Source organism: Klebsiella sp. NPDC088457 (assembly GCF_044900465.1).
In the GTDB taxonomy this organism is placed as follows: domain Bacteria; phylum Pseudomonadota; class Gammaproteobacteria; order Enterobacterales; family Enterobacteriaceae; genus Klebsiella.
This window is the reverse complement of the sequence record NZ_JBJDNH010000046.1, coordinates 1-42540: the sequence shown is the minus strand read 5'-3', so window position 1 is coordinate 42540 and position 42540 is coordinate 1. Positions and strand designations below refer to the sequence as shown.

At 57.2% G+C, this 42540-nt stretch carries 41 protein-coding genes; 9 read left to right on the top strand and 32 right to left on the bottom strand.

What is annotated here, in order from left to right; translation table 11 throughout:
- Positions 1–139: 139 nt before the first annotated feature.
- From hemG to pepQ, 4 genes are read right to left on the bottom strand one after another with little or no spacing between them, the layout of a single operon-like run.
- Entirely contained in the window at positions 140–673 is a 534-nt protein-coding gene (hemG, locus tag ACI2JR_RS23175) for a menaquinone-dependent protoporphyrinogen IX dehydrogenase (protein ID WP_132731905.1), read from the bottom strand.
- A gap of 11 nt (positions 674–684) precedes the next feature.
- A complete protein-coding gene (gene trkH / locus ACI2JR_RS23170; protein WP_132731904.1) occupies positions 685–2136 on the bottom strand; it encodes a Trk system potassium transporter TrkH in 1452 nt (483 codons plus the stop codon).
- A 41-nt stretch (positions 2137–2177) separates the two neighbouring features.
- On the bottom strand, positions 2178–2792 hold the full coding sequence (locus ACI2JR_RS23165; protein WP_132731903.1) for an IMPACT family protein: 615 nt from the start codon (positions 2790–2792) through the stop codon (positions 2178–2180).
- A complete protein-coding gene (gene pepQ / locus ACI2JR_RS23160; RefSeq protein ID WP_132731902.1) occupies positions 2792–4123 on the bottom strand; it encodes a Xaa-Pro dipeptidase in 1332 nt (443 codons plus the stop codon). Before pepQ ends, ACI2JR_RS23165 begins: the two co-directional genes overlap by 1 nt.
- 191 nt (positions 4124–4314) lie before the next feature.
- Between pepQ and fadB the strand changes: the two genes are divergently transcribed.
- Entirely contained in the window at positions 4315–6504 is a 2190-nt protein-coding gene (gene fadB / locus ACI2JR_RS23155) for a fatty acid oxidation complex subunit alpha FadB (RefSeq protein ID WP_462479563.1), read from the top strand.
- A gap of 9 nt (positions 6505–6513) precedes the next feature.
- Complete coding sequence (gene fadA, locus ACI2JR_RS23150; RefSeq protein WP_132731900.1) at positions 6514–7677, top strand: acetyl-CoA C-acyltransferase FadA; 1164 nt, start codon at positions 6514–6516, stop codon at positions 7675–7677.
- Between the two features lie 177 nt (positions 7678–7854).
- On the opposite strand, the gene fre is transcribed toward fadA, so the two are convergent.
- Together fre and ubiD are read right to left on the bottom strand one after the other, a co-directional pair.
- Positions 7855–8556, bottom strand: a complete 702-nt coding sequence (gene fre / locus ACI2JR_RS23145) for an NAD(P)H-flavin reductase (protein ID WP_132731899.1) — start codon at positions 8554–8556, stop codon at positions 7855–7857.
- Between the two features lie 56 nt (positions 8557–8612).
- On the bottom strand, positions 8613–10082 hold the full coding sequence (ubiD, locus tag ACI2JR_RS23140) for a 4-hydroxy-3-polyprenylbenzoate decarboxylase (RefSeq protein ID WP_132731898.1): 1470 nt from the start codon (positions 10080–10082) through the stop codon (positions 8613–8615).
- Between the two features lie 177 nt (positions 10083–10259).
- On the opposite strand from ubiD, the gene rfaH reads away from it, so the two are divergent.
- Positions 10260–10748 (top strand): transcription/translation regulatory transformer protein RfaH, encoded by a 489-nt coding sequence (rfaH, locus tag ACI2JR_RS23135; RefSeq protein WP_132731897.1) that lies wholly within the window; start codon positions 10260–10262, stop codon positions 10746–10748.
- Between the two features lie 8 nt (positions 10749–10756).
- On the opposite strand, the gene tatD is transcribed toward rfaH, so the two are convergent.
- The 9 genes from tatD to udp all read right to left on the bottom strand — a co-directional run bounded on the left by tatD (position 10757) and on the right by udp (position 18704).
- Positions 10757–11551, bottom strand: coding sequence for a 3'-5' ssDNA/RNA exonuclease TatD (gene tatD / locus ACI2JR_RS23130; RefSeq protein ID WP_165905796.1), 795 nt, complete (start codon positions 11549–11551; stop codon positions 10757–10759).
- 27 nt (positions 11552–11578) lie between these two features.
- Entirely contained in the window at positions 11579–12352 is a 774-nt protein-coding gene (tatC, locus tag ACI2JR_RS23125; protein ID WP_132731895.1) for a Sec-independent protein translocase subunit TatC, read from the bottom strand.
- Positions 12353–12354: 2 nt separating this feature from the next.
- The gene (tatB, locus tag ACI2JR_RS23120) at positions 12355–12891 is read right to left on the bottom strand and encodes a Sec-independent protein translocase protein TatB (protein ID WP_462479562.1); all 537 of its coding nucleotides are present in this window, start codon (positions 12889–12891) and stop codon (positions 12355–12357) included.
- Between the two features lie 3 nt (positions 12892–12894).
- A complete protein-coding gene (gene tatA, locus ACI2JR_RS23115; protein ID WP_132731893.1) occupies positions 12895–13146 on the bottom strand; it encodes a Sec-independent protein translocase subunit TatA in 252 nt (83 codons plus the stop codon).
- Between the two features lie 131 nt (positions 13147–13277).
- The gene (gene ubiB, locus ACI2JR_RS23110) at positions 13278–14918 is read right to left on the bottom strand and encodes a ubiquinone biosynthesis regulatory protein kinase UbiB (RefSeq protein WP_132731892.1); all 1641 of its coding nucleotides are present in this window, start codon (positions 14916–14918) and stop codon (positions 13278–13280) included.
- Positions 14915–15520 carry a ubiquinone biosynthesis protein UbiJ gene (locus tag ACI2JR_RS23105; protein ID WP_132731891.1) on the bottom strand — a complete coding sequence of 202 codons (606 nt, stop codon included), beginning with the start codon at positions 15518–15520 and terminating at the stop codon, positions 14915–14917. The genes ubiB and ACI2JR_RS23105 overlap by 4 nt, the downstream gene beginning before the upstream one ends.
- 13 nt (positions 15521–15533) lie before the next feature.
- Positions 15534–16289 carry a bifunctional demethylmenaquinone methyltransferase/2-methoxy-6-polyprenyl-1,4-benzoquinol methylase UbiE gene (gene ubiE / locus ACI2JR_RS23100; protein ID WP_462479561.1) on the bottom strand — a complete coding sequence of 252 codons (756 nt, stop codon included), beginning with the start codon at positions 16287–16289 and terminating at the stop codon, positions 15534–15536.
- A 66-nt stretch (positions 16290–16355) separates the two neighbouring features.
- Positions 16356–17804, bottom strand: a complete 1449-nt coding sequence (gene rmuC, locus ACI2JR_RS23095; RefSeq protein WP_132731889.1) for a DNA recombination protein RmuC — start codon at positions 17802–17804, stop codon at positions 16356–16358.
- Positions 17805–17942: 138 nt separating this feature from the next.
- The gene (gene udp, locus ACI2JR_RS23090; protein ID WP_462479560.1) at positions 17943–18704 is read right to left on the bottom strand and encodes a uridine phosphorylase; all 762 of its coding nucleotides are present in this window, start codon (positions 18702–18704) and stop codon (positions 17943–17945) included.
- A gap of 266 nt (positions 18705–18970) precedes the next feature.
- Between udp and ACI2JR_RS23085 the strand changes: the two genes are divergently transcribed.
- On the top strand, positions 18971–19783 hold the full coding sequence (locus ACI2JR_RS23085) for a dienelactone hydrolase family protein (RefSeq protein ID WP_132731887.1): 813 nt from the start codon (positions 18971–18973) through the stop codon (positions 19781–19783).
- An 8-nt stretch (positions 19784–19791) separates the two neighbouring features.
- Here the strand turns inward: ACI2JR_RS23085 and ACI2JR_RS23080 are convergent, their stop codons facing one another.
- Positions 19792–20484 (bottom strand): transporter substrate-binding domain-containing protein, encoded by a 693-nt coding sequence (locus ACI2JR_RS23080; RefSeq protein ID WP_462479559.1) that lies wholly within the window; start codon positions 20482–20484, stop codon positions 19792–19794.
- Positions 20485–20617: 133 nt separating this feature from the next.
- Positions 20618–22879: a 5-methyltetrahydropteroyltriglutamate--homocysteine S-methyltransferase gene (metE, locus tag ACI2JR_RS23075; RefSeq protein WP_132731886.1), complete on the bottom strand. Its 2262-nt coding sequence runs from the start codon at positions 22877–22879 to the stop codon at positions 20618–20620.
- 252 nt (positions 22880–23131) lie between these two features.
- Between metE and metR the strand changes: the two genes are divergently transcribed.
- A complete protein-coding gene (gene metR / locus ACI2JR_RS23070; protein ID WP_462479558.1) occupies positions 23132–24085 on the top strand; it encodes an HTH-type transcriptional regulator MetR in 954 nt (317 codons plus the stop codon).
- On the opposite strand, the gene ACI2JR_RS23065 is transcribed toward metR, so the two are convergent.
- The 3 genes from ACI2JR_RS23065 to pldB form a co-directional block, all read right to left on the bottom strand.
- Positions 23973–24872, bottom strand: a complete 900-nt coding sequence (locus ACI2JR_RS23065; protein ID WP_132731884.1) for a carboxylate/amino acid/amine transporter — start codon at positions 24870–24872, stop codon at positions 23973–23975. The genes metR and ACI2JR_RS23065 overlap by 113 nt on opposite strands.
- 88 nt (positions 24873–24960) lie before the next feature.
- Positions 24961–25761, bottom strand: coding sequence for a sugar/pyridoxal phosphate phosphatase YigL (gene yigL, locus ACI2JR_RS23060; protein ID WP_132731883.1), 801 nt, complete (start codon positions 25759–25761; stop codon positions 24961–24963).
- A 14-nt stretch (positions 25762–25775) separates the two neighbouring features.
- A complete protein-coding gene (gene pldB, locus ACI2JR_RS23055) occupies positions 25776–26798 on the bottom strand; it encodes a lysophospholipase L2 (RefSeq protein ID WP_132731882.1) in 1023 nt (340 codons plus the stop codon).
- 109 nt (positions 26799–26907) lie between these two features.
- Here pldB and rhtB point away from each other — a divergent pair, with 109 nt between their 5' ends.
- Positions 26908–27528, top strand: coding sequence for a homoserine/homoserine lactone efflux protein (gene rhtB / locus ACI2JR_RS23050; protein WP_462479557.1), 621 nt, complete (start codon positions 26908–26910; stop codon positions 27526–27528).
- 42 nt (positions 27529–27570) lie between these two features.
- On the opposite strand, the gene rhtC is transcribed toward rhtB, so the two are convergent.
- From rhtC to pldA, 3 genes are all read right to left on the bottom strand, one after another.
- The gene (gene rhtC / locus ACI2JR_RS23045) at positions 27571–28191 is read right to left on the bottom strand and encodes a threonine export protein RhtC (RefSeq protein ID WP_132731880.1); all 621 of its coding nucleotides are present in this window, start codon (positions 28189–28191) and stop codon (positions 27571–27573) included.
- Positions 28192–28274: 83 nt separating this feature from the next.
- Complete coding sequence (gene recQ / locus ACI2JR_RS23040; RefSeq protein ID WP_132731879.1) at positions 28275–30101, bottom strand: ATP-dependent DNA helicase RecQ; 1827 nt, start codon at positions 30099–30101, stop codon at positions 28275–28277.
- A gap of 67 nt (positions 30102–30168) precedes the next feature.
- Positions 30169–31041, bottom strand: a complete 873-nt coding sequence (gene pldA / locus ACI2JR_RS23035) for a phospholipase A (protein WP_462479556.1) — start codon at positions 31039–31041, stop codon at positions 30169–30171.
- 156 nt (positions 31042–31197) lie between these two features.
- On the opposite strand from pldA, the gene yigI reads away from it, so the two are divergent.
- A complete protein-coding gene (gene yigI / locus ACI2JR_RS23030; RefSeq protein WP_462479555.1) occupies positions 31198–31662 on the top strand; it encodes an acyl-CoA thioesterase YigI in 465 nt (154 codons plus the stop codon).
- 49 nt (positions 31663–31711) lie between these two features.
- Positions 31712–32605, top strand: a complete 894-nt coding sequence (rarD, locus tag ACI2JR_RS23025) for an EamA family transporter RarD (protein ID WP_132731877.1) — start codon at positions 31712–31714, stop codon at positions 32603–32605.
- 58 nt (positions 32606–32663) lie between these two features.
- Here the strand turns inward: rarD and corA are convergent, their stop codons facing one another.
- From corA to ACI2JR_RS22985, 8 genes are all read right to left on the bottom strand, one after another.
- Positions 32664–33614 carry a magnesium/cobalt transporter CorA gene (gene corA, locus ACI2JR_RS23020; RefSeq protein WP_004869610.1) on the bottom strand — a complete coding sequence of 317 codons (951 nt, stop codon included), beginning with the start codon at positions 33612–33614 and terminating at the stop codon, positions 32664–32666.
- Between the two features lie 148 nt (positions 33615–33762).
- Positions 33763–33819: a YsgD/CorL family protein gene (ysgD, locus tag ACI2JR_RS23015; protein ID WP_350028775.1), complete on the bottom strand. Its 57-nt coding sequence runs from the start codon at positions 33817–33819 to the stop codon at positions 33763–33765.
- Between the two features lie 148 nt (positions 33820–33967).
- Complete coding sequence (uvrD, locus tag ACI2JR_RS23010; RefSeq protein ID WP_132731876.1) at positions 33968–36130, bottom strand: DNA helicase II; 2163 nt, start codon at positions 36128–36130, stop codon at positions 33968–33970.
- Positions 36131–36208: 78 nt separating this feature from the next.
- A complete protein-coding gene (gene yigB, locus ACI2JR_RS23005) occupies positions 36209–36925 on the bottom strand; it encodes a 5-amino-6-(5-phospho-D-ribitylamino)uracil phosphatase YigB (RefSeq protein WP_132731875.1) in 717 nt (238 codons plus the stop codon).
- Positions 36925–37827 (bottom strand): tyrosine recombinase XerC, encoded by a 903-nt coding sequence (gene xerC, locus ACI2JR_RS23000; protein WP_132731874.1) that lies wholly within the window; start codon positions 37825–37827, stop codon positions 36925–36927. The genes yigB and xerC overlap by 1 nt, the downstream gene beginning before the upstream one ends.
- Positions 37824–38531: a DUF484 domain-containing protein gene (locus ACI2JR_RS22995; protein ID WP_132731873.1), complete on the bottom strand. Its 708-nt coding sequence runs from the start codon at positions 38529–38531 to the stop codon at positions 37824–37826. The genes xerC and ACI2JR_RS22995 overlap by 4 nt, the downstream gene beginning before the upstream one ends.
- The gene (dapF, locus tag ACI2JR_RS22990) at positions 38528–39352 is read right to left on the bottom strand and encodes a diaminopimelate epimerase (protein ID WP_132731872.1); all 825 of its coding nucleotides are present in this window, start codon (positions 39350–39352) and stop codon (positions 38528–38530) included. Before dapF ends, ACI2JR_RS22995 begins: the two co-directional genes overlap by 4 nt.
- A 35-nt stretch (positions 39353–39387) precedes the next feature.
- Positions 39388–39591 (bottom strand): lipoprotein, encoded by a 204-nt coding sequence (locus ACI2JR_RS22985; RefSeq protein ID WP_462479554.1) that lies wholly within the window; start codon positions 39589–39591, stop codon positions 39388–39390.
- A gap of 138 nt (positions 39592–39729) precedes the next feature.
- Here ACI2JR_RS22985 and cyaY point away from each other — a divergent pair, with 138 nt between their 5' ends.
- On the top strand, positions 39730–40050 hold the full coding sequence (gene cyaY / locus ACI2JR_RS22980; protein ID WP_132731870.1) for an iron donor protein CyaY: 321 nt from the start codon (positions 39730–39732) through the stop codon (positions 40048–40050).
- A 36-nt stretch (positions 40051–40086) separates the two neighbouring features.
- Here the strand turns inward: cyaY and cyaA are convergent.
- On the bottom strand, positions 40087–42540 hold a 2454-nt coding region (cyaA, locus tag ACI2JR_RS22975; protein WP_462479553.1), incomplete at its 5' end, for a class I adenylate cyclase.

The following is a 42540-nucleotide window of genomic DNA, read 5'->3' as shown; positions in this document are numbered from 1 at the left end:
CCCGCTGACCCGGCGGCTTGCGTGCCGTTGTTCCGTGTCAGTGGAGGCGCATTATAGGGAGTTCTGAGACGTTGACAAGCCCTGTTTTAAAAAAAAGTTTCGTTCGCTCAAATTCCCGCCATGACGTCGATTTTACGCGCTACCTGCTGGTCATTTGTGCGATTTCCCGCGCAAAATTGGCAACCTGCTGCCAGTCGGTGTAGACCACTTCTTTACTGGTATCCGTTTCACCGCCGGTCATCTTCATAATCAGACGGATCATGACGCGATCGTACCAACGATAGTGCGGATAGCGCAGCGCCCCGGCAAACACCGCGCTACGCTGCGGCTGCCACGGCGAATTGAGCAGAAACTTACGCGTATAGCTATTGGTCTGCGGCGTGCGCTTCTCAGGTTTCCGCGCCACGAGATTAACCGAGAAAAATGCTCCCGGCAGCGCATTCAGCGACTGAAGGTGTTTCTTCACGAAGCGGTCCAGCGCCGGATGGAAGTGCCCGTAGCGAATTGAAGCCCCAATCACAACGCGATCGTAGTGGTGCCATTCAACCTCTTCTGTACGATTAAGGTTAACCGTATCCGCATCAACCCCCAGCTCTTTCAGTTCAGATGCCAGGAAGGCGGCAATTTCGCGGGTCTGCCCGTCACGGGTGGAAAATAGAATCAACGTTTTCACAAGCACTCCTGTTATTCGCGCCAGAAAGTGGGGGTAAACAGCACCAGTAAGGTGAACACTTCCAGACGACCAAACAGCATATTAGCAATCAGGATCCATTTCGCGACCGGGTTCATCGTCGCAAAGTTATCCGCAACCACGCCAAGTCCTGGCCCCAGGTTGTTTAACGTCGCCACAACCGAGGCGAAAGCAGAAAAGTCATCCACGCCGGTCGCGATGATCGCCAGCATACTAATGATGAAGACCAGCGCATAAGCGGAGAAGAAGCCCCACACCGCTTCCAGAATACGTTCCGGCAGCGCACGGTTACCCAACTTAATACTGTATACCGCATTCGGGTGCACCAGGCGCTTGAGTTCGCGATTCCCCTGTTTAAACAGCAGCAGTATACGGATAACTTTCAAGCCGCCGCCCGTCGACCCGGCACATCCGCCGATAAACGCCGAACACAGCAGCAGTACCGGCAGGAATAGCGGCCAGCGTGCGATGCTGTCGGTGGTGAACCCCGCCGTCGTGGCCATCGATACCACCTGGAAGAAAGCCTGATTAAGGGTAGTTAGCGCTGAGCTATACACGTCATGCAGCCATAGTACCAGAGTACAAATCACCACCAGCGTCAGCTGTACGCCGATAAACATGCGAAATTCAGGGTCGCGCCAGTAGACCTTCAGACTCCGTCCGCTCAACAACGAGAAGTGCAAACCATAGTTACAGCCGGAGATCAGCAGGAAAATGGCGATAATCGAGTTAATCGTCGGGCTGTTAAAATACCCCACGCTGGCGTCATGGGTCGAAAAACCGCCAATCGCAATGGTCGAGAAGCTGTGACCAATGGCATCAAACGCCGGCATGCCCGCAAACCACAGCGCGAGCGCGCAGGCCACCGTCAACAGAACATAGATAAGCCACAGCGTTTTTGCCGTCTCGGCAATACGCGGGCGCATCTTATTATCCTTCAACGGCCCGGGCATTTCCGCCCGATACAGCTGCATCCCACCGACGCCCAGTATCGGCAGTATCGCCACCGCCAGCACGATGATCCCCATGCCGCCAAACCACTGCAGCATCTGTCGATAGAACAGGATCGCATGAGGTAAGGAGTCCAGCCCCACCAGCGTGGTCGCGCCGGTCGTAGTCAGGCCCGAAAAGGACTCAAAAAACGCATCCGTGACCGTCAGGTTCGGCTGCTCGGAGAAAATAAACGGTAGCGCACCGACGCTGCCCAGCACGGTCCAGAAGAGCACAACAATAAGAAAACCTTCACGGGATTTCAGTTCGCCCTTCTCACGACGGTTAGGCCACCATAGAAGTGAGCCAATCGCCAGAGCGACAAAAAAAGTCTGGGTAAACGCCCGCCCCGCACCATCGCGGTATAACAGGGCCACCAATCCCGGGAGGATCATGGTCCCCGAAAATAAAATGACCAGCAGTCCAACGATTCGGGTTATCGCGCGAAAATGCATCTCTGGCGCTTCCTTTGATATGCAAAAAAATCAGGTGGGGATTATTCGTCAATCTTAAGTAATTGCAACGAACCACGACTAAAATCAGCCAGTTTTGTCGAAAAAGGAGCCACTTCAGCTTGCGGAAGCGCCACGCGAAGCTGGACGAACGCCTGATATTCGCTTTCGACAATTTTCCCTGAGAACTGAGCCAACAGCGTTTCAATCCCGGATAACTGCCCGTATTCACACTGCAAAGTATATGCGGTCAGCGGCGTCTTGCGCTGTGTTGTGAGCTCAGCAAGCGCCTGATGGACGCCGCCGCCGTAGGCTTTTACCAGGCCGCCGGTCCCTAACAAAATACCGCCGTAGTAGCGCACCACGACGGCCGTTATTTCGCCGACGCCGCTGCCCATCAGCTGCGCCAGCATCGGTTTACCTGCCGTACCCGCCGGTTCGCCATCGTCAGAAAAGCCCAGCTGCTGAGAGTCATTGGGCGGCCCGGCCACCCATGCCACGCAATGGTGACGGGCGTTCGGGTGTTCCGCCCTGACGGACTCCACAAAGGCTTTAGCCGCCACCGCGCCGTCGGTATGCGCCAACAGGGTGATAAAGCGACTTTTTTTGATCTCTTCGACAAAGGTCACCGGCGCGGCCGGGATCAACCAACTTTCCATTACGCCAGTTTCAGATCGCGCGTCATATTTTCAACGCTGTTCTCGTGAATCACGACGTTATCTTCGATACGAATGCCGCCAAACGGCTTCAACGCATCGATTTTCTGCCAGTTGAAATGCTTGCTGAACTGCCCTTCGCGCCACGGCGCCAGCAGAGATTCAATAAAGTAGATCCCCGGCTCGATGGTCAGCACCATACGCGGCTGCAGAATACGCGTGCAGCGCAGATACGGATACTTCGACGGCGCCGCCAGATGCGTACCGGTATCATCCTGCATGAACCCCGCCACATCATGGACCTGTAAACCCAGCGGGTGGCCAATACCGTGCGGCATAAACGGCCCGGTCAGGTCGTTCTCGACCATCGCCTCTTCGCTCATGCTGGTGACGATCTGGTGCTTACGCAGCAGTTTGGCGATGCGTTGATGGAACTGAATGTGGTAATCGACATAGCTGGTGCCGGTTTTCAGCGTGCTAATCAGCGCCAGTTGCTCATCGTTAACGTCCTTAATCAAATGCGCAAAGTCACTGTCGCCGTGTGCCGCCCAGGTTCGCGTCAGATCCGCCGCGTAACCGTTATATTCGGCACCGGCATCCAGCAGGAAGCTGCGCGCTTCTGCCGGCGCACGGTGATCCAGTTTGGTGTAATGCAGCACGGAGGCATGTTCATTGAGCGCCACGATATTGCTGTAAGGCACATCGGTATCGCGATGGCCGGTGGCGGTCAGATACGCCTGGTTGATGTCGAACTCACTCATCCCGGAGAGGAAAGCCTCATGGGCGGCGCGGTGGCCATTGACCGCCGACTTCTGCGCTTCGCGCATGCAGGCCAGCTCATAGTCGGTCTTAAAGGAACGATAGTAGTGCAGGTAATCAATCACCCCTTTCGGGTTGATGTTATCAGCGGCGATATCTAAAGCCAGCGCCCGCTCCGGAACCGGCCCGATATAGGCGATATTACCGCGTGCGGCCGGCAGCAGGCTGCCGATACCGTCCGCTTTCGGCAGGGCAATGACTTCAACGTCTTCTGTCCAGAAGGAGGTCGGCAGCGGTTCAACGTTATGCCAGTAATCGACCGGGAGATAGAACCACAGCTTCGGCTTGTTGACGCCATCCACCAGCAGCCAGCAGTTTGGCACCTGGGTGACGGGGACCCAGGATTTAAACTGCGGGTTGACCTTAAACGGATACGGATGATCGTCGAGGAAGACATTAACCAGCTCACCGGAGTGAATCAGTAACGCGTCGAGATGAAAACGAGCTAAAACATCACGGGTACGTTCCTGTAGGGTAACAATATGATTTTTATAGAGCGCGGCTAGTGATTCCATCTTTTATCCTTTGCTTTTATTGGATCGTAATTCTCCGCATCTTAGCACATTGACCTTCGGCCGGGTGATTTCCGCCGGGTGTGATCAGACCAGCATTTATTTAAAGACTTATTTGCAATTCCTTAACATAAATCCCACACTCCGTCTCATCTGGTACGACCAGATCACATTGCTGGATTCAGGAGACTGACATGCTCTACAAAGGCGACAACCTGTACCTCGACTGGCTGGAAGATGGCATTGCCGAACTGGTGTTCGATGCCCCCGGCTCGGTAAATAAGCTCGATACCGCAACCGTAGCCAGCCTCGGTGATGCGCTGGATGTGCTCGAAAAGCAAAAAGATCTTAAGGGGCTGCTGCTACGCTCTGAGAAAGCGGCCTTCATCGTCGGCGCCGATATTACCGAATTTCTCTCCCTGTTCCTGGTTCCACAGGAGCAGCTGAGCCAGTGGCTCCATTTTGCCAACAGCGTCTTTAATCGCCTGGAAGATTTACCGGTGCCGACTATTTCAGCGGTGAACGGCTATGCGCTGGGCGGCGGCTGTGAATGCGTGCTGGCCACGGACTACCGTCTGGCTACGCCGGATCTGCGTATCGGCCTGCCGGAAACCAAACTGGGGATCATGCCGGGCTTCGGCGGTTCAGTGCGAATGCCGCGTCTGCTCGGCGCCGATAGCGCGCTGGAAATTATCGCGGCGGGTAAAGACGTCGGCGCCGATCAGGCGCTGAAGATCGGCCTCATCGATGGCATCGTCAAAGCGGAGAAACTACGCGATGGCGCGCTCACCATTCTGCGTCAGGCCATTAACGGTGACCTGGACTGGAAAGCAAAGCGCCAGCCGAAGCTGGAACCGTTGAAACTCAGTAAAATTGAAGCGGCCATGAGCTTCACGATCGCCAAAGGCATGGTGGCGCAGACCGCCGGTAAACACTATCCGGCACCGATGACGGCGGTAAAAACCATCGAAGCGGCCGCTCGTTTTGGTCGTGAAGAAGCTCTGAATCTGGAAAACCAAAGCTTTGTCCCGCTGGCGCACACTAAAGAGGCCCGCGCACTGGTGGGGATCTTCCTCAACGATCAGTACGTCAAAGCCAAAGCGAAGAAGCTGACCAAAGACGTCGAAACCCCGAAACAGGCCGCCGTGCTGGGCGCCGGGATCATGGGCGGCGGTATCGCCTATCAGTCCGCCTGGAAAGGCGTGCCGGTGATCATGAAAGATATCAACGACAAGTCGCTGACGCTCGGCATGAACGAAGCCGCCAAGCTGCTTAATAAACAGCTTGAGCGCGGCAAGATTGATGGCCTGAAGCTGGCCGGCGTCATCGGCACGATTCACCCCACCCTCGACTACGCTGGCTTTGACCGCGTTGATGTGGTCGTAGAAGCCGTGGTGGAAAATCCGAAAGTGAAGAAAGCCGTACTGGCGGAAACCGAAGAGAAGGTGCGCCCCGACGCGGTACTGGCTTCCAATACCTCAACGATACCGATCAGCGAGCTGGCGAGCGTACTGAAACGTCCGGAAAACTTCTGCGGTATGCACTTCTTTAACCCGGTGCATCGCATGCCGCTGGTTGAAGTGATTCGTGGTGAAAAAACCGCGGATCAGACCATCGCTAAGGTCGTGGCCTGGGCAAGCAAAATGGGCAAAACGCCAATCGTGGTTAACGACTGCCCCGGCTTCTTCGTCAACCGCGTCCTGTTCCCCTACTTTGCAGGATTCAGCCAGCTGCTGCGCGACGGCGCGGACTTCCGCAAGGTTGATAAGGTGATGGAGAAACTGTTTGGCTGGCCGATGGGGCCGGCGTACCTGCTCGACGTGGTCGGCATCGATACCGCCCACCATGCGCAGGCGGTGATGGCCGCCGGCTTCCCGCAGCGCATGCAGAAAGATTATCGCGATGCGATTGACGCCCTGTTCGACGCTAACCGCTTCGGTCAGAAAAACGGCCTTGGCTTCTGGCGTTATAAAGAAGACAGCAAAGGCAAACCGAAGAAAGAAGAGGACCCCGCCGTTGACGCGCTGCTGGCAGAAGTCAGCCAGCCGACACACGACTTTAGCGACGATGAGATTATCGCCCGCATGATGATCCCGATGGTCAATGAAGTGGTCCGTTGTCTGGAAGAAGGCATTATCGCCAGCCCGGCGGAAGCGGATATGGCGCTGGTCTATGGTCTCGGCTTCCCTCCGTTCCACGGCGGTGCATTCCGCTGGCTGGACACCCTGGGCAGTGCAAAATATCTCGATATGGCGCAGCAGTACCAGCACCTCGGCCCGCTGTATGAAGTGCCGGAAGGTCTGCGTAATAAAGCGCGTCACAACGAACCCTATTATCCCCCGGTAGAACCAGCTCGCCCGGCGGGCGTGCTGAAAACGGCTTAAGGAGTCACAATGGAACAGGTTGTCATTGTTGATGCAGTACGTACCCCGATGGGCCGTTCGAAGGGCGGCGCATTTCGCCACGTGCGTGCGGAAGATCTTTCCGCGCACCTGATGCGTAGCCTGCTTTCGCGTAATCCGTCGCTCGAGGCGGCCGCGATTGACGATATCTACTGGGGCTGCGTGCAGCAGACGCTGGAGCAAGGTTTCAATATTGCGCGTAACGCCGCGCTACTCGCCGAGATCCCGCACTCGGTTCCGGCCACGACGGTCAACCGCCTGTGCGGTTCATCCATGCAGGCGTTGCATGACGCGGCGCGCATGATCATGACCGGCGACGCCAGCGTCTGCCTGATTGGCGGCGTGGAACATATGGGCCACGTCCCGATGAGCCACGGCGTAGATTTTCATCCCGGGCTGAGCCGTAACGTGGCGAAAGCCGCCGGTATGATGGGGCTGACCGCCGAAATGCTGGCGCGCCTGCACGGCATCAGCCGGGAAATGCAGGACCAGTTCGCCGCCCGCTCCCACGCGCGCGCGTGGGCCGCCACGCAATCCGGCGCATTTAAAGCGGAAATCATCCCGACAGGCGGCCATGATGCCGACGGTGTCCTGAAGTCATTCCACTATGACGAAGTGATCCGCCCGGAAACCACCGTAGAAACGCTGGCGGCTCTGCGGCCAGCCTTCGACCCGGTAACCGGCACCGTCACGGCGGGAACCTCCTCCGCGCTCTCCGACGGCGCCGCCGCTATGTTGTTAATGAGCGAAAGCCGTGCCCGCGAGCTGGGGCTGAAACCCCGCGCAAGGGTGCGTTCAATGGCAGTGGTGGGCTGCGATCCGTCCATCATGGGCTATGGTCCGGTGCCGGCCTCAAAGCTGGCGCTGAAAAAGGCCGGGCTTTCCACCAGCGATATCGATGTGTTTGAAATGAATGAAGCGTTTGCCGCACAGATCCTGCCGTGCATTAAAGATCTGGGGCTGATGGAACAGATCGACGAGAAGATTAACCTCAACGGCGGCGCGATCGCCCTCGGTCACCCGCTGGGCTGCTCCGGCGCGCGTATCAGTACAACCCTGATTAACCAGATGGAGCGCAAAGACGCCCAGTTTGGTCTGGCCACTATGTGTATTGGCTTAGGTCAGGGGATCGCAACGGTATTCGAGAGGGTTTAACTACGGCGCGCCGGGGGGCGTTTCGCTTGCCCGGCCTCTACGAGATTATCTCAAAGCCACTGGCGGCCAATGCAGCCAGTGGCGAAGAGAGCAGGTTTAGTTGCCGTTCTTCCCGCCTGTCAGGGGCGGGTTTTTTATTTCTGCTACCTCCTCTTCCTGCCGAAGAGGCGGCGAGCATCAGATAAAGGCAAACGCATCGCCGAACAGGCGATCTTCGCGGGCGCTGCGCTCATTGCAGAACAGCTCGCGGGCGATTTTGGCCATCTCGAAACGGCCCGCAATATAAATATCATGCTCGGCCAGAGTGCCGTAATCTTGCAGCACGGCGGTTAGCACGGTGCCGGAACGACCGCGCCACTCCTCGTCCGGCTGTTCAACCACCGGCTCGACCCGCAGACCCGGATGTTCCACGCTCAACGCTTCCAGTTCTGCCAGATCGTAGAGATGCTTCGCTTCGCGTCCGCCCCAGTACACGGCGATATCGCGGTTCGGGTTACGCGCCAGGGCGGTAAGCAGAATGGAACGTACATAGGAGAACCCGGTTCCCCCGGCGATCAGGATCAGCGGACGATCTTCGTCTTCACGCAGCCAGGCTTCGCCATGCGGGATATCAACCTCAATCTCGCGCTCTTTCAGAATGCGATCCATGACCGCCATCGCATACAGGTTGAGCTCGGAAGCGCCGATATGCAGTTCAATACATTCCTGTTCCGACGGCGTGGAGGCCATGGAGAACGGGCGCTTGTCGCGCTCATCCATTACCACCATCAAATATTGACCAGCGCGGAAAGAAAACGCCGCTTCCGGCACTAATCGAACGCGATACACGGTATCGGTAATCGCCTCCACCGAGGTCACTTTACAGCTTAAGGTTGTCATGCGTCCCCTCTGTCGGGTCTATTAGAGCAAAACAGCGGCGTTAGCCCCGCTTACTGTTATTTAAAGATAGCCAGCTCATCCCAGATGGCGTCAATACGTGCCGTCACCGCGGGATCTTTTTTAATTGGACGACCCCATTCGCGTTGGGTTTCGCCAGGCCATTTATTTGTGGCATCCAGCCCCATTTTTGAACCCAGGCCGGAAACCGGCGAGGCAAAATCCAGATAATCGATCGGCGTGTTTTCTACCAGTACCGTATCACGAGCCGGGTCCATCCGGGTAGTAATCGCCCAGATCACATCGTTCCAGTCGCGTGCATTCACATCATCATCGCAGACGATCACGAACTTAGTGTACATAAACTGCCGCAGGAACGACCACACGCCCATCATTACGCGCTTTGCGTGACCGGCGTACTGTTTCTTGATCGTGACCACGGCCAGGCGATAAGAGCACCCTTCCGGCGGCAGGTAAAAGTCGACAATCTCAGGGAACTGCTTTTGCAGAATCGGCACGAAGACTTCATTCAGCGCCACCCCCAGTACCGCAGGTTCATCCGGCGGACGTCCGGTATAGGTTGAGTGATAAATCGCATCTTCACGCTGGGTGATATGGGTGACCGTAAATACCGGGAAGCTATCCACTTCATTGTAGTAGCCGGTGTGATCGCCATACGGCCCTTCCGGCGCCATTTCGCCAGGCTCGATATACCCTTCCAGCACGATTTCTGCGCTGGCAGGAACTTCGAGATCGTTGGAAATGCACTTCACCACTTCGGTTTTGGTACCGCGCAGCAGGCCGGCAAAGGCGTACTCTGAAAGCGTATCAGGTACCGGCGTGACCGCGCCGAGAATGGTTGCCGGGTCCGCGCCTAGCGCCACGGAGACCGGGAAACGCTCGCCCGGGTGAGCCGCGCACCACTCCTGGAAATCCAGCGCGCCGCCGCGGTGGGAGAGCCAGCGCATAATCAGCTTATTCTTGCCGATCAGCTGCTGACGATAAATACCCAGATTCTGCCGCTCTTTATGCGGACCCCGGGTGACCGTCAACCCCCAGGTAATCAGCGGCGCGGCATCTTCCGGCCAGCAGGTCATGATTGGAATACGCGTCAGGTCGACGCTATCGCCTTCGATGATTTTTTGCTGGCAGGGGGCGCCACGCAGACGTTTCGTCGGCATATTCAATACCTGCTTAAACTGCGGCAGCTTATCGAACAGATCGCGGAATCCTTTTGGCGGTTCAGGCTCTTTCAGGAAAGCCAACAGCTTACCCACTTCACGCAGCGAGCTGACATCCTCCTGCCCCATCCCCATGGCGACGCGACGCGGCGTACCAAACAGATTACACAACACCGGCATGGTGTAGCCTTTCGGGTTTTCGAAGAGCAGGGCCGGGCCGCCCGCACGTAAAGTGCGATCGGCAATTTCGGTGATCTCAAGGTGCGGATCGACCGGCAGGGAGATTCTTTTCAGTTCACCCTGCTGCTCCAGTAATGTCAGAAAATCGCGCAGATCGTGGTATTTCATGGAGTTGTTATTAACCTCTATACAGGCAGCTGATTATACGGTGTTCGCCGATGCCATGCTGTACTTTTGTTAAATTAGCGTGAAAGAACATGGAATTTTAGATTTCACTTATATTGGCTTTCGCGATCGCTACAGCCTTTTGTTATGCTTGCTGCTAATAGAGTGGAAAGAGTTATTATGCAAGCCTGGTATTTACTGTATTGCAAACGTGGGCAGCTTCAGCGCGCCCAGGAACATCTCGAACGGCAGGCGGTAAATTGCCTGATGCCGACGATCGCACTGGAAAAAATCGTTCGCGGTAAGCGCACTACGGTTAGTGAACCCTTGTTCCCCAATTATCTGTTTGTCGAGTTCGACCCGGAAATTATCCACACCACGACCATCAGCGCCACGCGCGGCGTGAACAGTTTCGTTCGCTTCGGCGCCCAGCCGGCGACCGTACCCTCCGCGGTCATCCACCAGCTGTCTATCTACAAGCCGGAAGGCATCACCGACCCGGAAACGCCGCATGGGGGTGACTACGTGCTGATTACCGACGGCGCATTTGAAGGTTTGCAGGCCATCTTTACCGAGCCGGATGGCGAAGCGCGTTCGATGCTGCTGCTGAACCTGCTTAACAAGCAGGTGCTGCAAAGCGTTAAAAATACCGACTTTCACAAAATCTGACGGCCCGCTTAAAAACGGATGCCAAAGAGCGTTCTGACATTGGCGTCGGTTATCTCCTCCAGCCGCTGAGCCTCCTCGCCACGCCATCCCGCTATGCTCGCCAGAATATGCGGCAGATAGGCTGGTTCATTACGGCGGGAAGCGGGCTTTGGACTCAGGTCGCGCGGCAGTAAATACGGCGCATCGGTTTCAATCAGCAAACGCTCTGCCGGGATATCCGGCAGCAGTTCGCGCAGTTCCAGCCCTCGCCGCTCATCGCACACCCAGCCGGTGATACCGATAGACAAACCGCGGCTCACGCACTCGCGCATTTCGTTACGCGTTCCGGTGAAACAGTGCAGCACCGCCCCAGGCAGTTTATCCAGCCAGGGGGTCAGCAACGCCAGAAAACGGTCATGGGCATCACGGCAGTGCAGAAACACCGGCATAGAGAGCTCGGCGGCCAGCGCCAGCTGCGCGCTAAAGGCGGCTTCTTGCTCCTGAGGCGTCGAAAAGTTGCGGTTGAAGTCCAGGCCGCATTCGCCGATAGCCACCACCTCCGGCTGACGAGCCAGCTGAAAAACCGCGGCCGCGACCGATTCCGCCCAGCCGCTGCTGTCGTGCGGATGGACGCCTGCCGTTGACCAGCATTTCTCATACCGGTGCGCCATCTTCCGGGCCTGTTCACTTTCATGCAGGTTCGTTCCGGTGAACAGCATGCCGGTAACGCCTGCAGCCTGGGCGCGCTTCACCACGTCATCGCGGTCACGGGAAAACTGTGTACTGGTTAGATTTACGCCGATATCAAACATCGCCACTCCGATATGACAACCGCCCTGACGGGCGGTTGGTTATTCTTCTTTGCTTCCCGCTTGTTCAGCGGCAGCATCCTCGTCTCGCGTCAGACGCTTACCGGTGTAGAAACGCGCGAAGAAGACCCCGATCTCAAACAGACAGTACATCGGAATCGCCAGCAGCGTTTGCGAAAAGACATCCGGCGGGGTCAACAGCATGCCGACGACAAATGCGCCCACCAGCACGTACGGCCGTTTCTTACGCAAATCTTCCGGCGTCGTCACTCCCATCCAGCACAGCAGCACGATCGCAACCGGCACTTCAAACGAGACGCCAAAGGCGATAAACAACGCCATGACAAAGTCGAGATAGCTGCGGATATCGGTAGAGACCTGGACGCCTTCCGGCGCCGCGTGCGTCAGAAAACCAAACGCCAGCGGGAACACCACGAAGTAGGCAAACGCCATACCGATATAGAACAACAGCGTACTGGAAACCAGCAGCGGCATCACCAGCCGCCGCTCATGCTTATACAGAGCAGGCGCCACAAAGGCCCAGACCTGATAAAGAATCACCGGTACCGACAGAATCACCGAGACCATAAAGGTCAGTTTTATCGGCGTAAAGAAAGGGGAAGCCACATCGGTGGCGATCATCGTCGCGCCAACCGGCATCTGCCGGATGAGCGGTGCGGAGACCAGCTGATAGATGTCGTTGGCGAAGTAAACCAACGCCAGAAAAATCACCAGAATCGCGATGATGCTATTGATCAGGCGCTTGCGCAGCTCAATCAAATGCGAAATTAGCGGTTGAGTATCTTCTACGCCCATTTTTACGGTTTATCACTCGATGCAGGGGAGGAATCGGAAGCTGTCACGGCAACTTTTTCTTTGGCAGCCGGGAGAGGGTCAGGCTGCTCTGAGGCAACGCCCTCTTCTGCGGCTGGAGCGTGAACGGGCGCGCTGGCCTGATGTTCGGCCGTCGCCGGCGTAATATCCTGACGCTGCGCTTCACTGCCCTTGACCACCGGGTTGTGAATGGTGTTCGCTTCGTCGCTTTCTTTCTCAGGATCGTGGGCGGTATAAGAGCGTTTCATGGATTCCGCGGCTTCGCGCAGCTCATCCATTGACGCCTTTAGCTCCGGCGTCAGGTTATCCAGGCTCGCCTTTTCCACTTTCTTCAGGCTTTCCTGGAACTCCTGCAGTTTTAGTTCCTGGGTAATCTCATTTTGTACGGTGGCCGCCAGCGACCGTAGCGTACGAATCCAGCTGGCTACCGTTTTTACTGCGACAGGCAGTCGCTGTGGCCCCAGTACGATGAGGCCAATGACGAACACCAGCAGTAGTTCACTAAAACCGATATCGAACACGAATTACACCTGCTCTTTGTCGTGGCGTTTTGTCTCGTCTTTTTTCGCATCATCCGGCTTATCAGCGAGAGTCTTCGCCGTAAAATCGGCATCAGGTGTGGATTTATCCGCTTTTTCATCATCGCTCATCGCTTTTTTAAAGCCTTTGATCGATGCGCCTAAATCCGAACCCAGCGAGCTCAGCTTTTTCGTCCCGAAAAGCAGAACCACAATGACGACAACAATTAATAACTGCCAAATACTGATACCACCCATACACATTCCTCTATGACAGATGATGAATTATTAGGACGCATTATACACGTCATCACGCGAGCCGCCTCTTTGTCCGGCCACTCGCATGACATCGCGCAAAAACCAATGCGCTGTGATGAAGGCCATACCTCTCAGTGCGTTTTCCGCCAGCCAATCAGCCAGGTCACCGCGCCAGCGGCCATCAGCCAGCCTGGCATCATGCCCCACTCCGGGCGGTTGATGAATAACAGCGTACCACTCAGTAACAGAACCGCACCTATACCAAACAGATAACGGGACTGCCCCTGGCGAACGTGCCGCACCTGGAGGTCACGCACAATGGTATCGACGCTGGTCTGCAACTGTTTACTCTGTTGCAACGTCTGGTACACCAGTTCCGGTATTTCCGGCATTCTCTCGATCCAGAACGGCGCCTTTTCTTTAAACGCACGCACCAGCGCCGGAATGCCGACCTGATCTTTAATCCACGACTCCAGGAAAGGCTTCGCCGTTTTCCACAAGTCTAACTGAGGATAGAGCTGGCGGCCTACCCCTTCTACGTAAAGTAATGTCTTCTGCAGCAGCACCAGCTGCGGCTGAACTTCCATATTGAAGCGCCGGGCGGTGTTAAACAGGTTCAGCAGGACGTGGCCAAATGAAATTTCTGCCAGCGGTTTTTCGAAGATCGGCTCGCAGACGGTGCGGATGGCAAACTCAAACTCTTCGACGTTGGTATCCGCAGGTACCCAGCCGGAATCCACGTGCAGCTCGGCAACTTTACGGTAATCGCGGTTGAAGAAGGCGATGAAGTTTTCCGCCAGATAGCGTTTATCTTCTTTGTTCAACGACCCGACAATGCCGCAGTCAATACCGATGTACTGCGGGTTTTCCGGGTGGTCGTAGCTGACAAAAATATTGCCAGGGTGCATGTCGGCATGAAAGAAACTGTCGCGGAATACCTGGGTGAAAAAGACCTGCACGCCGCGTTCCGCCAGCAGCTGCATGTTCGTGCCCTGCGCTTCCAGCGCTTCCACGTCGGATACCGGAATACCGTAAATCCGCTCCATCACCATCATGCCTTCGCTGCAGTAATCAGGATAGACTTCCGGGACATACAGCATCGGGCTGTCTTCGAAGTTGCGCCGTAGCTGAATAGCGTTGGCCGATTCACGTAACAGATTGAGTTCATCCAGCAGCGTTTTTTCGTATTCGCGCACCACTTCCTGCGGGCGGAGACGACGACCGTCGGGCAACAGGCGGGGCACCCAGCGCGCCAGACGGTAGATAAGCTTCATATCCGCTTTAATCACCGGCACGATATCCGGACGGATGACCTTGATGACGACCTCTTTGCCGTTTTCTTTCAGCCGTGCGGTATGCACCTGAGCGATGGAGGCCGAGGCCAGCGGCTCAATCGCGAAGTCATCAAACCAGGCATCGACGGAAAGGCCGCCCATTGCCTGCTCAATCTGCTGTTTCGCCAGTTTGCCATCAAAAGGCGCCACCCGGTCCTGCAGTAACGCCAGCTGATCGGCGATCTGCGGCGGGAACAGATCGCGGCGGGTTGAGAGCATCTGGCCAAACTTGATCCATACCGGCCCGAGTTCCTGCAGCGCGAGACGCAAGCGCTCACCAAGGGGTTGGGTTTTATGGCGGTTAGGCATCCAGAACAGCATTCGCCGCCCGATACGCAGCGGCAGCGTGATACGCATTTTGGGAATGAGCTCATCCAGCCCGTAACTCAAAAAGGTGCGGATGATCAGATACAGGCGCCGTAATTCTCCTGGCGTCATTTGCCCTCCAGCATGTCCAACCGTTTTTCGAGTGTTGCAAGCGTGCGTTCCACGGCGGCAGTCTCTTCGCCAAACCAGGCCATTTCCAGCGGACCCGGCGCCAGACGCCACTCTTCGGTGAGCGCCTCTGCGGCATAGCGCTGCTGGCGCTGAGCGCCGTGCAGCAAGAAACGGGCTCCGCTGCGAAATACTTTGCTGAAGCCCTCGGCGACGATATCGCCGGTATAGGGAGCCAGCAGTTCAGCCGGGTCAAACTCCGCCAGATCGCACAGGGCCACGGTATTCTGCACCACCTGCAGATCGCCCTGAACTTCCAGATCGCCGCTGCGAATAAGCGCGGTCAGCTGTTGACGATTGCGTAGCTGCGGCAGCACGCTGAGACGGGTAATCACGGTACAGTCGGCATCGCCTTCCCAGGCCCCCAGCACATCCACCTGGCGGTCGCTGAAGACCAGCACAAGCGGCGTCGATAGCTCTTTCAGCTCGACGCGCAGCACTTTCCCCAGCAGACGTTGGCGAGCAGGTTTTAACGCTTTGTCACGCCAGAGAAAGGTATTGAGGGCGGTTTCAATGCCTGCGGTGACCAGTGGTTTGAAAGGCATACGCTCCCTCCTGTCAGAACTTATAACCACGGTGCAACGCAACGATACCAGCCGTCAGGTTGTAGTAATCGACGTTTTCAAAACCGGCATCCTGCATCATAGCCTTCAGGGTTTCCTGATTCGGATGCATACGGATGGACTCCGCCAGATAGCGATAGCTTTCACCATCTTTAGCCACCAGTTCCCCGACGCGCGGCAGCACGTGGAAGGAGTATGCGTCATAGGCTTTGCTGAGCGGCTCAATGATCGGTTTCGAGAACTCCAGCACCAGCAGACGCCCGCCTGGCTTCAGGACGCGATACATCGAACGCAGCGCTTTTTCTTTATCGGTGACGTTACGCAGACCGAAGGAAATGGTGATGCAGTCAAACGTGTTGTCGGCAAACGGCAGCGCTTCCGCGTTGGCCTGCACATATTCCACGTTGCCGACGATGCCGATGTTGCGCAGCTTTTCGCGGCCCATTTTCAGCATCGAGTCGTTAATGTCCGCCAGCATGACGCGACCGGTCTCACCCACCAGACGAGAAAACTTCGCCGTCAGGTCGCCGGTGCCGCCGGCCAGGTCCAGTACGGTCTGTCCACGGCGTACGCCGCTGCAATCGATGGTGAAACGCTTCCACAAACGATGAATACCGAACGACATCAGATCATTCATAACATCATATTTTGCGGCCACAGAATGGAATACATGCGCCACCATGTCCGCCTTCTGCTCTTTGGCTACCGTTTGAAAACCAAAGTGCGTCGTTTCTTGTGAATCCTCAACCATCTCAATGCCTGCTTATCAAGAAAATGTTCATCGAGTGTAACAGATTCAGCGCATTTCCCATACGGTTCAGCGCGGCGGAGACGGCTCGCCGGAGAGCGCGACCTCGGCGGAATCGCGCATCAATTCGTTATCTTCCAGCGCGTTTTCCTCTTCTTCAGGACGATATTCATCATCCTCAGCGCTGGCCTGCTCGACTAAATCAGGATTAATCCCGCGTTTCACCTCAACGCCCAGGCCGCGGAATGCCTCGGCCTGCACCAGCAGATTCCCGCGTCCGGAGGCGAGCTTTTTCATCGCCTGACGATAGTTATCCTGCGCCTTATCCAGGCTCTGGCCGATAGCCGACATATCATCGACGAACAGGCGCATTTTGTCGTACAGGCGGCCCGCCCGCTCGGCGATTTTCTGCGCATTGCGGCTTTGGTGTTCATAGCGCCAGAGGTTGGCGATGGTACGCAGCGCCACCAGCAGCGTGGTGGGGCTGACCAGCATGATGTTGTTCTTCAGCGCTTCGCTGATAAGTTCTGGCTGGCGGTCTATCGCCAACAGAAAGGCCGGCTCAACGGGAATGAACATCAGCACGTAATCCAGCGAGCGCAGGCCCGGCAGCTGTTGATAATCTTTACGCCCGAGCAGGCGGATATGATTACGCACCGAGACAATATGCTCCTGCAGCGCCGCCTCGCGGGTGCCATCATCCTCGGCATTGAAGTAGCGCTCGTAGGCGACCAGCGTCATTTTGGCATCAATGACCACGTCTTTCCCCTGCGGCAGACGGACGATCACATCGGGCTGCATGCGCGAACGGTTGTCGGTTTCGATACTGACCTGGGTCTGGTATTCATAACCCTCGCGCAGCCCGGAAGCTTCCAGCACGCGGGTTAACACCACCTCTCCCCAGTTACCCTGGGTCTTGTTATCCCCTTTCAACGCGCGGGTCAGATTCAGCGCTTCCTGGGCCATCTGCGCGTTCAGCTGCTGCAGATTGCGGATTTCATGCGCCAGCGTATGCCGCTCGCGCGCTTCCTGACCAAAACTGTCCTGCACCTGGCGGCGGAAACCGTCCAGCTGTTCACGCAGCGGCGTCAGCAGCCCATGTAAACTCTGACGATTCTGTTCATCAACACGCCGGTTGCTGTGTTCAAAAATACGGTTGGCGAGGTTTTCAAACTGTTCGCTCAGGCGCTGCTCGCTGTTGACCATCTGGCGGATTTTATCTTCCGCGTGCATGCGGGTCGATTCAAGGCGGGTGGTGACTTCACGCAGATCGGCTTCCAGCGAAGTATTGATTTCACGCAGGCTGCGCAGCTCATTGTTCAGCAGCTCGCACTCGTCGCGCCAGTGGGCCTCCTGCGCCAGCTGCTGACGCGCGGCGCTGAGTTCGATATCCAGCTCTCGCCGCTCTTCGATAAGGTCAGCGCGAATTTGGTCGGCTTTGGCTTTGGTCGCCAGCCACCCGACGACCAGCCCAGCGGCCAGCGCCACGATGGCACTTATCATAATCGAGATGTCCACAACGCCCCCTGCAGCAACAACTTATCGATACAAGGTAGAATTGTGCTGTACAAACGTCCAGTTGAAAAGGGTTTTCCTGCGCAGAGCGCCGCAAAAAAGAAAGGCCGGATAAACCGGCCTTGGGCGAAGAAGGGAGAACTACAGCAGACGGCGCGCCGCTTCCACAACGATTTTTACCGCGTGGCTTTCGGTTTGTTTCATGGTTTCCGCGTTCGGAATTTCCTGCTGAGTACGGTTTACGATAACCCCGGCCACCATCCCGGCGCGCAGCCCCTGGCTGGCGCACATGGTCAGCAGCGTCGCCGATTCCATCTCATAGTTCATGACGCCCATGGACTGCCACTCTTCCATCGAGCCTTTAAAATGGCTGACCACACGGCCAGAGAAGGTGTCGTAACGTTCCTGACCCGGGTAGAAGGTATCAGACGATGCGGTAACGCCAATATGGGTGGTCGCCCCGATCGATTTTGCCGCTTCCACCAGCGCGGTGGTGCAGGCAAAGTCAGCGACCGCCGGGTATTCCATCGGCGCAAAGTGCAGACTCGCGCCATCAAGACGGACGGAAGCGGTGGTCACCAGAACGTCGCCCACATTGATATGCGGCTGGATCGCGCCGGTGGTGCCGATACGCAGGAAGGTACGAATCCCCAGCTGCGCCAGTTCTTCAACGGCAATAGAGGTCGACGGGCCGCCGATACCGGTAGAACAAACAATGACCGGCTTGCCATCCAGTTCGGCACGCCAGGAGGTAAATTCGCGATGAGATGCCAGCTTGACCGGCTTATCCATCAGCGCGGCGATCTTTTCCACACGCTCTGGATCGCCAGGGACGATAGCCAGCGTAGCCCCTTGTAAATCGTTTTTGGTGAGGCCGAGATGAAAAACATCAGACTTAGACATAAAAAACTCCTCTGTGGGTCGAATTATCAGCAGAAGCAAAACGGTACTTTACAGAAGCTATTGGCTTATTTTTGTGACACTAATCACCACGAATGAAAGTCATTGCAATAATATTCCATCAAATAGTGATAAACATCACATTAACAAGTTATATTCGCCGGGCCTGAACAAAAGATAGCCTGTTTCAGGCACTGTGCTTTGTTAACGTCCGGTCGATAGCGTCTATAGTTATCGATGCGCTAATAAATAAGGGTACGGAGAATACCATGACCACAACCAAGCAACCTGGCTTTGCGCCTGCAGCCACGCCGCACGCTTCTACCGCCGTTCATACCCCGGAGGAGAGCATCGCCGCGGGTGAAACCTCGATCCCGACCCAGGGAGAGAACATGCCGGCGTATCATGCTCGTCCGAAAAACGCCGAAGGCCCGCTTCCGGTGGTCCTCGTTGTGCAGGAAATTTTCGGCGTGCATGAACATATTCGCGATATTTGCCGCCGTCTGGCGCTGGAAGGTTATCTGGCTATCGCGCCAGAACTCTACTTCCGTCAGGGCGATCCGAACGAGTACACCGATATCCCGACCCTGTTCCAGGAGCTGGTGAGCAAGGTGCCGGATACTCAGGTGCTGGCCGACTTAGACCATGTCGCCAGCTGGGCCGCGCGTCACGGCGGCGATGCCCATCGTCTGCTGATCACCGGCTTTTGCTGGGGGGGACGCATTACCTGGCTTTACGCCGCCCATAACCCGCAGCTGAAAGCCGCCGTGGCCTGGTACGGGAAGCTGGTCGGGCAGAAGACTCTCAACTCGGCGAAACATCCGGTGGATGTGGCGGTTGACCTCAACGCGCCGGTGCTGGGACTGTACGGCGGTAAAGACACGGGCATTCCGCAGGATACGGTGGAAACCATGCGCCAGGCGCTGCGTGCCGCTAATGCCAAAGCGGAAATTATCGTCTATCCAGACGCCGATCACGCCTTTAACGCCGATTATCGCCCCAGCTACCATGAAGAATCCGCCAAAGACGGCTGGGCAAGAATGCTGGCATGGTTTGCGCAATATGGCGGGAAACGCAGTTAAGGCATGATCTATCGGTTGCCGATATGGCGGTTAATCATATCGGCAATCGTCCCGTCCTCCAGCCACGTAGCCAGGCAGCGACGAATAAATTCATAATGCTCTGGCCTGCTGCGGGGCACGCATACCGCCTGCTGTATCTGGCTGAAGCTATCAGGCAGCAGACGCAATTGCGGATATTCACTTGCCACACTGCTGAGCGGTTGACGAATACCGGCGACCATATCCCCTTCCCCCGCGATAAACGCGCGAATTGCCTCCTGCGAGGTCGCGTATTGACGCATCGTGGCATGCTGTAACGTGCGAATCAGATACAGCTCATAGGCCGCACCTTTACCAACGTTAATCGTCACCCCCTCGCGATCCCTCTCCTGTACGGACTGAATATCACTGTCCTCTCTGACCAGCAATGAGCTTTCAATGGTGACATAGGGTTGGCTGAAACAGAGCGTATCTTCCCGAGCAGGGTCAATCGCCAGAAAGGCGATATCCCATTGATCCAGCAAGGCGGCATCCACCACCTTCCCGGCCGTCGGCCAGGTGATAAATTGCGCTTCGCGCTCACACCGGGCGGCCAGCTTTTTGGCCAACTCGACGGTGAGACCTCCCGGGGCGTTATCCGGCAACGTGGTGGCGAGTACCGGATTCCCCAGATTAATAGCAAAACGCAAAGGTCGGTGTGGCTCATCGTGACCGATCATCATTCTCCCCCGAAAATAGCTTTGCCTGCATGGTCCCGCTAAGCGTAGCCCAGGCGGGGCGATCTGTCCGGAAAGGAAGAAGAAGAGCAAAAAAAGAGGAGGCCGCGGCCTCCTTCGGGGATGGGGGTGATTCTGATTAGGCCTGGCGCAGGTTCTGCGCGGCTTTCACCATATTGGCCAGCGCCGCACGCGTTTCCGGCCAGCCGCGGGTTTTCAGGCCGCAGTCCGGATTGACCCACAAACGTTCTGCCGGGATACGCTGCGCCGCTTTTTCCAGCAGCGCTTCAATCCATTCCACGCTCGGCACGTTCGGCGAGTGGATGTCGTACACGCCCGGCCCGATTTCGTTCGGGTATTCGAACTCTTCAAACGACTCCAGCAGCTCCATGTCAGAACGCGAGGTTTCAATGGTAATCACATCCGCATCCAGCGCGGCAATGGAATCCATGATGTCGTTGAACTCGCAGTAACACATATGGGTGTGGATCTGGGTGTCATCCCGGGCGACCGCGGCGTTGATCCGGAAGGCTTCCACGCCCCACTGCAGGTAGGCATCCCAGTCGCTACGCTTGAGCGGCAGGCCTTCACGCAGCGCCGGCTCATCAATCTGGATGATGCCGATACCGGCCGCTTCCAGATCCGCCACTTCGTCACGCAGCGCCAGCGCAATCTGCTTAGCGATAGTTTCACGGCTGACATCTTCACGCGGGAAGGACCAGCACAGAATGGTCACCGGACCGGTCAGCATGCCTTTCACCGGTTTGTCGGTTAGCGACTGGGCGAATTTCGCCCACTCAACGGTGATCGCCTCCGGACGGCTGACGTCACCGATCACCACCGGCGGTTTCACGCAGCGGGAGCCGTAGCTCTGCACCCAGCCGTTCTGCGTGAAGATGAAGCCATCGAGGTGCTCACCGAAGTATTCCACCATGTCATTACGCTCGGCTTCACCGTGAACCAGGACATCCAGACCTAAACGCTCCTGCTCAACAATTGCCTGTCTGATGTGTTCCGCAATACCGGTGCGGTAATTATTGGCATCCAGATTGCCTTTTTTGAACTCCAGACGCAGGCCGCGGATTTCGGTAGTCTGCGGGAAAGAACCGATGGTCGTGGTCGGCCACGCCGGCAGATTAAAGCGGGCGCGCTGTGCCCGGGCGCGTTCGGCATACGGGCTATTACGCTGGCTGTCCCGGGCGGTTATGGCCGCCAGGCGTTTTTCCACCGCGGCGTTATGGACGCGGGTAGAGTGACGGCGCGCCTGAATCGGTGCGCTCCACGCCACCAGTCCAGCGGTATCGCCGCTGTTCAGCGCATCGCGCAGCAGCGCCAGCTCTTCGCATTTTTGCAGGGCGAAGGCGAACCAGCTTTTCACTTCCGCGTCGAGGCGAGTTTCCACGCTCAGATCGATCGGGCTGTGCAGCAGGGAGCAGGAAGAAGCGATCCACAGCTCACGCTTGCCGACGAGGTCTTTAATTTGCGCATATTTCTCGCTCAGATCGGCGCGCCAGACGTTGCGGCCGTTGATCAGGCCCGCAGAGAGCAGCCAGTCGGACGGCAGACGCTGATGCAGAGCAGCTACATCATCTTTACCGTGCACCAGGTCAACGTGCAGGCCCTGAACCGGCAGCGCGGTGATGGTGTCGAGGTTACCGGTGATACCTTCAAAATAAGTGGTCAGCAGCAGCTTAAGCTGGCCCGCGAGCGCGTCATATGCCGGTTTGAACGCCTCCAGCCACGCCTGAGGCAGCTCCAGTACCAGCGCCGGTTCATCAATCTGCACCCACTCGATGCCGCGTTTTGCCAGCTCCGCCAGCACCTGCTGGTAAACCGGCAGAATGTCATGCAGCAGGCTCAGTCTGTCGAACGACTCGCCCTTCACTTTACCCAGCCACAGCCAGGTAACCGGCCCCAGCAGGACGGGTTTGACCTTATGACCCAGCGCCAGCGCTTCGTCCACTTCATCCAGCAGCTGGGTCCAGGTCAGTTTGAACTGCTGGCCTTTTACAAACTCCGGCACCATGTAGTGATAGTTGGTGTTAAACCATTTTGTCATTTCTGCCGCCGCCGCGGGCTCACCGGTCGGTGCGCGGCCGCGGCCGATGCGGAACAGGGTATCGATATCCACAGAGCCGTCTTTGTTCTGATGACGAGCCGGCACATTGCCCAGCAGCAGGCTGGTGGTCAGAACATGGTCGTACCAGGCGAAATCCCCCACCGGCAGCAGGTCAACGCCCGCTTGCTTCTGCTGTTCCCAATGACGGGCGCGCAGTTCGCGGCCCACCGCCAGCAGTTCTTCGCGGGTCGAGTTACCCGCCCAGTAGCTCTCTTGTGCTTTTTTCAGTTCACGACGTAGGCCAACGCGAGGGAAACCGAGGGTGTGGTTAATAATTGTCATTTTTAAGACCTCATAATTTTTAATGTTGTCTCTGCAGGCAAACCCTAAATAGTTCGGCTGGCAGGAAGGCGGATCCGCAGCGCATCCCCAGGATGCTTACTGAAGTAAGTGACTGGGGTAAGCGAGGAAGCCAACGCATCTGCAGAATCGAAATATGATGAGTTTAGACGTCCAGATGTTTACACATCCATAATTGACAGGTACTGTATATTCCTCAAGCGCAAATTATTCATGCCGGAGTGAAGGACTTTCATGATCGAGATTAAACACCTGAAAACGCTACAGGCGTTGCGGAACAGCGGGTCGCTGGCAGGCGCTGCGGCGGCCCTGCATCAAACCCAATCCGCCCTGTCCCACCAGTTCAGCGATCTGGAACAACGCCTTGGCTTCCGTCTGTTTGTGCGCAAAAGTCAGCCACTACGTTTCACGCCGCAGGGTGAAATTCTGCTGCACCTGGCAAACCAGGTGCTGCCGCAAATCAGCCGCGCCCTGCAGGATTGTCATGAACCGCAGCAAACTCGTCTGCGTATCGCCATCGAGTGCCATAGCTGTATTCAATGGCTAACGCCGGCGCTGGAGAATTTTCGCGCCCGCTGGCCGCACGTCGAAGTGGATTTCCAGTCCGGGGTGACTTTTGACCCGCAGCCAGCCCTGCAGCAAAGCGAGCTGGATCTGGTCATGACCTCCGATATCCTGCCGCGAAGCGGGCTGCACTATTCGCCGATGTTTGATTTTGAGGTGCGCCTGGTGCTGGCGCCGGACCATCCGCTGGCGGCCAGAACGCGCATCGCGCCCGACGATCTGGCGACAGAGCTGCTGTTGATTTACCCGGTTCAGCGCGGTCGTCTGGATATCTGGCGTCACTTCCTGCAGCCGGCCGGCATCAGCCCGCAGTTGAAGAGCGTCGACAATACGCTGCTATTGATTCAGATGGTTGCCGCACGGATGGGGATCGCCGCCCTGCCGCACTGGGTGGTGGAAAGTTTTGAGCGCCAGGGTCTGGTCGTGACCAAAACCCTGGGCGAAGGACTCTGGAGCCGGCTGTACGCCGCGGTGCGCGACGGCGAGCAGCGTCAGCCGGTCACCGAGGCGTTTATTCGCTCAGCGCGGAACCACGCTTGCGATCATTTGCCGTTTGTGCGGAGTGCGGAGCGACCCAACGGCGATGGACCCACAGTGAGGCCAGGATCACCAGAGCCCCTATAATAAAGCTCGGCCAGTGGGGCTGCTCCTGCCAGATAGCCAGGTTGACCAGCAGCCCGGCGGGGACATGCACGTTATTCATGATACCCAGCGTGCCGGCATCCACCTGCGTCGCCCCGTAGTTCCACATAAAGTATCCCAGGCCTGATGCCACCACGCCCAGCCACACCAGAATCCCCCACTGTAGCGTCGTGGTCGGCAGCCTCTGCGGGTTACCCAGCATAAACCACGCCGTCGCCGCGACCAGGAAAGCCCCCATATAGAACCACGCAAACGCGTTGTGCTGCGGCATCGGGCGCAGCTCCATCAGGCGCTTATAGCCCACCATGCCGATGGCGAAACTGATATTCGACAGCTGAACCAGCAGCAGGCCCGTCCAGAAATGCTCGCTCACTTTGTCATAGCGAATAATGGCTGCGCCCAGCACCGCCAGCCCGGCGCTCAGCAGATACCCCCAGCGGAGCTGGCGTCCGCGAAGCAGATCGTAAATCAGGGTGATATAGAGCGGCGTAAAAACGGTAAACAGCAGGAATTCAGACACCGTCAGGTAAAGATAGGCGCGGAACGCCAGCAGATACATGATGCCAAGCTGCATCGCCCCGACCAGCATATAGAGCACAATGGTACGCGGCGATTGCCCGCGGGTACGCAGAAACGGCAGGAACACCAGCGCCGCCAGCCCAACGCGCATCAGTACTGAAAAGTAGCTATCGACGCTGCCCGCCAGGTATTCGCCGATCAGACTAAAGGAAAAGGCCCACAGGATAGTGGTAATAATCAGTAGCGCCACAATGAATGTCTCTCAGGAAGAAGAGCACCCATTGTAGCGGAGAGTCAGGTTGACAACTGACTAATTTTCAGTCAGTCGTCAATCTCGATCAGGCGAGATAGAGCTTCCGCAAATAGTGCGGTACCGCATCGTCAGCGTTACTGCCGATCACCTCCAGCTCCGGGTGCAGATCTTTCAGACGCTGGTGCGCGTTGGCCATGATGCAGCCCTTGCCCGCCATTGACAGCATTTCTGCATCGTTCATACCATCGCCAAACGCGATGCAGTCTTTCAGACCGTAGCCGAGCATTTTAGCCACCGCTTCCAGCGCATGCCCCTTCGATACCCCGCCAGCCATCACTTCGAGGCAGGTCAGGGTGGAGAAGCTGACGTTCACGCGATCGCCCCAGCGGGCGTTGATCGCCTGTTCCAGCGGCAGCAGGTGCTGGTGATCATCGCAGGTGAAAAAGACTTTGCTGATCCCTTCGGGATCGAGTTCGCCCACTTCATACAGCTTGTAGTTAAACACCGCTTCTTTGAAAAAGCGCATCTCTTCCGGGCGGTGGCGGTTCATATACCATTCGTCTTCGCGATAGACGTTGGTGACCACCTTCGGGTCGTTACGCATCATTTCGAACAGATCGGCGGCAATATCGCGGTCGAGATTATGGGCAAAGATTTGTTTTCCCTCGCTATCGTGCACGCGCGCGCCGTTGGAGGTGATCATGTAGGATTTGATGCCTAGATTGTCGCGAATCTGTCCGACGTCAATGTAGTGGCGACCGGTGGCAAAGACAAAATGGATGCCGCGGGCGGTCAACAGCTGCAGCGTCTCTTTTGCGTAGGGGGTTAAGTAGTGATCGGGGGAAAGCAGCGTGCCATCTAAGTCAGACGCAACAACCTGGTACATAAAAATTTTAACCTCTAAGCAGGGCGACGAGTGTTTTCGTCGGATTCATTGTGTCGACTGAAAAAATCGACGATGGCATTCAGCGCGACTGAGCGCATGGCGTCCTTTTCAAAAAGGATCTCATGGTATGCCCCTTCGATGACAAGCGGCTTATTACCTTCGCAGGGTCGGCCTGCCGCGGCACGGAGCGCGCAGTAGCGCTCGTGCATACGGTTATCGACCACGCGTTCTTCTTCTGCCTGTAATAACAATGTAGGGGTCGTGTCTTTTTCGACGCCGGCCAGCGCCTCCTCACCCGCGAGGATCCCCTCCCGCACCCAGTGATAGGTTGGCCCGCCAACCCGCAGCTGCGGTTCATCGGCGTAAAATCGCAGGTTACGACGATAGCGTTGCCGGCTATGCGTCAGTACGTTGACCGAAAAGGGCAACGCCCGCCAGCGGCCGGTACCGAGGGCATACTCTTCACGAATGCGCTGATGGCCCTCAGCCCAGTCGAGAATATGACGCACCATCCAGTCGGGGAAACGCATGACGATGCCGAACATGGGCGCGCACAGCGCAATAGCATCGCAATGCTGCTGGTGACGCTGCAAAAATAACGTCGCGATCGCGCCGCCCATCGAATGGGCCAGTATAAACCGTTTCCGCCAGTGGCCGGGCGCCACTTCCTGCTGCCAGAGCGCCGCCAGATCGTCGACATAATCGCTAAAGCGCACCACGTGGCCGCGGTGGCTGTCGGTCAATATGCGCCCGGAACGCCCCTGGCCGCGATGATCGATAATCATCACGTCGAAGCCGCTGTGGAACAGATCGTAAGCCAGCTCGGCGTATTTGACGTAACTTTCAATACGCCCAGGGCAGATCACCACTACCCGGTCGTTATCTTTGGCGCAAAAGCGAACAAAGCGGACCGGGACATCGTCGACGCCCCTGAATTCCGCCTCTTCCCGCTGATGCCAGAAATCGGTGAGAGGCCCCATCGTAAAAGCCGCAAACGCGTTTTCTCGCGTGTCCCAATCCTTTTGCTGCCGAAACATCGGGTTTACACCCCTGTTAACCACTGAAAATCGTTTTTTTAGCGCGCATCACACAATGCTTACACAATAGCGTATTGTGGCATAAAAACAGACAACCAGGGAGTTTCTCATGACGTTCGAGTGGTGGTTCGCCTATCTGCTGACATCCATAATTCTCAGCCTGTCGCCGGGCTCCGGGGCCATCAATACCATGACGACCTCAATCAACCACGGCTACCGCGGCGCGGCGGCATCGATTGCCGGGCTACAAACCGGACTGGCCATCCATATCGTCCTCGTCGGTATTGGTCTGGGAACCCTCTTTTCCCGCTCGGTGCTGGCCTTTGAGGTTCTGAAATGGGCGGGGGCGGCGTATCTTATCTGGCTGGGGATTCAGCAGTGGCGCGCGGCGGGGTCAATCAACCTGAACACCCTGGCGCAAGCGCAGACCCGCGGCAAGCTGTTTCAGCGCGCGGTCTTCGTCAACCTGACCAACCCGAAAAGCATTGTCTTTCTGGCGGCGCTGTTCCCGCAGTTTATCGTGCCGCATCAGCCGCAGGTAATGCAGTACCTGGTGCTGGGTATCACCACCATCGTGGTCGATATCATCGTGATGATTGGCTATGCGACTCTGGCGCAGCGTATTGCGGCGTGGATTAAGGGACCTAAGCAGATGAAGGCCTTGAACAAGGTGTTCGGCTCGTTATTTATGCTGGTTGGCGCGCTGCTGGCTTCGGCACGCCATGCCTGACGGCTATCCCGGTTCGTCTGCACAAACCGGGATAGCCTACGCTTAGCGTGAAATGATCAGATGAATGCCGAAACCGGCGAACAGCGTGCCGGCAATGCCGTCAATCCATTTTGCCATCCGCTGGTAGCCGCGACGCATCGTCGGTAGGGCGAACAGGCTGGCGACCACGCTAAACCAGGCCAGCGTTTCAAGGATAATCAGCAGGAAGATCCCCCAGCGCTCGCCCGCGCCGACGTTATCGCCGACAAACAGGGAGAAGACGGAACCGAAGTAGATAATCGCCTTGGGGTTAGCGAGATTCGTCAGCAGCCCTTTCAGGAAGCTGCGGCCGCTGCGGGCCAGCTCGACCTGCGGCTCCGGCGCCGCCACGGCGTTTTTCTTCAGCGCTCCGCGCAGCATCTGATAGCCCATCCAGCACAGGTACAGTCCACCGCCCACCATGATAATGGTGTGCAGCCAGGCCATTTTTTCGATAATCAGATGCAGGCCGAGCAGCGCCACGCCGGCCCAGACCATCACGCCGCAGGTTATCCCCAGCACGCCCATCATCGCCTCTTTGCGGGAGCGGCTAACGGCGGTCTGCGAAACAAAGAAAAAGTCCGGGCCAGGACTCATTAGCGCAATGATATGCACCAGCGCGACGGTGAGGAAAAGCATCAGCATGATTGAACCCTACTTAACAGGCTATTTACCCGGAAAAATATAGTGAAGACCGCAACTATCCTGACACTTTTTTGCCCGGCTGACTACTCATCTTCACCATCGATATGCGCGCGAATCAGCGCCATAAACTCTTTACCGAAACGCTCAAGTTTACGCGTGCCCACGCCGTTCACACTCAGCATTTCACCCGCGGTAAGCGGCGACTGCTCCGCCATTTCGATCAGCGTCGCGTCGTTGAACACGACGTACGGCGGGATATTCTCTTCATCGGCAATCGCTTTACGTAATTTGCGCAGCTTGGCAAACAGCTTGCGATCGTAATTGCCGCCGAAGGATTTTTGCATCGCCTTCGGCTTCAGCGCCACGATACGCGGAACCGCCAGCTGCAGCGGCACCTCGCCGCGCAGCACCGGACGCGCCGCTTCGGTTAGCTGCAGCGCCGAATGCTGCGCGATATTCTGCGTCACCAGACCGAGGTGAATCAGCTGGCGAATCACGCTCACCCAGTGTTCATGGCTCTGCTCGCGGCCGATGCCGTACACCGGCAGCTTGTCATGCGCCATCTCACGAATGCGCTGATTGTTGGCCCCGCGCAGCACTTCGACCACGTAGCCCATACCAAACCGCTGATTGACGCGGTAAATCGTCGAAAGCGCTTTGCGCGCGTCCATTAACGCGTCGTACTGTTTTGGCGGATCGAGACAGATATCGCAGTTACCGCACGCTTCCTGGCGCCCTTCGCCAAAATAGTTGAGCAGGACCAGCCGACGGCAGGTTTGCGCCTCGGCAAACGCCCCCATCGCGTTCAGCTTGTGGCGCTCAATGTCCTGCAACGGCCCGGCGGGTTTCTCCTCCAGACAGCGACGCAGCCACGCCATATCGGCCGGATCGTAAAACAACATTGCTTCTGCAGGCAGACCGTCACGCCCGGCGCGGCCGGTTTCCTGATAGTAGGACTCAATATTGCGTGGAATGTCGAAATGCACCACGAAGCGGACGTTGGGTTTATTGATCCCCATCCCGAAGGCCACCGTCGCCACGACGATTTGCAGATCGTCGCGCTGGAATTTTTCCTGTACGTCCGCACGCACGTCGTTTTCCAGCCCGGCATGATAGGCCGCGGCGCTGATACCGCGGCTTTGCAGGCGTGCGGCGGTATCTTCCACTTTCGACCGGCTGTTGCAGTAGATAATACCCGACTTGCCACGCTGGTCCTGCACGTAGCGCATCAGCTGATCGAGCGGTTTAAACTTCTCCATCAGCATATAGCGGATATTCGGGCGGTCGAAGCTGCTGACCTGAATCAGCGGGTCGTTCAGTCCCAGCAGACGAACGATATCGCGGCGGGTAGTGTCATCGGCGGTGGCGGTTAACGCCATAAACGGAATCTGCGGCACGCGCTGGCGCAGCTGGCCCAGAGCGGCATATTCCGGACGGAAATCATGCCCCCACTGGGAAATACAGTGCGCCTCATCCACCGCCACCATCGCCAGATTCCAGTGGCTGAGATGCTCGAGGAAGTTATCCAGCATCAAACGCTCGGGGGCGATATACAGCAGGCGAATCTGCCCGCTGCGACAGCCGGCCATGACCTCCTGCTGCTGCTCGCGGCTCTGCGTCGAGTTCAGACAGGCGGCGGCCACGCCGTTAGCCAGCAGCTGGTCGACCTGATCTTTCATCAGCGAGATCAGCGGCGATACCACCACCGTCAGGCCGCCCAGCACCAGCGCCGGCACCTGATAGCACAGCGATTTACCGCCGCCGGTCGGCATCACGACCAGGCAATCGCGCCCGCCCAGCGCCGTATCGATAATGGTTTCCTGGCCGGGGCGAAACTGCTGGTAGCCGAAGGTTTCCTGTAAAACCTGCTTTGCCAGCAATGCTTGATTCAATACTTCCGCCTGCGCCACGTTGACCCCGTCTGCGTGAAAAGAAAACAGGCGCTATTTTCAGCGCCTGTGAGCCAGAGTGCAACGATTAAAACAGATCGTTGAGCGTCACGCCGACGCCGACGCGGGTCTGATTAAAGTTATAATCGATAAGCGACTCGCCATAACCGCTGTAAACCTGGGTGTAGAAGCGCACATGGCGGGTAATCGGATAGCTGACGCCCAGCTCCGCGCCGCCGTAACCGGTGTTCCAGTTATATTGCCCCTGCGCGCTGAGGATCGCCTCACCTAGCTGATACCCCACCTTCAGACGGTAATAGCCCATATATTTGACGATATCCGGGTTATCGTTGGTGCTGCCGATCACGTACCAGGGCTTCACTTCCACCAGCCAGTTGCCGTTTTGCGCCATCAGGCGGGTATACAGACGGTTCCAGCTGCGCGAGGTGGGGTCAGAGCGGCCGTTCGAATCGTGGTTGTAACCCATCTCGATATCGCGCAGCGTCCAGCCGGCCAGCTGGTAATCGGTGGCGAAGCCCAAAAACAGCTGCGGTTCATAGTTAGTTTCCCGAAACGGCGCTGACTCTTTGCTGTTCGAGAGCTGCCACCAGGACTTCTGCGTATAGGATGCCCCCAGCAGCGAGTTCTCGCCGAGGATCCCTCGCCACAGCGGAAATGCCAGACTGAGCTGGAATTTCACTTCATCTTTGCGGGCGTTTTCCGCCCAGTCATAGCTGGCGATCGCTTCCTTGTTGATATCGCTACTCCACGTATAGAGCAGGTAGTTGCTCTCATAGGGATACAGCAAGAAAGGATTATCATGGTCCTGCAACAGGTTAGCGATAATACTACCGCGCACCGCCGGTTTATCATGAACCGGAGGGCTAACCGGCGCGTCCTGCGCCAAAACGCCAGCCGGCAGCGCGCCCAGCGCCAGCAGCCAGGCCAAAGAGATACGCATTACTGTTCTCCTGAATGAGTGATTTTTATTTCTGTTTTACCCCGCATCCATTCTACCTGTTTACCGCCGTCCTGCCCGGTTATCCGCTCTGAAAGTGGCAATCGCCATGTTAGAAGCATAAAATCAACATTTTATTAACGAATGGATACAATTGTCATGTCTGAACTCACTGCCGACGCCGTCCTTAAGCTGGTGGGCGAAATCTTTGTTTACCATATGCCGTTTAATCGCGCCTTAGGATTGAAGCTGGAGCGTCATGAAAAAGAGTTTGCCCAGCTTAGCTTCAAAAATCAGCCGATGATGGTCGGTAACTGGGCGCAGAGCATTCTGCACGGCGGAGTGATTGCCTCCGCGCTGGACGTCGCCGCCGGGCTGGTGTGCGTAGGCAGTACGCTGACCCGCCATAACACCATCACCGAAGAAGAGTTACGCCAGCGTCTGTCGCGCATGGGAACCATCGATCTGCGCGTCGACTATCTGCGCCCGGGGCGCGGCGAGCACTTTACCGCCACCAGCAGCCTGCTGCGCGCCGGTAATAAGGTCGCAGTCGCCCGCGTAGAATTACATAACGAAGAGCAGGTCTATATTGCCAGCGCCACGGCGACGTATATGGTGGGTTGAACCCCGCAAATCAAGTAACATCGCTATTTTGGCGTAACGGATTTTACCGATGGATGCAAAACAAACGCGGCTGGGGGTTATTCTGGCTCTTGCCGCCTATTTTATCTGGGGCATCGCCCCCGCCTACTTCAAGCTGATCTACTATGTTCCCGCCGATGAAATCCTCACCCATCGCGTGATCTGGTCTTTCTTTTTTATGCTGGCGTTAATCAGCCTCAGCCACCAGTGGCCGCAGGTAAAAAAACTGCTGCATATGCCGCGCAAGATTCTCCTGCTGGCGCTGTCGGCGGTGCTGATTGGCGGCAACTGGCTGCTGTTCATCTGGGCGGTGAATAACCACCATATGCTGGAGGCCAGCCTGGGCTACTTTATTAACCCGCTGGTGAACATCGTGCTGGGGATGATTTTTCTCGGCGAGCGTTTTCGCCGGATGCAGTGGCTGGCGGTACTGCTGGCCGCGTGCGGCGTGCTGGTACAGCTGTGGACCTTTGGTTCGCTACCGATTATCGGCCTCGGGCTGGCCTTTAGCTTTGCCTTTTACGGGCTGTTGCGTAAAAAGATCGCCGTCGACGCACAAACCGGGATGCTGGTTGAGACTCTGTGGCTATTGCCGGTCGCCGCCATTTACCTGTTTGCTATCGCCGATAGCCCAACCAGCCAGATGGGACAGAACCCGTGGTCGTTGAATCTGCTGCTGATGGCGGCAGGTGTCGTCACCACCATTCCGCTGCTGTGCTTTACCGGCGCGGCGACCCGCCTGCGGCTCTCCACCCTGGGATTCTTCCAGTATATCGGCCCGACGCTGATGTTCCTGCTGGCGGTGATCTTTTACGGCGAAGTTCCGGGGGCAGATAAGATGGTGACCTTTGGCTTTATCTGGGTCGCGCTGGCGGTCTTTATCGTCGATGCGCTGTATACCCAGCGCCGGCTACGCAGAGAATAGCCGACGCGGATGTCATACCCGGATAAGACGGCAGCGCCGCGATCCGGGTGCCTATCCCCTACAGCCAGTTTTTACGCTTAAAGTAGAGATACGGCGCCAGGCCGGCGAGCATCATAAAGACGATGGCGCCCGGATAGCCAAAGCTCCAGTGCAGCTCAGGCATAAACTCGAAGTTCATCCCGTAGCTGGAGGCCACCAGGGTGGGCGGCAGGAAGACCACGGAGACCACCGAGAAGATCTTGATGATGCGGTTCTGCTCGATATTGATAAAACCCATCGCCGCCTGCATCAGGAAGTTCACCTTCTGGAACAGCGATTCGTTGTGCGGCAGCAGGGATTCGATATCCCGCAGGATCTCACGCGCCTGCTCCAGCTGGCCCGCGGGCAAACGCGCCTTTCGCACCAGGAAGTTCAGGGCGCGCTGGGTATCCATCAGACACAGACGGACCTTCCAGCCGATATCTTCCTGTTCGGCAAGCGTCGAGAGGGCGTCATCGTACTCGTCGCCCTGGCGGCCTTCCATAATGACGCGGCTGAGTTTCTCGAGGTCGCTATAGATATTTTCAATTTCATCCGCCAGCTGTTCGATTTTGGTTTCGAACAGATCGAGCAGCAGCTCATAGGCGTTGCCATCCACCATCAGCTGGTTGCGCACGCGCATGCGGTACAGGCGGAAAGCGGGTAATTCGCGCTCGCGCAGGGTAAACAGACGCCCTTCGCGAATGGTGAACGCCACGGTGGAGTTACCGGCGTGATCCTCTGCGTCTTCAAAAAAGAAAAAAGAGTGGATGTGTAAACCGTCTTCATCTTCGAAGAAACGCGCCGATGCTTCGATATCTTCCAGTTCCGGGCGCGTTGCCAGGTTCTGACCCAATTCCGTCTGCACGCGGCTTCGTTCTTCGTCGTCGGGCTCGACCAGATCGACCCACACCGAACTGGCGAGATGTTTGATCTCATCAGCTTCCAGGCGTGTTAAACGATTATTTTCCAGTTGAAATGCGCTCAGCATGACCGGGACTCCCAATGCAAAAAAATTATCGGACAGTTCGGAGGGCACACAGAAACAACTTGGGTTTCAGACCATTAAGCCTGACTCAGAGCGACGGGTATGAAGGGTCGCTGACAACCGCTAAGGCTATCAGCATAAGAGGATAGCCTTAGGAGTTGTTCCTGACGGACAGGAAGTTGAGCCAGCATCTACTGGGTGTGTCCAAGGCGAATGTCCTCTTAGCGTAATCGTGCGCGCATGTTACGCCAGCGCAAAAACGGCGTCAACACGCAACAGAACGCTAAAGAGCAAATCCTGCCCTTTAGCATATAAGGCTAGCAGATTATTACAAAAAAACGATACTTTTCTTACTGTTACACTGTTTCCAGCCGCGCATAGGCCGCCACCAGCCATTTGATGCCCTGCCCCTGGAAGGCGACCTGCAAACGGCTGTGCTCGCCGCTACCTTCCAGATTCACGATGGTGCCTTCGCCGAATTTAGGATGGCGCACGCGCTGACCCAGCTTGTAGCCGGTGTCGTTCTCCGCCATTGGCGCGCCCATCCGCTGATGGCTGACCGGACGGCTCACCGTCGCGCGCAGGCGCACCTCTTCCACGCAGGCTTCCGGCAGCTCGCCGATAAAGCGCGACGGGCGATGGTAAACCTCTTTGCCATACAGGCGGCGGGTTTCCGCATAGGTCAGGGTCAACTTCTGCATCGCCCGCGTCACGCCAACGTAAGCCAGACGACGCTCCTCTTCCAGACGGCCGCCTTCATCCAGCGCCATCTGGCTCGGGAACATCCCCTCTTCCACGCCGACGATAAACACCTGCGGGAACTCAAGGCCTTTCGCCGAGTGCAGGGTCATCAGCTGCACCGCATCCTGCCAGGTATCCGCCTGCCCTTCCCCCGCTTCCAGCGCGGCATGAGAAAGGAAGGCCTGCAGCGGCATTAAATCTTCATCTTCATCGTTGTAGCTGAACTGGCGCGTAGCGGTGACCAGTTCCTCTAAGTTTTCGATTCGCGTCTGGCCTTTTTCGCCCTTTTCCTGCTCGTACATCATGCGCAGGCCGGAATCTTTAATCACCCGGTCGGTCTGGACATGCAGCGGCATATCCGCCGTCTCCTGCGCCAGGGCGTCAATCAGCTCCATAAAGCGCTGCAGGGCGCTGGCGGCGCGGCCGGCCAGGACTTTATCCTTCAGCAGCTCGCGGCACGCCTGCCAGAGGGTCAGCTGGCGATCGCGCGAGGTTTGCCGCACCACGTCAAGGGTACGGTCGCCAATGCCGCGGGTCGGGGTATTCACCACCCGCTCAAAGGCGGCATCATCGTTACGGTTGGCAATCAGACGCAGATACGAAAGCGCATCTTTGATTTCCTGACGTTCAAAGAAGCGCATCCCGCCGTAAATACGGTACGGCATGCTGGCCTGCAGCAGCGCCTCTTCCAGCACGCGCGACTGGGCGTTGCTGCGATAGAGAATGGCGCACTGCTCCAGCGCGCCACCGTTCTCCTGCCAGGTTTTAATCCGGTTGACGACAAAACGCGCTTCATCCAGATCGTTGAAGGCGCAGTAGAGGGAGATCGGCTCGCCGTCGGCGCCGTCAGTCCACAGTTTCTTACCCAGACGCCCGCTGTTGTTTTCAATCAGGGCGTTGGCGGCGCTCAGGATATTGCTGGTCGAACGGTAGTTCTGTTCCAGACGGATGGTCTGCGCGCCGGGAAAATCGGTGAGAAAACGCTGGATGTTTTCGACCTGGGCGCCGCGCCAGCCGTAGATCGACTGGTCATCATCCCCCACGATCATCACTTTGCCGCTATCGCCCGCCAGCAGGCGGATCCACGCGTACTGAATGTTGTTGGTATCCTGGAACTCGTCCACCAGGATATTGGTGAAGCGTTCACGATAGTGCTGAAGAATATGCGGTTTGTTGAGCCACAGCTCGTGCGCCCGCAGCAGCAGCTCGGCAAAGTCTACCAGCCCTGCGCGATCGCAGGCTTCCTGATAGGCCTGATAGACCTTCTGCCAGGTTTGTTCCACCGGGTTGCCGTAGCTCTGAATATGATGCGGACGCAGCCCTTCGTCTTTCTGGCTGTTGATGTACCACATCGCCTGACGCGGCGGCCACTGCTTCTCGTCGAGATTCATTGCTTTAATCAGGCGCTTCAGCAGACGCAGCTGGTCTTCACTATCGAGGATCTGAAAATCCTGCGGCAGGTTGGCATCCAGATGGTGAGCCCGCAGCAGGCGGTGGGCCAGACCGTGGAAGGTGCCGACCCACATGCCGCCCTGGGTCGTCCCCATCAGCTGGCCGATACGATGGCGCATCTCCGCCGCCGCTTTGTTGGTAAAAGTCACCGCCATGATGGAATACGGCGAGCAGTTTTCCACGCTCAGCAGCCACGCGATACGATGCACCAGCACGCGTGTCTTACCGCTGCCCGCACCAGCCAGAACCAGCATATTGGTACGCGAGGCGGCTACGGCTTCGCGCTGTTTGTCATTGAGGCTGTCGAGCAGGTAAGAAACGTCCATTGGCACCGCCGGAAATGAGCTGCCCGGCAACGCTGCGTCTACCGGGCATACTGTTAATATATACAGAACTAGTGGTGATTATATCAGCGAGGTCAGAGATGCCAACCGTGAAATTTCAATGTGCGGCAGCAGGCGGCTGTCGGCGGCGCGCATCAGATCGGCGCCCTGCGGCTTGATCCAGCAGGCCTGCATACCGCAGCGGATAGCGCCCGCCACGTCGGTGGTCAGGTCATCCCCCACGTGAAGGATCTGGCCCAGCGGCAGCTCGAGGCGCTCCGCCGCCAGATGATACATATCGGCAAAAGGTTTAGCCCGCCCGTCCGGACCGGCGCGCAGGACAAAACGGAAATAGTCGCTCAGACCAAACAGCTCCGGCTGAGCGTTGCCGTTGGTCACCGCCACCAGCGGCCATTTTTCCGCCAGCGCCGCCAGCGTATCGTGGGTTTCCTGCGGCACATCGATCAAACTGCGCCAGTGGGCAAAGTTCTCCATCGCCGCATCCGCGCCGGCAGCGGCCTGCTCGCTGGATAGCCCGGCGTTCGTCATCCCCAGCACCAGCGCGCGGCGGCGCCACTCGGTGACGTCGTGGTAAATCTCCGGTTCTGTCTCGAGCAGCGTCTGACGCAGCCGCTGCAGCTCGTTCGCATCAAATTGACTCAGTGACGGGTGGTAGCGACGCACGAAGGTCAGCGACTCATGCAGCGTCCGGTCGATCACCGGGCGGTTGTCATAAAGGGTATCGTCCAGGTCAAACGTCAGTGCTGAAATCTGGCCCAGAGGTCGGTAAAAACGCATTATTTCCCCCGTTTGGCGCGCGGATGCGCCGCATCATACACCGAGGCAAGGTGTTGAAAATCAAGATGGGTATAGATTTGGGTGGTCGAGAGGTTGGCATGACCCAGCAGTTCCTGCACGCCACGCAGATCGCCGCTCGACTCCAGCATATGGGTGGCAAAGGAGTGGCGCAGCTTATGCGGATGCACGTGGCTGTTCAGCCCCTGCTTAATACCCCATTCGGCAAAACGTTTTTGCACGTTACGCGCAGAAATACGTTTACCCAGTTTTGATAAGAACAGCGCGTCGTCATCGGCCGCGAACAGCCCACGGAGATCCAACCAGTGTTCAATCCACGCCACCGCGCTGCGCCCTATCGGCAGACGACGCTCTTTACTCCCTTTCCCCATCACCCACACCTCGCCCGACTCCCTATCAAGGTGTTTAATATCGAGGTTGACCAGCTCAGAGAGACGCAGACCCGCGCCGTACATCACTTCCAGCATCGCGCGATCGCGCACCGCCAGCGGATCGTTAAGATCGATATCCAATAGCCGGTTCACGTCATCGACGTCGATATTTTTCGGTAAGTGACGGGGGATTTTAGGCGCGGAGATACCTTTTGCCGGGTTGGCCGTCAGCTCGCCCTGCGCCACCAGCCAGTCAAAGAAGCTGCGGAGTGCGGAAAGGCGCAGTGCCAGACTTGCCGGCCCCAGCCCCTGCTTCCGGCTACGCACCGCCAGGCCACGGACCTGAGCGGCATCGCACTGCTGCCAGTTTTTAAGCCCGGCCAGCTCAGCAAGCGCAATGAGCGCATCCAGCTGACGGCGGTAGTTCAGCAGCGTAATCGGGCTCAGCTGACGCTCCACGCCCAGATAGCGCAGGAAACGGGCGACGGCGGTGAATAAGGGAGAGTCGGTCATGCGCGTTCAACCCAGCGCTCCAACAGACCAGGCAGCATTAACGCAATCTCCTGGAGCAGCTGCGTTCCCTGCCCTGGCTGGTAATGCTGAGCATCGCGGCTGGTGAAGAGCATCACGCCAGGGGCGTCATCGCCGCCCAGCAGCGACATCGCCACCGAGCCGATGGCTTTCGCTTCCGGCAGCATCACCAGCAGTTCAGGCCCGTTTAGCGGCCCGAGATAGTGGCGCTCCTGGCCAAGGCGTTGAATGCGGATAGGTTCAAACGCCTGCCGGGTCAGCGCCAGGTGGGTGAACTTTGATGGCGCGCCGAGCCGCCAGCTGTCAGGGAACAGACGCACCGTCGCCCCCGCCAGGCCGATCTCACGCGCCCAGCGGTGAAAGCGATTGAGCATCTCATCGAGGCTTTCCGCCGCCGCCAGCCGCGTCTGCAGATGAAGCAGGCGCTGGAACAGGCTTTCATTGGCGGTCGCCTGTTCCATCAACAGCATCATGTTCTCTTCCAGCACGTTGATATGGTTACGCGCCCGCACCATGTGCCATTCCACCAGCGAAATAGAGCCGCGCACCGGATGCGGAACCCGCATGTGCTCCACTAATGCCGCATTACGAATAAAGAATTCAGGATGTTGCAACAGATAGTCCACCACCGCGCGGTCGTTCAGCGCGCCGGTGATTTCCTGCTGTTCTTCCCCGACTTGTTTCATAAGTGAATAAATCCGTCGTAGACATGTGCCGCCGGGCCAGTCATAAACAACGGTTGGCCCGGTCCTTTCCAGGCGATATCAAGACGCCCGCCTGGTAATTCCACGCGTACTTCTTCGGCCAGCAACCCCTGTTGGATCCCCACCGCAACCGCCGCACAGGCCCCGCTGCCGCAGGCCTGCGTTTCGCCCGCGCCGCGTTCATAAACGCGGAGGCGAATGTGATGACGCTCGACCACCTGCATAAAGCCGATGTTGGCGCGTTCCGGGAAGCGTTCGTGGCTTTCCATCACCGGGCCAAGCGTTTCCACCGCCGCGGTTTCCACATCCTCGACCTGAATGACGCAGTGTGGGTTCCCCATCGACACCACACCGCACAATACTGTCTGTTCAGCGGCGCGCATAATATAGGTCTTTTCCGCTTTGTTGGCGCGGAAAGGCACCTGCGACGGCTCGAAGTTCGGCTCGCCCATATTGACGCGCACCAGATCGTCTTCCGTTACGCTTAATACCATACGACCGTTCGCCGTGCTCACACGGATATCACGTTTATTGGTCAGGCCTTTCAAACGGACAAAACGGGCGAAGCAGCGTGCGCCGTTACCGCACTGCGAGACTTCGCTGCCGTCGGCGTTGAAGATGCGATAATGGAAGTCCAGGTCCGGATCGTACGGCGGCTCCACAATCAGCAGCTGATCGAAGCCTACGCCAAGATGCCGATCCGCCAGACGGCGAATCAGCTCCGGTGAGAAAAAAACATTCTGCGTTACCGCGTCAACGACCATAAAGTCGTTGCCAAGGCCATGCATTTTAGAGAACTGCATTATCTACTCCAGTTGCGCGGAACAGAACGTTATCGTCAATAGTCTACCTGGGTCGGGCCACCGCTATCACCGCGATCGTTACGATCTGGCGTCGAGCTCTGGATACCGCTATCGACCGGTTTGGTCGGCGGAGCCGCCGTCTTTTCTGCCGGAGGGAAGTAAAGCGGTCCCTTCAGACCACAGCCGGTCAGGCTGAAGATCGCCAATAAAACGGCAAGCGTTGGAAAAACGTTATTCATTGATAGTTGCCCGTGATTCACTCTTTCTGCTTTCTATCATCGCAGGAGAAGACGTAAAAGCAAGCGTTTAGCATCCGACTGCACGCGCTTTTGTTTCGCGCTATACTGCCGCCATCTTCAAAAAAGCAGGGTAGAACCATGAACGACAGTGAATTCCATCGCCTGGCCGACGGCCTGTGGATGACCATCGAAGAGCGTCTGGACGACCGGGACGGCGATAGCGATATCGACTGTGAGATCAACGGCGGCGTGCTGACCCTCAGTTTTGAGAACGGCAGCAAAATCATTATCAATCGTCAGGAGCCGCTGCACCAGGTGTGGCTGGCGACGAAACAAGGCGGCTACCATTTCGATCTCAAAGGTGACGAGTGGGTTTGCGATCGCAGCGGTGAAACCTTCTGGGATCTGCTGGAACAGGCGGCGACGCATCAGGCCGGTGAAGAGGTCAGTTTCCGTTAATCAGCTCGCCCGGCTCAGCGCACGCCGGGCTTCCGCTCAGGAATAGTGCTGCTGCAGCACCGGTGACCCCACGGCATCCGGGCTCACCGGCGTGGCGGCAGCGCCGATCGCCTGGCTACGGAAGGGAATAACCTGAGGCCGGCCATCGACGTCGACGATCTGGTAGAACTGCGGCAGGTTGAAGTTGATAAAACTGGAGCCGTAAGTGAAGCGATCGTGGGATGACGAGTAGAAACGGCTCACGTCACGCACCAGCTCCTCTTTACTGCCTTCACAGTGATGATACACCTCGGCGCGGTTGCTCTCGTCCAGAATATAGATGTTAAACCCGCTGTCGTTGTTATCGGCATCTTCAAAGAAGAACTGAATAATCCCTTCGCTGGCAAAGCCATCCACCACCGGCGGCAGCTTAACATGGTTGGTTTCCACCTGAACCGACAGGCCGTGCAGCTTGTTATGCGAAATCGCGCCGTAGAATTCAATGGCGTTCTCCAGCTTCTGTACCGACACGTTAAGACGCTCGAAGAACAGTCCCCAGGTCTGGCCGGAAACGCGCAGCGCTTTAAAGCGCCCGGTATCCTGACGGGTGCTGGAAAGGCGCAGCTCAATGCACTCGGAAATCATCTGCTGCACGCGGGTACGGATCAAACCACGCAGATGCTGGCTATAGCAGAACACCTCTACGCTGTCCGGCGGCGCGGCATCCTGATGCATTTTACCGAGGATGGTTTTCAACGCTTCGATCATCGCCTGCTCGCCGTTAAAGTGCAGGGTGCGCACCTCATTCCACGAGTTGCGATACAGCAGATCGACGCTGCCGATTAAGCACTTCTGCTCTTCGCCAAAGCTGAAGACATCCAGCTTACGGAAGTCAAAGTGCACCACCTGGTTGCGGAACGCGGCGGTCGGGTCGTATTCAAGGTTGACGATAATCGCCAGATGGCGGATTTCGCAGGGGCTATACAGCGCTTTGGGCGTCGGCGACGGCAGGCGCAATGGGAAGTGATGCGACACATCCGCCACCATCTCCTGCAGTTTCGCCAGATCGACAGTGCCGTTGCCCTTAATAAACAGGCGAGTACGTGACGTCAGCAGGCCGTTAAACCAGGCCCAGGCCACCAGCTTATTAAGATAACGGTTATATTCCAGCGGCTGATGGCTGATGATCGATTCCATATCCGGCGCGCGGTTATACACATACCAGCCGGTGCGGTTGGCACGGCCCGGCGGCACGTGGATAAAGGTCAGATTCGGTTCGGACAGATCCGGGGAGATTTGCGGGTTCACCAGGGTAACTTTCCCCGGCAGCGCTTCAAACGCCGCATACAGCTTACGGGTCAGCACGCCAATATCCTGCGGACTGGCGGACACACTCAGGTTGTTGCGACGCGCGAAGCGGATCAGATTGCGATAGCTCTGCATCATCGCATCAAGCAGTTCGTTATGCGCTTTGCGCACTTCGTCGATCTTCCAGTTCGCCCGGTTGTCGAGCATCATCAGACGCTTTTCATCCCAGCCCCACCCTTGCACCAGATGGCTCACGACTTCACGACGCCAGCCCACGCAGGCGCGCTCGCGGCTGAGTTTTTCGCACACTTTCAGGTAGAAACAGCGGCGGACCAGATCGAGACGGGTCTCGTCTTCAATCGCCTGCAGGTAGGTGGTGACGCGCTCAAGCATCATGCAGTAGGGATCGAGACCGAACGAAACGATTTCCCCGTCATGCAGGCGCTGCTTAATGTCTTTCGCCAGCAGGCGGTTGTTAGGATATTCCCAGGAATAAGCCTCCAGCAGCAGCGTTTTCAGCACCGCCTTATATGGCGAATCGATGCTTTTATAGAGCTGCCACAGGCTGGCGCCGAAGTACTCTTCCGCCGACAGCGAGCTCAGGCCGCCAAGATCCAGCCATTCGTTCGGCGTCAACACGCCTTGCGCATACAGGCTCATGACGTAATCGTCGTAGTGCTCTTCTTCCTCGCACGGCACCATATTCCACAGAATACGCTTGCCGGCGAGGCGCACGGCGGTGCGGTAGAACTCATCCAGCAGCAAGATATGCTGCGTTGAGCCGCAGTCTTCGCCGCCCAGGCTGCCGCTTTCGTTATGGCGGAAGCGGTTTTCATCAATCAGGAAGAAGCTGACTTCAACGCCCAGCGAGGCGGCCCAGCTTTCCAGCAGGCTGCATTTACGCTGCAGCAGCTGACGCTCTTCGGTATCGAGCCATGCCTGGTGGCAAACCCAGATATCGAGGTCGGAAGAGCAGCTTTGACCGACGGAGGAGGTACTGCCCATCGAGTAGACGCCGGTAATCGGCAGCTCGCCTTTCGGCGGCTCCTGCGCCAGCATGCCCCGGTGCAGTTCTAACTCGTCAAGGTAGTGGCGTTGGGTTTCATCAGGCGTGTAGAGGCAAATGCCACGGGGAACGTTACCGTCAAGGTAACCCGGCATCAATGGGTGATGATAATGTAGTAATGTCGGCAGTAGACTGTA

What these genes read in the sequence shown, in the direction of transcription:
- trkH (WP_132731904.1), bottom strand. Translation starts at nt 2,136, where the DNA reads ATGCATTTTCGCGCGATAACCCGAATCGTTGGACTGCTGGTCATTTTA.
- ACI2JR_RS23165 (WP_132731903.1), bottom strand. Translation starts at nt 2,792, where the DNA reads ATGGAAAGTTGGTTGATCCCGGCCGCGCCGGTGACCTTTGTCGAAGAG.
- pepQ (WP_132731902.1), bottom strand. Translation starts at nt 4,123, where the DNA reads ATGGAATCACTAGCCGCGCTCTATAAAAATCATATTGTTACCCTACAG.
- fadB (WP_462479563.1), top strand. Translation starts at nt 4,315, where the DNA reads ATGCTCTACAAAGGCGACAACCTGTACCTCGACTGGCTGGAAGATGGC.
- fadA (WP_132731900.1), top strand. Translation starts at nt 6,514, where the DNA reads ATGGAACAGGTTGTCATTGTTGATGCAGTACGTACCCCGATGGGCCGT.
- fre (WP_132731899.1), bottom strand. Translation starts at nt 8,556, where the DNA reads ATGACAACCTTAAGCTGTAAAGTGACCTCGGTGGAGGCGATTACCGAT.
- ubiD (WP_132731898.1), bottom strand. Translation starts at nt 10,082, where the DNA reads ATGAAATACCACGATCTGCGCGATTTTCTGACATTACTGGAGCAGCAG.
- rfaH (WP_132731897.1), top strand. Translation starts at nt 10,260, where the DNA reads ATGCAAGCCTGGTATTTACTGTATTGCAAACGTGGGCAGCTTCAGCGC.
- tatC (WP_132731895.1), bottom strand. Translation starts at nt 12,352, where the DNA reads ATGGGCGTAGAAGATACTCAACCGCTAATTTCGCATTTGATTGAGCTG.
- tatA (WP_132731893.1), bottom strand. Translation starts at nt 13,146, where the DNA reads ATGGGTGGTATCAGTATTTGGCAGTTATTAATTGTTGTCGTCATTGTG.
- ubiB (WP_132731892.1), bottom strand. Translation starts at nt 14,918, where the DNA reads ATGACGCCAGGAGAATTACGGCGCCTGTATCTGATCATCCGCACCTTT.
- ACI2JR_RS23105 (WP_132731891.1), bottom strand. Translation starts at nt 15,520, where the DNA reads ATGCCTTTCAAACCACTGGTCACCGCAGGCATTGAAACCGCCCTCAAT.
- ubiE (WP_462479561.1), bottom strand. Translation starts at nt 16,289, where the DNA reads ATGGTTGAGGATTCACAAGAAACGACGCACTTTGGTTTTCAAACGGTA.
- udp (WP_462479560.1), bottom strand. Translation starts at nt 18,704, where the DNA reads ATGTCTAAGTCTGATGTTTTTCATCTCGGCCTCACCAAAAACGATTTA.
- ACI2JR_RS23085 (WP_132731887.1), top strand. Translation starts at nt 18,971, where the DNA reads ATGACCACAACCAAGCAACCTGGCTTTGCGCCTGCAGCCACGCCGCAC.
- ACI2JR_RS23080 (WP_462479559.1), bottom strand. Translation starts at nt 20,484, where the DNA reads ATGATGATCGGTCACGATGAGCCACACCGACCTTTGCGTTTTGCTATT.
- metE (WP_132731886.1), bottom strand. Translation starts at nt 22,879, where the DNA reads ATGACAATTATTAACCACACCCTCGGTTTCCCTCGCGTTGGCCTACGT.
- metR (WP_462479558.1), top strand. Translation starts at nt 23,132, where the DNA reads ATGATCGAGATTAAACACCTGAAAACGCTACAGGCGTTGCGGAACAGC.
- yigL (WP_132731883.1), bottom strand. Translation starts at nt 25,761, where the DNA reads ATGTACCAGGTTGTTGCGTCTGACTTAGATGGCACGCTGCTTTCCCCC.
- pldB (WP_132731882.1), bottom strand. Translation starts at nt 26,798, where the DNA reads ATGTTTCGGCAGCAAAAGGATTGGGACACGCGAGAAAACGCGTTTGCG.
- rhtB (WP_462479557.1), top strand. Translation starts at nt 26,908, where the DNA reads ATGACGTTCGAGTGGTGGTTCGCCTATCTGCTGACATCCATAATTCTC.
- rhtC (WP_132731880.1), bottom strand. Translation starts at nt 28,191, where the DNA reads ATGCTGATGCTTTTCCTCACCGTCGCGCTGGTGCATATCATTGCGCTA.
- pldA (WP_462479556.1), bottom strand. Translation starts at nt 31,041, where the DNA reads ATGCGTATCTCTTTGGCCTGGCTGCTGGCGCTGGGCGCGCTGCCGGCT.
- yigI (WP_462479555.1), top strand. Translation starts at nt 31,198, where the DNA reads ATGTCTGAACTCACTGCCGACGCCGTCCTTAAGCTGGTGGGCGAAATC.
- rarD (WP_132731877.1), top strand. Translation starts at nt 31,712, where the DNA reads ATGGATGCAAAACAAACGCGGCTGGGGGTTATTCTGGCTCTTGCCGCC.
- corA (WP_004869610.1), bottom strand. Translation starts at nt 33,614, where the DNA reads ATGCTGAGCGCATTTCAACTGGAAAATAATCGTTTAACACGCCTGGAA.
- uvrD (WP_132731876.1), bottom strand. Translation starts at nt 36,130, where the DNA reads ATGGACGTTTCTTACCTGCTCGACAGCCTCAATGACAAACAGCGCGAA.
- yigB (WP_132731875.1), bottom strand. Translation starts at nt 36,925, where the DNA reads ATGCGTTTTTACCGACCTCTGGGCCAGATTTCAGCACTGACGTTTGAC.
- xerC (WP_132731874.1), bottom strand. Translation starts at nt 37,827, where the DNA reads ATGACCGACTCTCCCTTATTCACCGCCGTCGCCCGTTTCCTGCGCTAT.
- ACI2JR_RS22995 (WP_132731873.1), bottom strand. Translation starts at nt 38,531, where the DNA reads ATGAAACAAGTCGGGGAAGAACAGCAGGAAATCACCGGCGCGCTGAAC.
- dapF (WP_132731872.1), bottom strand. Translation starts at nt 39,352, where the DNA reads ATGCAGTTCTCTAAAATGCATGGCCTTGGCAACGACTTTATGGTCGTT.
- ACI2JR_RS22985 (WP_462479554.1), bottom strand. Translation starts at nt 39,591, where the DNA reads ATGAATAACGTTTTTCCAACGCTTGCCGTTTTATTGGCGATCTTCAGC.
- cyaY (WP_132731870.1), top strand. Translation starts at nt 39,730, where the DNA reads ATGAACGACAGTGAATTCCATCGCCTGGCCGACGGCCTGTGGATGACC.